The 57,120-nt window shown below is 67.0% G+C and carries 50 protein-coding genes (1 of these 50 running past the window's edge); 32 read left to right on the top strand and 18 right to left on the bottom strand.

Annotated elements, in window-relative coordinates; genetic code table 11:
• The 5 genes in view from QO058_RS19880 to QO058_RS19860 are tightly spaced (at most 22 nt apart) and all read left to right on the top strand, a layout consistent with a single transcriptional unit that may run on beyond the window.
• A protein-coding gene (locus QO058_RS19880; RefSeq protein WP_284167990.1) for a mandelate racemase/muconate lactonizing enzyme family protein crosses the window boundary here: on the top strand, window positions 1-464 show its final stretch. Its footprint begins 661 nt before the window's first position; 464 of the gene's 1,125 nt are visible here — the last part of the coding sequence; its start codon lies off the left edge, out of view; its stop codon occupies window positions 462-464.
• Window positions 464-1,339, top strand: a complete 876-nt coding sequence (locus QO058_RS19875) for a carbohydrate ABC transporter permease (protein ID WP_284167989.1) — start codon at window positions 464-466, stop codon at window positions 1,337-1,339. Before QO058_RS19880 ends, QO058_RS19875 begins: the two co-directional genes overlap by 1 nt.
• Entirely contained in the window at window positions 1,332-2,174 is an 843-nt protein-coding gene (locus QO058_RS19870) for a carbohydrate ABC transporter permease (RefSeq protein ID WP_284167988.1), read from the top strand. Before QO058_RS19875 ends, QO058_RS19870 begins: the two co-directional genes overlap by 8 nt.
• Window positions 2,175-2,196: 22 nt before the next feature.
• Window positions 2,197-3,063, top strand: a complete 867-nt coding sequence (locus tag QO058_RS19865; protein WP_284172958.1) for a DUF6772 family protein — start codon at window positions 2,197-2,199, stop codon at window positions 3,061-3,063.
• Complete coding sequence (locus QO058_RS19860; RefSeq protein ID WP_284167987.1) at window positions 3,063-3,398, top strand: hypothetical protein; 336 nt, start codon at window positions 3,063-3,065, stop codon at window positions 3,396-3,398. Before QO058_RS19865 ends, QO058_RS19860 begins: the two co-directional genes overlap by 1 nt.
• Before the next feature lie 13 nt (window positions 3,399-3,411).
• Here the strand turns inward: QO058_RS19860 and QO058_RS19855 are convergent, their stop codons facing one another.
• The 5 genes from QO058_RS19855 to QO058_RS19835 all read right to left on the bottom strand — a co-directional run bounded on the left by QO058_RS19855 (window position 3,412) and on the right by QO058_RS19835 (window position 9,746).
• Window positions 3,412-4,524 (bottom strand): siderophore-interacting protein, encoded by a 1,113-nt coding sequence (locus tag QO058_RS19855; RefSeq protein WP_284167986.1) that lies wholly within the window; start codon window positions 4,522-4,524, stop codon window positions 3,412-3,414.
• A gap of 30 nt (window positions 4,525-4,554) precedes the next feature.
• Complete coding sequence (locus QO058_RS19850; RefSeq protein WP_284167985.1) at window positions 4,555-5,694, bottom strand: ABC transporter substrate-binding protein; 1,140 nt, start codon at window positions 5,692-5,694, stop codon at window positions 4,555-4,557.
• Window positions 5,691-6,509 (bottom strand): alpha/beta hydrolase, encoded by an 819-nt coding sequence (locus QO058_RS19845; protein WP_284167984.1) that lies wholly within the window; start codon window positions 6,507-6,509, stop codon window positions 5,691-5,693. The genes QO058_RS19850 and QO058_RS19845 overlap by 4 nt, the downstream gene beginning before the upstream one ends.
• Before the next feature lie 47 nt (window positions 6,510-6,556).
• A complete protein-coding gene (locus tag QO058_RS19840; RefSeq protein WP_284167983.1) occupies window positions 6,557-8,734 on the bottom strand; it encodes a TonB-dependent siderophore receptor in 2,178 nt (725 codons plus the stop codon).
• A 154-nt stretch (window positions 8,735-8,888) separates the two neighbouring features.
• On the bottom strand, window positions 8,889-9,746 hold the full coding sequence (locus QO058_RS19835) for a helix-turn-helix transcriptional regulator (protein ID WP_284167982.1): 858 nt from the start codon (window positions 9,744-9,746) through the stop codon (window positions 8,889-8,891).
• Window positions 9,747-10,072: 326 nt separating this feature from the next.
• On the opposite strand from QO058_RS19835, the gene QO058_RS19830 reads away from it, so the two are divergent.
• From QO058_RS19830 to QO058_RS19820, 3 genes are read left to right on the top strand one after another with little or no spacing between them, the layout of a single operon-like run.
• Window positions 10,073-11,086 (top strand): ABC transporter ATP-binding protein, encoded by a 1,014-nt coding sequence (locus QO058_RS19830; protein WP_284172957.1) that lies wholly within the window; start codon window positions 10,073-10,075, stop codon window positions 11,084-11,086.
• Window positions 11,083-12,072: an ABC transporter ATP-binding protein gene (locus tag QO058_RS19825; protein ID WP_284167981.1), complete on the top strand. Its 990-nt coding sequence runs from the start codon at window positions 11,083-11,085 to the stop codon at window positions 12,070-12,072. The genes QO058_RS19830 and QO058_RS19825 overlap by 4 nt, the downstream gene beginning before the upstream one ends.
• 24 nt (window positions 12,073-12,096) lie before the next feature.
• Complete coding sequence (locus QO058_RS19820; protein ID WP_284167980.1) at window positions 12,097-13,563, top strand: alkaline phosphatase family protein; 1,467 nt, start codon at window positions 12,097-12,099, stop codon at window positions 13,561-13,563.
• Between the two features lie 191 nt (window positions 13,564-13,754).
• Here the strand turns inward: QO058_RS19820 and QO058_RS19815 are convergent, their stop codons facing one another.
• The 4 genes from QO058_RS19815 to QO058_RS19800 form a co-directional block, all read right to left on the bottom strand.
• Window positions 13,755-15,317 (bottom strand): ABC transporter substrate-binding protein, encoded by a 1,563-nt coding sequence (locus QO058_RS19815; RefSeq protein ID WP_284167979.1) that lies wholly within the window; start codon window positions 15,315-15,317, stop codon window positions 13,755-13,757.
• Window positions 15,318-15,384: 67 nt separating this feature from the next.
• Complete coding sequence (locus tag QO058_RS19810) at window positions 15,385-16,155, bottom strand: glycerophosphodiester phosphodiesterase (RefSeq protein WP_284167978.1); 771 nt, start codon at window positions 16,153-16,155, stop codon at window positions 15,385-15,387.
• Between the two features lie 4 nt (window positions 16,156-16,159).
• Window positions 16,160-17,038 carry an ABC transporter permease gene (locus QO058_RS19805; protein WP_284167977.1) on the bottom strand — a complete coding sequence of 293 codons (879 nt, stop codon included), beginning with the start codon at window positions 17,036-17,038 and terminating at the stop codon, window positions 16,160-16,162.
• The gene (locus QO058_RS19800; RefSeq protein ID WP_284167976.1) at window positions 17,035-17,976 is read right to left on the bottom strand and encodes an ABC transporter permease; all 942 of its coding nucleotides are present in this window, start codon (window positions 17,974-17,976) and stop codon (window positions 17,035-17,037) included. The genes QO058_RS19805 and QO058_RS19800 overlap by 4 nt, the downstream gene beginning before the upstream one ends.
• 302 nt (window positions 17,977-18,278) lie before the next feature.
• Here QO058_RS19800 and leuA point away from each other — a divergent pair, with 302 nt between their 5' ends.
• The 8 genes from leuA to QO058_RS19760 all read left to right on the top strand — a co-directional run bounded on the left by leuA (window position 18,279) and on the right by QO058_RS19760 (window position 27,779).
• A complete protein-coding gene (gene leuA / locus QO058_RS19795; RefSeq protein ID WP_284172956.1) occupies window positions 18,279-19,946 on the top strand; it encodes a 2-isopropylmalate synthase in 1,668 nt (555 codons plus the stop codon).
• A gap of 132 nt (window positions 19,947-20,078) precedes the next feature.
• Window positions 20,079-20,834: a protein-L-isoaspartate(D-aspartate) O-methyltransferase gene (locus QO058_RS19790; protein WP_284172955.1), complete on the top strand. Its 756-nt coding sequence runs from the start codon at window positions 20,079-20,081 to the stop codon at window positions 20,832-20,834.
• 237 nt (window positions 20,835-21,071) lie between these two features.
• Window positions 21,072-21,938, top strand: coding sequence for a sugar phosphate isomerase/epimerase family protein (locus tag QO058_RS19785; RefSeq protein WP_284167975.1), 867 nt, complete (start codon window positions 21,072-21,074; stop codon window positions 21,936-21,938).
• Window positions 21,935-23,449 carry a sugar ABC transporter ATP-binding protein gene (locus QO058_RS19780; protein ID WP_284167973.1) on the top strand — a complete coding sequence of 505 codons (1,515 nt, stop codon included), beginning with the start codon at window positions 21,935-21,937 and terminating at the stop codon, window positions 23,447-23,449. Before QO058_RS19785 ends, QO058_RS19780 begins: the two co-directional genes overlap by 4 nt.
• Complete coding sequence (locus QO058_RS19775; protein WP_284167972.1) at window positions 23,446-24,426, top strand: ABC transporter permease; 981 nt, start codon at window positions 23,446-23,448, stop codon at window positions 24,424-24,426. The genes QO058_RS19780 and QO058_RS19775 overlap by 4 nt, the downstream gene beginning before the upstream one ends.
• On the top strand, window positions 24,423-25,406 hold the full coding sequence (locus tag QO058_RS19770) for an ABC transporter permease (RefSeq protein ID WP_284167971.1): 984 nt from the start codon (window positions 24,423-24,425) through the stop codon (window positions 25,404-25,406). Before QO058_RS19775 ends, QO058_RS19770 begins: the two co-directional genes overlap by 4 nt.
• A gap of 82 nt (window positions 25,407-25,488) precedes the next feature.
• A complete protein-coding gene (locus tag QO058_RS19765; protein ID WP_284167970.1) occupies window positions 25,489-26,613 on the top strand; it encodes an ABC transporter substrate-binding protein in 1,125 nt (374 codons plus the stop codon).
• Window positions 26,614-26,744: 131 nt separating this feature from the next.
• Window positions 26,745-27,779, top strand: coding sequence for a LacI family DNA-binding transcriptional regulator (locus tag QO058_RS19760; protein WP_284167969.1), 1,035 nt, complete (start codon window positions 26,745-26,747; stop codon window positions 27,777-27,779).
• A gap of 3 nt (window positions 27,780-27,782) precedes the next feature.
• Here QO058_RS19760 and QO058_RS19755 read toward each other — a convergent pair whose 3' ends face one another.
• The 7 genes from QO058_RS19755 to QO058_RS19725 all read right to left on the bottom strand — a co-directional run bounded on the left by QO058_RS19755 (window position 27,783) and on the right by QO058_RS19725 (window position 37,406).
• Entirely contained in the window at window positions 27,783-29,732 is a 1,950-nt protein-coding gene (locus tag QO058_RS19755) for a hybrid sensor histidine kinase/response regulator (protein ID WP_284167968.1), read from the bottom strand.
• A 92-nt stretch (window positions 29,733-29,824) separates the two neighbouring features.
• Window positions 29,825-30,709 (bottom strand): DMT family transporter, encoded by an 885-nt coding sequence (locus tag QO058_RS19750; RefSeq protein WP_284167967.1) that lies wholly within the window; start codon window positions 30,707-30,709, stop codon window positions 29,825-29,827.
• Between the two features lie 90 nt (window positions 30,710-30,799).
• Window positions 30,800-32,089 carry an ArgE/DapE family deacylase gene (locus QO058_RS19745; RefSeq protein WP_284167966.1) on the bottom strand — a complete coding sequence of 430 codons (1,290 nt, stop codon included), beginning with the start codon at window positions 32,087-32,089 and terminating at the stop codon, window positions 30,800-30,802.
• A 139-nt stretch (window positions 32,090-32,228) separates the two neighbouring features.
• A complete protein-coding gene (locus tag QO058_RS19740; RefSeq protein ID WP_284167965.1) occupies window positions 32,229-33,836 on the bottom strand; it encodes an ABC transporter ATP-binding protein in 1,608 nt (535 codons plus the stop codon).
• Complete coding sequence (locus tag QO058_RS19735; protein WP_284167964.1) at window positions 33,836-34,672, bottom strand: ABC transporter permease; 837 nt, start codon at window positions 34,670-34,672, stop codon at window positions 33,836-33,838. The genes QO058_RS19740 and QO058_RS19735 overlap by 1 nt, the downstream gene beginning before the upstream one ends.
• A complete protein-coding gene (locus QO058_RS19730; protein ID WP_284167963.1) occupies window positions 34,669-35,646 on the bottom strand; it encodes an ABC transporter permease in 978 nt (325 codons plus the stop codon). The genes QO058_RS19735 and QO058_RS19730 overlap by 4 nt, the downstream gene beginning before the upstream one ends.
• 203 nt (window positions 35,647-35,849) lie before the next feature.
• Window positions 35,850-37,406, bottom strand: coding sequence for an ABC transporter substrate-binding protein (locus QO058_RS19725; RefSeq protein ID WP_284167962.1), 1,557 nt, complete (start codon window positions 37,404-37,406; stop codon window positions 35,850-35,852).
• 200 nt (window positions 37,407-37,606) lie between these two features.
• Between QO058_RS19725 and QO058_RS19720 the strand changes: the two genes are divergently transcribed.
• Window positions 37,607-38,431 carry an IclR family transcriptional regulator gene (locus tag QO058_RS19720; protein ID WP_284167961.1) on the top strand — a complete coding sequence of 275 codons (825 nt, stop codon included), beginning with the start codon at window positions 37,607-37,609 and terminating at the stop codon, window positions 38,429-38,431.
• Window position 38,432: 1 nt separating this feature from the next.
• On the opposite strand, the gene QO058_RS19715 is transcribed toward QO058_RS19720, so the two are convergent.
• Window positions 38,433-38,864: an Lrp/AsnC family transcriptional regulator gene (locus tag QO058_RS19715; RefSeq protein WP_284167960.1), complete on the bottom strand. Its 432-nt coding sequence runs from the start codon at window positions 38,862-38,864 to the stop codon at window positions 38,433-38,435.
• A 120-nt stretch (window positions 38,865-38,984) separates the two neighbouring features.
• Between QO058_RS19715 and QO058_RS19710 the strand changes: the two genes are divergently transcribed.
• From QO058_RS19710 to QO058_RS19670, 9 genes are all read left to right on the top strand, one after another.
• On the top strand, window positions 38,985-40,112 hold the full coding sequence (locus tag QO058_RS19710; RefSeq protein WP_284167959.1) for a saccharopine dehydrogenase family protein: 1,128 nt from the start codon (window positions 38,985-38,987) through the stop codon (window positions 40,110-40,112).
• A 145-nt stretch (window positions 40,113-40,257) separates the two neighbouring features.
• On the top strand, window positions 40,258-41,745 hold the full coding sequence (locus QO058_RS19705) for a M81 family metallopeptidase (RefSeq protein ID WP_284167958.1): 1,488 nt from the start codon (window positions 40,258-40,260) through the stop codon (window positions 41,743-41,745).
• Between the two features lie 98 nt (window positions 41,746-41,843).
• Window positions 41,844-43,469: an amidohydrolase gene (locus tag QO058_RS19700; RefSeq protein WP_284167957.1), complete on the top strand. Its 1,626-nt coding sequence runs from the start codon at window positions 41,844-41,846 to the stop codon at window positions 43,467-43,469.
• A gap of 132 nt (window positions 43,470-43,601) precedes the next feature.
• Complete coding sequence (locus tag QO058_RS19695) at window positions 43,602-45,191, top strand: ABC transporter substrate-binding protein (protein ID WP_284172954.1); 1,590 nt, start codon at window positions 43,602-43,604, stop codon at window positions 45,189-45,191.
• 97 nt (window positions 45,192-45,288) lie between these two features.
• Window positions 45,289-46,224: an ABC transporter permease gene (locus tag QO058_RS19690; protein WP_284167956.1), complete on the top strand. Its 936-nt coding sequence runs from the start codon at window positions 45,289-45,291 to the stop codon at window positions 46,222-46,224.
• Between the two features lie 9 nt (window positions 46,225-46,233).
• A complete protein-coding gene (locus QO058_RS19685; RefSeq protein WP_284167955.1) occupies window positions 46,234-47,055 on the top strand; it encodes an ABC transporter permease in 822 nt (273 codons plus the stop codon).
• A 28-nt stretch (window positions 47,056-47,083) separates the two neighbouring features.
• Complete coding sequence (locus QO058_RS19680) at window positions 47,084-48,046, top strand: succinylglutamate desuccinylase/aspartoacylase family protein (RefSeq protein WP_284167954.1); 963 nt, start codon at window positions 47,084-47,086, stop codon at window positions 48,044-48,046.
• Window positions 48,047-48,121: 75 nt separating this feature from the next.
• Complete coding sequence (aroQ, locus tag QO058_RS19675; protein ID WP_284167953.1) at window positions 48,122-48,571, top strand: type II 3-dehydroquinate dehydratase; 450 nt, start codon at window positions 48,122-48,124, stop codon at window positions 48,569-48,571.
• 7 nt (window positions 48,572-48,578) lie between these two features.
• A complete protein-coding gene (locus QO058_RS19670) occupies window positions 48,579-49,613 on the top strand; it encodes a Gfo/Idh/MocA family protein (protein WP_284167952.1) in 1,035 nt (344 codons plus the stop codon).
• Between the two features lie 3 nt (window positions 49,614-49,616).
• On the opposite strand, the gene QO058_RS19665 is transcribed toward QO058_RS19670, so the two are convergent.
• Window positions 49,617-50,489 (bottom strand): MurR/RpiR family transcriptional regulator, encoded by an 873-nt coding sequence (locus QO058_RS19665; protein ID WP_284167951.1) that lies wholly within the window; start codon window positions 50,487-50,489, stop codon window positions 49,617-49,619.
• Between the two features lie 97 nt (window positions 50,490-50,586).
• Here QO058_RS19665 and QO058_RS19660 point away from each other — a divergent pair, with 97 nt between their 5' ends.
• The 6 genes from QO058_RS19660 to QO058_RS19635 are packed head-to-tail and all read left to right on the top strand — an operon-like array spanning window position 50,587 to window position 56,963.
• Window positions 50,587-52,197, top strand: a complete 1,611-nt coding sequence (locus QO058_RS19660) for an ABC transporter substrate-binding protein (protein ID WP_284167950.1) — start codon at window positions 50,587-50,589, stop codon at window positions 52,195-52,197.
• Window positions 52,198-52,227: 30 nt separating this feature from the next.
• On the top strand, window positions 52,228-53,205 hold the full coding sequence (locus QO058_RS19655; protein ID WP_284167949.1) for an ABC transporter permease: 978 nt from the start codon (window positions 52,228-52,230) through the stop codon (window positions 53,203-53,205).
• A complete protein-coding gene (locus tag QO058_RS19650) occupies window positions 53,202-54,110 on the top strand; it encodes an ABC transporter permease (protein WP_284167948.1) in 909 nt (302 codons plus the stop codon). Before QO058_RS19655 ends, QO058_RS19650 begins: the two co-directional genes overlap by 4 nt.
• The gene (locus QO058_RS19645; RefSeq protein WP_284167947.1) at window positions 54,107-55,090 is read left to right on the top strand and encodes an ABC transporter ATP-binding protein; all 984 of its coding nucleotides are present in this window, start codon (window positions 54,107-54,109) and stop codon (window positions 55,088-55,090) included. The genes QO058_RS19650 and QO058_RS19645 overlap by 4 nt, the downstream gene beginning before the upstream one ends.
• On the top strand, window positions 55,087-56,094 hold the full coding sequence (locus QO058_RS19640; protein WP_284167946.1) for an ABC transporter ATP-binding protein: 1,008 nt from the start codon (window positions 55,087-55,089) through the stop codon (window positions 56,092-56,094). The genes QO058_RS19645 and QO058_RS19640 overlap by 4 nt, the downstream gene beginning before the upstream one ends.
• Complete coding sequence (locus tag QO058_RS19635) at window positions 56,091-56,963, top strand: alpha/beta hydrolase family protein (RefSeq protein WP_284167945.1); 873 nt, start codon at window positions 56,091-56,093, stop codon at window positions 56,961-56,963. The genes QO058_RS19640 and QO058_RS19635 overlap by 4 nt, the downstream gene beginning before the upstream one ends.
• Window positions 56,964-57,120: the final 157 nt, after the last annotated feature.

Below are 57,120 nucleotides of genomic sequence, written 5' to 3'. Positions count from 1 at the left end.
AGGAGCCGATCGCGCCGCAGGATCGCGAGGGCTATCGCCGCCTCGCCCAGCATCTGCCGATCCGGCTCGCCGCCGGCGAGAGCGACTTCGTCGCCTCGGACGCGCTGATCTCGTTGCAGGACCGCTCGCTCGGGCTGATCCAGCCGGATGTGACGCGCTCGGGCGGGATCAGCGAGACCTGGCGCATCTGCGAGCTCGCCGCCGCCTTCAACACGGCTTACGCCCCGCATGTCGGCTGGTCCGGCGCGATCTGCGTCGCCGCCAGCCTGCAGCTCGCTGCCGCAGCCGAGACCTTCCGCACCTTCGAGTGCATGGTCTACCAGAACCCGCTGCGCGACGCCTTCACCCACCCGATCGTCGGCGAGGGTTCGCAACTGATCGAGGGCAAGCTCGCCGTTCCGCAAGGGCCGGGCCTCGGCATCGAGATCGACCGCGACGCGCTGGCGCGCTTCAGGATCGCCTGATGAGCGCCCGCACGCCCCTCTCCGCCATCGCGCTGGTCTCGCCGGTCCAGCTGATGATCGGCGGCATCATCTTCCTGCCGGCGATCTATGTGTTCTGGCTGAGCCTCAACCAGTCTTCCTTCGGGCAGGCGGCAAGCTTCGTCGGCTTTGCCAACTACGCCAAGGTGCTGGGCGATGCCTATTTCTGGAAGGCGCTCCTCAACACGGTGATCGTCGTCGCCGTCGTGGTGCATGTCGAACTCCTGCTCGGCCTCGGCATGGCACTGTTCTTCGCCTCGGGCGTACCGCTCCGGGCGCTGCTGCTCGCGATCGTGCTCGCGCCCTATGCCGTCAGCGAGGTCTCGGCGGTGGTGATGTGGCGCTTTCTGTTCGAGCCGGATGTGGGGATGATGAGCCGGCTCCTGATGTCGCTCGGCCTGCCGCCGATCGAATGGGCGGTGAACCCGAGCCACGGGCTCGCCATGGTCAGCCTGCTCTCGATCTGGCTGCACCTGCCCTTCAGCTTCATCATCCTCTATGCCGCCCGGCTCTCGATCCCCAGCGACCTCTATGAAGCCGCCGCGATCGACGGCGCCTCGCCCTGGATCTCGTTTCGCCGGATCACGCTGCCTCTGCTGATGCCGGCGCTGCTGATCGCGGCGCTGTTCCGCTACATCTTCGCCTTCCGGCTGTTCTCGGAGGTCTGGCTGATGACCGGCGGCGGCCCGGCGCGCTCGACCGAGGTGATGGCGGTCTATCTCTATCTCGAGGCCTTCCGCTACAACGCCTTCGGGCCGGCCGCCGCCACCGGCTGGCTGCTGGTGCTCGCCTCGCTCCTGCTCGCGCTGTTCTACCTGCGTGGGCTCTACAGGGAGATGTTCGGCAAGCATGCCTAAGCTCTCTCTGCCCACGCTTTTGCGCCATCTCCTCAAGCTCGTCGGCGTCGCCGCGATCGTCGCCTGGTCGCTCGTCCCGATCGGCTTGATCGCGATGTCGTCCTTCAAGGCCGACCGCGACATCTTCTCGACCGGCAGCACGTTCTCCTTTGCTCCGACCCTGGCGAACTACCAGGCGCTCTGGAGTCGCTGGGGCGATTTCTTCTTCGGCCTGTGGAACAGCTTCCTCGTCACGGTCGGCGCGACCGTGCTCGCCGTCGGCGTCTCCCTGCTCGCCGGCTTCGCCTATTCGCGCTTTGCCTCGAAGGGCCTGCAGGCCTCAGCCTTCTTCCTGATCTTCATCCGGCTGATCCCGCCGATCGTGATCACGCTGCCGCTCTTTCCGGTGGTGAACTGGCTCGGCCTCAACGACACGCATTTCGTGCTGATCGTGCTCTACGCCACCTTCTTCGTCTCGCTCGGCACGGTGGTGATGCGCACCTTCATCGACCAGATCCCGCGCGAGCTGGACGAGGCCGCGATGATGGACGGCGCCTCGCAGTTCCAGATCATCATGCGCGTCATCCTGCCGATGGCGGCGCAGGGCATGCTCGCCGTCTCGGTCTTCGTCATCGTCTACGCCTGGAACGAGTTCCTCTTCGCCTTCATCTTCACCACCACCAAGGCGAAGACCGCGCCATTGGTGATCTCCGAGATGATCGGCGCCGTCGAAGGCGTCGAATGGGGCGTGCTCTTCGCCGCCTCGACCGTGCAGCTCGTGCCGGTGCTCGCCTTCGTCATCCTCATGCAGAAGCACCTCGTCGCGGGCCTGACCGCCGGCGCGGTGAAAGGGTAGGATCATGACCCAGCTCGACGACATGCGCCGCGCCATCCGCGAGGCCGATCCGCAGCTCAGCCGCTTCGACCCGCTGCCCCGCATCATCTGCTTTGATGATTTCGACCGGGGCATGTGCGGCTGGACCCAGCTCGTCGGCAATTACGAGGACAGTCTCGACGCGATGCTGCCGGGCTACGCCCAGCACAGCCACGCCATGCTCTCGACCCTGCCGAACTGGGATTTCGGCTCGCATGGCGGCGTCGACGGCTCCTATGCGCTGAAGATCGCGACGCGGCCGAAGAAGGGTGCGCAGAACGTCGCGATCAAGCGCCTGACCTTCCGCAAGCCGGGGCCGATCCGGCTCGAGGCCTATTTCACCTTCAAGCCCGAAGCGACCGATCTGCAGCTCTCGGAGACCGATATCCGCTCCTTCGGCTTCCTCTACGATCTCCAGATCGGCGACAGCTCAGGGCCGGGTGATCGCGTCATGCCGCATTTGCGCTTCCTCAACGCGCAGGACGGCCAGCACCTGCAGAAATGGCAGTTCAAGCGCAAGACGACGCCGATCAAGCCGATCGGCAATGCCGGCAAGACGATCACGCATTATCACCTTGCGCCCGATGACTGGGAGGACCTTCCCGGCGGCGAGCAGCGGCTCTGCTACAACGAGATCCCGACCAAGGTGAACTGGCACTATCTGCGCTTCGACTTCGACCTCGCCTCGATGCAGGCCACGCGTTTCCAGGTCAATGACCGAGTCTTCGCCATGGACGGCTTCGACAGCATCCGCATCCCGGCGATGAAGAACCTCTGGTGCATGCTCAACCTCGCCTTCTTCGCCGAGACCGACACCGACAAGCGCGCCTTCGCCTATCTCGATTCCGTCTGCCTGTCGGGAGAGTTCTGATGCTGCCCGAGAATCTGACGGCCGTCGTCGCCCGCAACGAGAGCTGGACCGGGACAAGCGCGAGCGAGCCCTATGAGGCCGGCTGGGCCAAGGAGGCGATCGTCTTCGTGCGCGCGCTCAAGGAGCCGAAAGGGTCGCTGCCCAAGGCGCGCATCGAGATCTCCGCCGACGGCATGCACTGGTGCCATGAAGGTTCGGAATTCGCCCTGCCAACGACGAAGGACGCCGTGACCTTCCAGCGCCTCGGCCATTTCGGCAATTTCGTCCGCATTGCCGCGACGCTGCCGGATGGCGCCGAGATCACCGTGCTGGTGACGCTGCATCTGAAGGCCTGAAGCACGAACCGCTTCAAGCCGCCTTTGCGGCCTGCTTCTTCTCCGCCATATGCTGCTCCTCGGCAAGGCCGGCGCGCCAGTAGCCGACGACGAGATGCTCGTCGATGCCAGGGCGCAGGCGTTGCCGCGCCGTCGCACGGATCTCGCGGAAGCCCGTGTGTTCGGCTGCAGCCCAGAGATAGAGACTGCCCTCGCCCGGCGGCCAGTCGAGCGTTGCGAGGGCGTCGATCAGCAAGGAGGTCGAGCCGGGCGCTGCGCCATCACGGTGGAGCCAACGGACATCGAACCCTTCCGGCAGCGACAGTGGCTGATGCTCATTCGCGTCGGCGACCTCGATCAGCGCGAGGCCGCTCGCCTGCCTCGGCAGGTTTGCCAGCATGCGGGCGAGCGCAGGCAGGCCGGTCTCGTCGGCAACGAAGAGGTAACGGTCGGCCTGCTTCAGGCCGCGCCCACCCGGGCCGGCCATGCCGATACGGTCACCGACCTGCACGCCAGCGGCGAAGGCCGAACCCGGACCGGCGTCGTCATGCAGGACGAAATCGATGGCGAGCGCGCCGGCAGCCACGTCGATCTCGCGGATCGTGTATTTGCGAATCGCCGGCCGCAGCTCAGGCGGCGGCGCCTGCAGCAGGCCGTCGGCACCGATCATCGGCCAGACCGGCTCGGCCAGACCCGCCGGCGGAATGAAGAGGCGGACATGCAGCGCCTCCAGCGAATCGTAGCGGGCAAGGTCCTCGCCGCGGAAGCGGATGCGGCGCATATGCGGCGTCAGCTGCTCGACGCCGGTCACGATCAGCACGCGAAAATCCGGCGGCAGCATCGGCTCGGCGCCATCGCCGCTCCAGCGGATCGCGGGCGCGGCGCCATCCGGCGCGAACTCGACGACATGACTCGCGATCACGAGCTTCATGCTCTGCACGCCGGCGAGATCGGCCGCCTCGACGACAACCGACAGCGCCCCCGGCATTGCAACGATCTCGGCCCGGCTGTCAGCGAACCCGATCGTCGTCACGCCGTCGGTCTCGCTGACATCAGCCTCGTGATCGAGAAGATGCGCGCGAAGCGGCTGCAGCACGGCAGCGGGATCGGGCAAGGCGATACGCGTTTCGGCGCGAAGCATGGTCATGGGATTTTGTCCTGTCGCGGCCCTTGAGGCTCAGGGCATCGCCTGGCCGGCACTCTCGATCCAGAGCGGGCCGTCGAGCGGGATCGCCGAGAAACGGCTGGAGATCTCGTTCAACGTCGCCTGCGGGTCGACATCGGCGAAGCGGTCGGGGTGGAACCATTTCGCCAGCCGTTCGATGGCGACGATGTGGAGCGGGGTGTCGTTGAAGAGTTGCCAGAGCCCATAGGCGCGGCCCTGGCGCACAGCGGCGAGCGCAGAGATGCCAGGGCGGCCCAGCAGCGCGGCAAAGCTCTGGGTCGCGGTTTCGCGCGGCACGCCGAGCCCGAGGACGAGACCGCCCAGCTTGGCCAGATGCGTCCCACCGGTCGCGACATAGATCGCGGGATCGGCGGCAAGCAGCTGCTCGAGGCTGATCTGCCCGGTCGCGCCGGGCAGGATCGCGGCGGCGATATTGCGCCCGCCGGCGGCCGTGATGAAATCGTCGAAGGTGCCCTTGCCAGGCGTCGGGCAGCAATCGAAGCCGCCGGCATGGGCATGCATGAAGACAGCCGGACGCTCCGCGCCGCGCACGCGCTCCTCGATGAGGCGCCGGCGCTCCTCGTAGAAGCGGATATAGGCCTCGGCCTGGCCCTCGCGGCCGATCAGCTTGCCGAGAATGCGCAGACTCGGCAGCGTGTCGCGCATCGGCTGCAGGTAGAAATCGACGACAGCGACCTTGATGCCGGCCGCCTCGAAACGCTGGACGAGATCGCCAGGCCCGCGCCGCGTACCGGCGAGCGACAGGCTGAGGATCACGAGGTCCGGTGACAGCGATACCGCCTTCTCGAAGGAGAACCCGTCCTGCGTCGCGCCGTCGCCGACCGTCGGCACGCTCTCGATCGCCGGGAACTTGGCGAGATAGCGGGCATAGGCGTCGGGATTCTGGCGGCGATGATCGGCGCCCCAGCCGGCCAGCAGGCTGATCGGGTCGGGATGGATGAGGCCGAGCGCGTTGAGCTGGCGGCCTTGCGCCAGCACGATCCGCTTCGCCGGACCCGGCAAGGTCACGCTGCGCCCGAGCAGATCGGTCACGGTGACCGGCTCGGCAACCGCACTGCCCGCCAGCACCGGAAGCATCGCTACAACGGCGAGCAGCAGCCACGCCAGGAACCGCAGCGGCGAAGCGGTCATGGCGAGACCTTTCCCTGTGTGCCGCCCAGCGCGAAGGCGACTGCCCGCGACAGCATGGCCGGGAGGACCGAGATATGATTCTCGCCGGCGAAGACGACGTGCTCGCAATCGACACGCCCGGAAGCCGTCAGCACCTGTGCCATCTCGGCGGCGTTGTCGACCATGCGGGCCATGCGCAAACGCGCCGCCCGCTGCGGATCGCGCCGCTCGTCGCCAGCCCGCTCCTCGCCGCCGATGGTGATCAGCAATTGCGCCCGCTCGGAGGTCGCCGGTGCGTCTAGGAACCGTTGGCGCGTCGCGAGAATGGCCCGCTCGTTCCACCAGATCGACGGGCTGCCGGCGACATGGCTGCGGAACAGGCCGGGGCGCGCGAACAGCGCGTGCAAGGCGAAGAGCCCGCCGAAGGAATGGCCGACCAGCGACAGGCGGGTCCGGTCGATCGGCGCGAGCGTCTCGACCTGCGTCAGCATCTCGCCGGCGATCAGATCGAGGAAACGGCCGGCACCGCCATCCGCCGGCAAGAGATCCTGCCGGCGCCGCTCGGCATCGAAGGGCGCCGCTCCCGGATAGCCGACGCCCAGAATGATCGCCGGGCCGACGCCCGTCACCTCGGTCCGGCCAGCCTGCAGCCGTGCAGCGGACAACGCCGTCGCGAACAGCGCGTCACCGTCGACCAGGACCAGAACCGGAAAGCCGGCGGCCGGCGCGGGCTCGGGCGGGATCGCGACCAGCAGCCGATACTCGGCCCCGCCTGGCGATGTGAATGCAAGGCTGTGCGTGTGCGGCAGCTCGACCGGCCGGAGAGCTGGGACCAAGTGTCCCTCGAACGCAACCCGTTCCGGCCGCAGCATCCCGCCTGTCCTCACCAGCGATAGGACAGGGTGGCGAGCACGGTGCGGCGCATGCCGAAGGAGCACTGCACGGCGCCGTAGCAACCGGCGACATACTCCTTGTCGAACAGGTTCTGGGCGTTGACCTGCACCTTCCAGCCCTTCATCGCGGCGTTGGCTGCGCCGAGATCATAACTGATCGCGGCATCGACCAGCGTGTAGTCGTCGGTGAAGAAGGTGTTGCCGGGATCGCCCGCGCCCTTGCCGACATAGCGCACGCCTGCGCCGAGGCCCAAGCCGGAGAACAGGCCGGTCTTGAAGGTGTAGTGCGCCCAGAGCGAGGCCATGTGGCGCGGCACCACGGTCGGCCGCTTGCCGAGATCGGCGCCGGTGCTCTTGGTCACCTCGGCGTCAGTAAAGGTGTAAGCCGCGACGAGATCGAGATCGTCGAAGACCGTCGCCCTGGCCTCGACCTCGACGCCGCGGGCCTGGACCTCGCCGGTCTGGATCTGGAAGCCGGGATTGGCGAGGTCCGCAGTCTGCACATTGGTCTGGGTCAGTTGGTAGACCGCCGCCTGCAGGAAGGCATTGGTACCGGGCGGCTGGTACTTGAAGCCGGCCTCGTACTGCTCGCCCTCGGTCGGCTTGAACGCGACACCGCGGAATGTGGTGCCCGGGACCGGCTCGAACGAGGTCGAGTAGCTCGCATAGGGCGCAAAACCGTTGTCGAAATTGTACATCAGGGCGACGCGGCCGGTATTGGCGAAGTCGTCCTGCTTGGTCAGCGCGCCGTTAACGAGGTTGCGCGTCCGCGCCATCGCCCGGTCGAAGCGGCCGCCGAGCACCAAAGAGAGCCGGTCGAACTTGATCTGGTCCTGGATATAGACGCCGTATTGCTGCGCGACCTGCCCGGTTCCCGGCACGGCCGGGACCGCGAACGGCAAGCGACCATAGACCGGGTTGAAAGCGTCGAGCGTCTGCACCGTGCCGCCGGCGCCCGTGTAAGCGGTGCCGTCGCTCCAATAGCCATCGACGCCGAACAGCACCTTGTGGGTCAGCGCGCCGGTGCGGAAATCGGCCTGGAGCTGGTTGTCGATGCCGAAGGTCTTGGCCTTCTCGTTGGAGGCGGTGACGCGGCGCGTCAGTGTGCGCTGGTCGGCGCCGAGCGACGCTGCGGCAACCGTGCGGAAGCGCGATTCCAGATCCGAATAGCGGACGTTCTGGCGGAAGCTGAAGACCTCGTTGAAGCGATGCTCGAAGGCGTAGCCTGCCGTCAGATGGTTGCGGCTGTAGCCCTCATAGCCGGGCTCGCCCGGAAAGAAATTGCTGCGGATGCGGCCATTGCGGTTCGGCAGCGCAGTGCCGACCGACGGGATGAAGCCGTAGAAGCCGGTCTCGGGATCGCGCTGGAACGAGGTCAGCAGCGTCAGGCTTGTCGCCGCATTGGGCTGGAAGGTGACGGAGGGTGCGATGTAGAGGCGCTCCTCCTTGGTGAAGTCGACCTGGGTGTCGGCAGCACGGCCGAGCCCGACGATGCGGTAGAGCACGGTCTTGTCCGGCGTCACCGGCCCGCCGATGTCGAAGGCGAGCTGCTTGCGCTCGAAGCTGCCGAACTGGATCTGCACCTCGCCATGCGCGACATCACGCGGGCGCTTGCTGACCATCTCGATCATCCCGCCCGGCTTGACTTGGCCGAAGATCACCGAGGCCGGGCCGCGGATCACCTCGACGCGCTCCAGACCCCAGGGCTCGACCGTCGGCACGAGGAAGTTGACGCCGCGCTGTAGCCGCAGGCCGTCGAGGAGGTTGACGAAGCCCGCACTACCGCCGCTGCCGCCGAAGCCCCGGATGAAGACGCTGTCATAGCGCCCCATCGACAGGCGCGTCTCGCCGAGCACGCTCGCCGAATAGCGCAGCGCCTGGCTGACGCTCTGGGCGCCCTGGTCGTCCATCTGGTCGCGGGTGACGACGGTGACCGATTGCGGCGTCTCGATCAGCGGCGTGTCGGTCTTGGTCGCGCTCTCGCTTCGCCGTGCCACATAGCCATTGACTGGCCCGTTGGCGCGCTCGCCCTGAACCTCGATGGTATCGAGACTGATCCCGCCTGCAGCCTGCGCCAGTGCTTCGCCAGACCAGGCTGCGATGATGGCACCGAACGCGACGCCGGCAGCCAATACAGCCCGATTGCCGGTGATGAGAACCCCAGTCATGCCTGCGCCCTTGCCCCTTCGCCATTCCGGCGACCCGTTGGCAGGGTTCTTTCAGGAAGCGTGCTTGGCCGGCAACGCTGTCGGCTTTCGATCGCGGCAGTATTTCTTTCGCTGCAGTTTCGAGCCTTTCCAGCTCTGAAGCAGGAGGCATCCCTCAACGCAGCGCGCTCGGCGACATGCCGAAGCGCTTGCGGAACAGGCCGGAAAAATGCGCCGGCGTATAACCGACGCGGAAGGCGGCCTCGGCGATGCTCGCCTCCCCTTCGGCGATCAGGGCATGGGCCTGCTGCAGCCGCAGTTCCTGCAGATAGCCGAAAACACTGTCGCCGAACTCGGCGCGGAAGGCAGAGGTGAGTTTCGTCGGGTTGAGACCGGTCGCACGGGCAAGCTCGGCGAGGCTCGGCGGCTCCTGCATCGCAGCGACAAGCATGTCCCGCGCTGTGTGGACCTGTTCGCGCGTGCGGGCCGGAAGCCGCGCCGGCCGCAAGGGCGGCTGGCCGACGATCCGGTCGAGCGCCACGGCGGTGAGCTCCAGCGCCTTTCCGGCCAGATAGAGCCGCCGCAGCGGCTTGGCCACCGGGCATTCGGCGATCTGGAGCGCGAGCGCGCACAGATCGGCATCGGCCGGGCGCACCCAGATCCCGGCGTCTTCGGCTCCGGCGAGCGCGAACAGTTGCTGCATCGGGGCCTCGAATTCCCGCTCGACGAAATCGAGGTCGAACTGCATCAGGACGCAGCGGACCACGCCGCCGCTGAGGCCGGTGCGCTGCTGGACATGGTCGCCACCATTGGCGGCGACCAGCAGAGCCGGACCACGGACCAGGACGGCGGGCCGGTCATCGATCTCGAGGGATTGCCGCCCATCCAGCATGACCGCGATCTTGAGGCCCCGGCGCATCGGCCCGACGATCCGCTCGCCTTCCGGCACCGGAAAGTAGCCCGCCGACAGCGATAGCTGCCGCGAGAACAGCGGAATGCCCACCAAGGATTCGGGATCGGAAAAAGTCTGCATCGCGTTCACCGGAACAGCATAGTTCAATCGTTTTCGACCTCAAGATTTAGCGCTCAGATTACGGGTCTTCTAAATTCAATGGAATCGACCCGGCATTCACTGTTGATGCAGCGGCGAACCGATTTCACATCAGCAACCGTTACCTGACATACCTCGCCTGCTCGCACATTCAGGCGTTGAATGGCATCGACCAGGCGCCGCGGCCTGCTCGGCCCGTCACATCACGGTCACCGAAACGCGTCTATCCCGCTGCGATGACGCTCCTGACCGCCCGCGACAAAGATCGCTCCGGCATCGCCGCGCTGCTGCCCGGCGCCGAGGTGCGCTTGCCGCCGCTGTTGGCGCTGAAAAACTTCTCGGTCGCTTTCCCGGGAGCCAGCGGCCCCGTCCCGGTCGTGCGCGGCATCGACCTCCGGCTCGCGCCCGGCGAGGCGCTCGGCATCGTCGGGGAATCAGGCTGCGGCAAGAGCGTGACCTGGCTGGCGGCCTTGCGCCTGCTCGGCCGCGGTGTCGTCACCTCCGGCGAGGTGCTGCTCAAAGGGCAGGACATCACCCACCTGCCGGAGCGCGCGCTCGCGAGCATTCGCGGTGGAAGAATCGGGCTGATCTTCCAGGATCCGACCAGTTCGCTCAATCCGGTGCAGCGGATCGGCACGCAACTCACGGAAGTGCTGCGCCTGCATCGCGGATTGCGCGGCGATGCTGCCCACCGCGAGGCGCTGCGCCTGCTCGACCGCGTCGGCATCGCCGATGCGCCGCGGCGGCTGCGGCAATATCCGCACGAATTCTCGGGCGGCATGAACCAGCGCGTGATGATCGCGCTGGCGCTCGCCGGCGAGCCCGAGGTGCTGATCGCCGACGAGCCGACCACCGCGCTCGACGCGACGATCCAGGCGCAGATCCTCGACCTGATCCGCGACATCCGCCGCGAGAGCGGCATGGGGCTGGTGCTGATCTCGCACGATATCGGCGTCGTCGCCGATCTCTGCGACCGCGTCGCGGTGATGTATGCCGGCCGCGTCGTCGAGACCGCCGCGACACAGGACCTGCTCGACCGGCCACGCCATCCCTATACGCGCGGTTTGCTCACCGCCCTGCCGACGCTCGGCGGCCCGCGCCAACGGCTGACGCCGATCGCGGGCACCGTCCCCGCTCCCGACCGGATGCCGCCAGGTTGTGCCTTCGCGCCGCGCTGCTCGCTGGCAATCGACGACTGCCGGACGCAAACGCCTGCGCTGGTGCTGGCGGCACAGGACCAGCGCGCCGCCTGCCTGCGCCTCGCCGAGACGGCGCTGGCACCGGCCGCCCATGAGCCGGTTCCGGTCGGAGCGTTCGCATGAGCCCGCTCCTTCGCGTCAGCGACCTCGCGCGACATTATCCGGCCGCGACGGCAACGGGGCAGAAGCGGATGCTCCATGCAGTCGACGGCGTGAGCTTCAGCCTCGCCGCCGGAAAGACGCTCGGCGTGGTCGGCGAATCCGGTTGCGGCAAGTCGACCACCGCGCGGCTGGTGCTCGGGCTGCTGCCGGCGACGCGCGGGCGGGTCGAGTTCGCCGGCGAGGAGGTCAGCGCGACCTGCGACCGCCAATGGCGGGCGCTGCGCCGGCGGATGCAGCTGGTGCATCAGGATCCGCTCGCGGCGCTCGACCGGCGCCTGCCCGTCGGCGAGCAGATCGTCGAGCCGCTCGTTATCCATGACCGCGAGGCAGGCGCCGAGGCCCGGCGGCAGAAGGCGCTCGCGCTGTTCGAGGCGGTCGGCCTGAGGCCGGACCTGTTTCAGCGTTATCCGCACGAGCTCTCCGGCGGCCAACGCCAGCGCGTCGTGCTCGCCCGGGCACTGATCCTCGGTCCTGAGCTTTTGGTCTGTGACGAGCCGATCTCGGCGCTCGATGTCTCGGTCGCGGCCCAGGTGATCAACCTGCTGCAGGACCTGCAGGCGCGCTTCGGCACGGCCTATCTGTTCATCAGCCACGACCTGAAGGTGGTTCGGCAGATCGCCGACGAGGTCGCGGTGATGTATCTCGGCAAGATCGTCGAACAGGGACCGCCGGAGGCGCTGTTCCATGCGCCGGCCCATCCCTACACCGAGGCGCTGGTCTCGGCCGTGCCGACGCTCCAGCGCGGCACGCGCGAGCGCATCATCCTGCGCGGCGACCCGCCCAATCCGGTCGACCGGCCATCGGGCTGCGCCTTCCATCCACGCTGCCCACGGGCCGTCGCCCGCTGCCGCGAGGAAGCGCCAACGCTGCGCCCGACGAGCGACGGGCGACTTGCCGCCTGCCATCTGGTACCCGTGACCGCCGACGCCAGAGCGGCTGCCGCCTGATCCATCCACCGACCGGAACTCGACATGGCCCAAGACGATCGCTCCCCCGCCACCCGCGTGATCGTGGCAGTCTTCGACGGGTTGAGGCCCGATCTCGTCTCGCCCGAGCTGACGCCCAATATCCTGCGGCTGGCAGCGCGCGGCACCTGGTTCCGGCGGGCGCGCAGCGTCTTTCCGTCCGTGACCCGCGTCGCGACCAGCGCGATCGCCACCGGCGCACCGCCCGGCGTGCACGGGATCGTCGGCAACGCGTTCTACCTCGCCGACGCCATTCCCGAGCGCATCTTCGACACCAGCGACATCGGGATGCTGCGCCGCGCGGAAGCCCATCATGGCGGCCGGCTGATCGCGGTCGACACCTTCGGCGACGTGCTGGCGCGGGCGGGCAAGCGACTCGCCGTGGTCCACACCGGCTCGGCCGGCTCGGCGCATTTCATCAACCCGCGCGCCCGCGCCAACGGCCACTGGACCTTCTCGATGCTCGGCAGCGAGGCGACGCAGACGCCGGAGGCGGTCGAGGAAGCGATCGCCAGGCTCGGCCCGCTGCCGCAGCGCCAGCTGCCGCGCCTCGACGAACTCGCTTATGGCGGCCGGCTGATGACCGAGCATGTGCTGCCGGCGCTGAAGCCCGATGTCGCGCTGATCTGGTTCAACGAGCCCGACACCACCTTCCACTATCGCGGGCTCGGCTCGCCGGAGGCCAAGGCCGGCCTGCAGCAGGCGGACCGTGCCTTCGGCACTATCCTCGACTGGGTCGAGGCTCAGCCCGATGGCGAGCGCATCGCGGTGATTGCCGCCTCGGACCATGGCCAGATCTCGACCGGCGCGATCGAGCCGCTGTTCGATGCGGCCCGCCAGGCCGGCTTCGATCTCAGCAACGCCAAGTCCGTCGATGGTGCGGCTTTCCTCGCAACGGGCGGCATCAGCGGCGAGATCCGCCTGCGTGGAAGCGACCGGACCGAGCTTGAGCGCATCGCCGCCTGGCTGATGGAACAGCCGACGATCGGCCATCTCTTCTCGCGCGGCGGCGGAGAGGAAGGCGAAATCGCCGGCACCCTGTCGCTTGACCTGATCGGAGCCGGCCATGCCGAGCGCCAGCCCGACCTGATGTTCATCCTGAAATCATCGCTGGAGGCCGATCAGTATGGATTGCTCGGCCTCGGCGCGATGACGCCGGGCGACGTGCCGCTCGGCGGCGGCATGCATGGCGGCATCAACCCGCACGAGCTCAATACGGTGCTGATCATCTCCGGCGGCGCGACCGACGGCGGAAGCGTCTCGCAGGAGCCGGCCGGGATCATCGACATCGGCCCGACCGTGCTCGGCCTCTCCGGCCTGGCCAAGGCGCCGAGCATGGTCGGCCGCGACCTCTCCCGTCCGGCGAGGGAGGAGGCACGCATCCGCCGCGTTTCGGCTGGCCGTGGCGCCTTCACCCAGCAGGTCGAGTTCGCCGAGCAGGACGGCCGCCGCTTCATCCTCGGCGGGCATTGAGGCTGGTCGCCTCGTCAGAACCGACATCGTCATTCCGGGGCGGCGCGTCAGCGTCGAGCCCGGAATCCAGAACCGATGCCGGTTGAGATGATGGCACTGCGATCGACGCGCTGTTCCTGAGGCGGCATCGGTTCTGGGTTCCGGGCTCAGGCCTTCGGCCTGCCCCGGAAAGACGAAACGACCCCGTCCGCTCAGCTGCGGGCGAAGGACAGATTGTCCGGGCGCAGATCCATGAAATAAAAGGTCGTCGGCCGCCAGGCGATCGCCTTCTTGATCGCGTAGGCTTCGCTCGGCTGGTAGAGGATCGTCGCCGGCGCCTCGTCCTCCCAGATGTCGAGCATCTCGGCGAACAGCGCCTTGCGCCTGGCCGGATCGACCTCCGCCTCCAGCGCCGTGCCGGCCTTGTTGAAGCCCTCGGCCGAGGTCCAGAACTTCGAGACCTGGTGCTCGCCGGCGGGCCCCCAGGCGACCCAGATCGCGCCAAGCGGGTCCGGCAGGCGCGTCGAGTTCGACCAGTTGAAGATCTGTGCGCCGGCGCCGCGCAGCTGGGTCGAGTTCTCGACGACCTGCAGCGAGGCGTTGATGCCGACGGCCTTCCACTGCTCGACCAGGATCTGCGCCGCTTCGAGCGCATTGGTGTAGTAGTTGGCCATGGTGCGGTAGACGATCGGCTCGCCCTTGTAGCCGGCCTGCTGCAGCAAGGCCTTGGCCTTGGCCGGATCGTAAGGCAGCTTGCGGCCCTCGACGAACATCTGGCCGTATTCGGGGAAGTTGTGGCTGGGCGGCACCTGCGCCGTGCCGTGCCAGAGCGCATCGACCAGCTTCTGCCGGTCGATCGCATGGTTCAGCGCCTGCCGCACCCGCTTGTCGGCCAGCACCTTGTCCTGCTCGTTATAGGCGAGGACATGGACGTTCGCGAGCACGACCGAGCGGACGTCGATGTCCTTGTAGGCGCCGACCACGCTCATCTGGTCGGGCGGGATATTGGTGATCAGGTCATAATCGCCCGCGACGAGACCGGCGACGCGCGCGGCCAGCTCCGGCACGCGCCGGAAGGTGACACGCCGGGCCGTCGGCTTGCCCATGAAATAGTCGTCGAAGGCTTCCAGCACCGTGGCTTCAGCTGCCGAATGCGAGACGACGCGATAGGGACCGGTCGCCACCGGCTTGCGCGAATAAGCCTCGAAGCCCATCGCCTCATAGGCGCGCTTGTTGACGATCCAGGCGCACCAGGAGGCGAGCCGCTGCTCCAGCAGCACGTCGGCGACCTTGGTACGGAAGCGCACGCTGTAGCGGTCGATCGGCTCGACACTGGCGAGGATGCCGAAATAGGGCTTGCCGCCGGGGATCTGGGCCTTGTCGCCCCAGAGGCGACCGTCGCGGAAGGTGTAGGCGACATCCTCCGAGGTCAGCTCGTCGCCGTTGTGGAACTTGATGCCCTGGCGCAGCGTGACGATCAGCTCCTGGGGCGAGACGCGCTCCCACTTTGTCGCCAGATGTGGCTTCAGCTCCGAGCCGCCACCATCGCTGGCGCCAAGGAAATCGCGGCGGATCAGCGTATCGAAGATCGAGTAGGTGACGCGCGTGCCGACATTGGAGAGCTCGCGCGCCGGCTCCAGCGTCGCCGGCAGGTCGGCGACCGCGACGGTGAAGGTCGTGCGGGTCTCGCCGGCCGCGAAGGCCTGCGGGGTGGCGAGCAACGCCGAGGCGGCGGCAGCACCTTCCAGAAGACGGCGGCGGGAAATGGTGATCATGGCATGTCTCGCATCGAGGTCGGCGGCGCTGCCGGTCCGGCTCCCCGCGCAATAGCGCTGCCATGCCTCAGCCAGACGACAGGGCCGTGACGGAGCGCGCCGACAGCAGCAGGCGGGGATCGTCGAGCATCACCGCATCGGGGGCGAGCGACAGGACGCGGTCGATCCCGTCGGCATCGATCCGCCCGACCGGAAAGGGCGGATAGCCGGCTATGGCAATCGAACGCGGCTGCCCGACCATCACGACTGTGCGCAGGCCAACGGCACGCGCGGCTGCGATGCGCTCGGCCGTCGCCTCGCCTTGCCAGAAGCGGAACCAGTTCGCGCCGAGGATTTTTGCCTGCTCGTAGGCTTCCGGATCCGGGACCAGCGCAAGGATCGCGATCTCCTGCGACAGCGCGCGGGCCGCAGGGATGAGGTCGAGCGAGCGCAGGCCCAGCAGCACACGCTCCGCGGCGTCGGCTGCCCTGACGGCGTCGAGGATACGCGAGAGAACGGCCGGATCGGCGAGCTTCACGTCGAGCAACAATCCGATCGGCGCGGAGGCGGCGATGGCCTCCTCCAGCGTCAGCAGGCCGGGCAGCATCGCCCGCAGCTCGGCGAGCCCGGTTTCGGCGGCGAGGCGCGGATCGCCGGCGATGCGCCGGAGGTCGGCGTCGTGCAGGCAGACTAGCGCGCCGTTGGCGCTCAGCCGAACGTCGGTCTCGACCATATCGGCGCCAACGGCCTTGGCCTGCTCGAAGGCCTCGGCAGTGTTTTCCGGCCCGAGCAGCGCGCCGCCGCGGTGGGCGATGGCGAGCGGCAGGGGGCCTGTGATCTTGCGGATGTCGAAGCTCATGCCTTCAGTGCCGCTCGCTGGTCGGATCGAGGCGGTCGCGCAGCCAATCGCCGAACAGGCTCATCGACAGCGTGGTCAGGAAGATGATGAGCCCGGGAAAGACCGCGATCCACCAGGCGTTCAGGAGATAGCGCCGGCCCTCGCCGAGCATCAGGCCGAGCGAGGTGCCGGGCGGCTGCACGCCGAGGCCGAGGAAGGAGAGCGAGGTCTCCAACAGGATCGTGCCAGGAAAGTTGAGCGTCGCCTGGACCACCAGCGCGGCGACGATGTTGGGCAGGAGATGGCGCAGGACGACGCGGGAGGTGCGCGCGCCCAGCGCCTCGACTGCATTGATGTAGTCGCTCTCCTGCTCGGAGGCGACGAGGCCGCGGGCGAGACGGGTATAGCGGTCCCAGCCATCGATGCTGACCAGGACGATGAACAGCACGATGTTGTTGCCGAAGAAGGCGAGCATGGTCAGCGCCAGGAACAGCGCCGGGATTGCCGCCTGCGCATCGACCAGCATCATGATCGCCTGGTCGACGATGCCGCGCATCCTGGCTGCGATGAAGCCGAGCAGCGTACCGAACACCGCGCCGATCAGCGTGCCCATGACCGCGATCAAGATCGAGGTGCGCACCGCGTAGATCATGCGGCTGAGGATGTCGCGGCCGAGCTGGTCGGTGCCGAGCCAGTAGGTCATGCCGCCGCCCTGCGTCAGCGGCGGCTTCAGCCGCGCGAGCAGGTTCTGGGTGGTGTAATGGACCGGCGCCAGCCAGTCGGCCAGGATCGCGACGAGGACGACCAGAACCAGGAAGCCGGCCGAGAGCTTCACCACCGGCGACATGCGGCGCCCGCGCGGGCGGGAGGCCGGAACAGCACCCAAATCGAGGATCGCCGTCATGCCGGCTTGCCCATACTGCGGGAGAAGCCGCCGAGGCGCGGATCGATCAGGATGTGCAGGATATCGACAAGTAGATTGGCGACGACCATGACCACGGTGACCGTCAGGATCACCGCCTGGACGACGGCAAGATCGCGCGTTGAAACGGAATCGACCAGCAGCCGGCCAATGCCGGGCCAGGCGAAGATCGTCTCGACCACGGCGCTGCCGGCGAGGATGTGGCCGATCTCGATCCCGATGAACATCAGCAGCGGCACCGCGGCATTGGGCAAAGCGTGGCGCAGGATGACCGAGAGCGGCATCACCCCGCGAGCCCGGGCCGCGCGGATGAACGGCTTGCCGAGCACTTCAAGCGTCGCGGTGCGCGCGAACCGGGCGAGCCGCCCGGCCAGCGGCAAGGCCAGCGTCACCACCGGCAGGATCAGGTGCCACAGCGTCTCGGACCCGGCCGAGGGCAGTATGCGCAGCTTGAGCGCAAAGAGCAGGATCAGCAGGATGCCGAGGAAGAAGATCGGGATCGCATAGCCGAGCACGGCGACCGCCATGGCGAGGCGGTCGACCGCGCTGTTGTGGCGCAGCGCCGCCAGGACGCCGAGCGGCAGGCCGATCAGCAAAGCGAGCATGAGCGCGCAGGCGCCCAGCAGAAAGGTCTTTGGCAGGGCGTCGACGACCGCGGCGAAGGCCGGCCGGTCATCGGCAAAGGAGAGGCCGAAATCGCCGCGGACCACGCTGGCGAGATAGCGCAGATACTGCTCGGCGAGCGGGCGATCGAGCCCCCAGAGCTCGCGGTAATGAGCGCGCACATCAGGCGGCGTCTCGATCGAGAGCATGATGTCGGCGGGGTCGCCGGCGAGGCGCAGCGCAAGGAACACCGCCGAGACGCAGATCGCGACAGTCAGCAGCGCGCGCAGGGTGCGAAGGGTGAGGAAACGCAGCATCGCCGGCTCGTGACTCGAAGGCCGAGCTTGTGCGGATGCTTACGCGACAAACGAATGACAGTTCGCCTTTCGGCCAAAGGCTTCGGACATCGGCAGCAGCGTCAAGGTTGATCTTCCTCCGCCATGATGGTTAGGTCCGGTCATGCGATTTCGGTCCGCCATCCGGGGCCTGACCCTGCGACTTAGCCGCCCGGCGCTGTGAGCGCGCCGGGGTTCAAAGGCCTGTCCATCGCATGACGGCGCAGCAAGGTCCCGAGCAGGCCTGACGCCGCATCCTTCGCAAGGGTTGTCCCATGACCACGATGCCGATTTCCAAGTACCGCGCCTATGCGCCGGTCAACCTGCCCGATCGCCGCTGGCCCTCGCAGGTGCTCACCAAGGCGCCGATCTGGTGCTCCGTCGACCTGCGCGACGGCAACCAGGCGCTGATCGAGCCGATGGGCGTCGATCGCAAGGACCGCATGTTCAACCTCCTGGTGAAGATGGGGTTCAAGGAGATCGAGGTCGCCTTCCCCGCGGCGTCGCAGACCGATTTCGACTTCGTCCGTTCGATCATCGAGAGCGGCGCGATCCCGGACGACGTCGCGATCCAGGTGCTGACGCAGTGCCGCTCCGAGCTGATCGAGCGCACCTTCGAAGCGGTGAAGGGCGCCAGGAACGTCATCCTGCACTTCTACAACTCGACCTCGACGCTGCAGCGCGACGTGGTCTTCCGCTCCGACCGCAAGGGCATCGTCAAGATCGCGACCGATGCGGCCGCCCATATCAAGGCCCTGGCCGCTCAAGCGCCCGAGACGAACTTCACCTTCGAGTACTCGCCGGAGAGCTTCACTGGCACCGAGCTCGACTACGCGCTCGAGATCTGCGAGGCGGTCAAGGCGGTGATCAAGCCGACGCCGCAGAACAAGCTGATCCTCAACCTGCCGGCGACCGTCGAGATGGCGACGCCCAATGTCTACGCCGATCAGTTCGAATGGTTCGGCCGCAACATCTCCGACCGCGACAGCGTGCTGCTCTCGATCCACCCGCACAACGACCGCGGCACGGCGGTGGCGGCGGCCGAGCTCGCGCTGATGGCCGGCGCCGACCGCGTCGAGGGCACGCTGTTCGGCAATGGCGAGCGCACGGGCAATGTCGACATCGTCACCATGGCGCTGAACCTGTTCACGCAAGGCATCGAGCCCGCGCTCGACCTGCGCGATGTCAACGAGATCCGCAGCATCGCCGAATACTGCACCCAGCTGCCGGTGCATGAGCGCCACCCTTATGTCGGCGAGCTCGTCTACACCGCCTTCTCCGGCTCGCATCAGGACGCGATCAAGAAGGGCTTCGACGCGCAGGAGAAGCGCAACGACCCGATCTTCCAGGTGCCCTATCTGCCGATCGACCCCAAGGATGTCGGGCGCGACTACGAGGCGGTGATCCGGATCAACTCGCAATCCGGCAAGGGCGGCATCGCCTATATCCTGCAGGCCGATCACGGCCTCGACCTGCCGCGCCCGCTGCAGATCGAGTTCTCCAAGATCGCGCAGGAGCAGATGGACGAGGAGGGCAAGGAGCTGACCAGCGCGGTACTTTGGGCCTTGTTCAGCAAGACCTACCTCCTCGCCGACGCGCCGCTGGAGCTGATCACGCACAAGACCTTCCCGGATGCGCAGGGTTCGCGGACGCTGACGGCAGAGCTGAAGCAGGACGGCGCTATCCGCACGATCGAAGGCGTCGGCAACGGGCCGATCGACGCCTTCGTCGACGCGCTGAAGACAACCTATGGCGTCGAGTTCTCCTTCCTCGACTATCACGAGCACGCGGTCGGGCGCGGCGCCAACGCTACCGCCGCCTGCTATGTCCAGCTGCAGGACGAGAAGGGCCGGGTCGTGCACGGCGTCGGCATCGACCCGAATATCGTCATGGCCTCGCTCAAGGCCGTGCTCAGCGGCATGCAACGGGTGATGGCCGGCCAGACCGGCTGACCGGCTGCAAACCGTAGCGGCGCGGCGCTGGCGGAAGAGGCGCCAACCCAGCATCAGCAGGCTGGCGCACTGAGCAGGGCCTGGCCTCGCAGCGCCCGTTCCACGTGAACCTGCGCCTTGTCCTGACGTTGAATCTCAAGCAGCGGCTTCGCGGGCGACAATGCGTTCCGTAGGGCCACCGCCCGCGGAGGCCGTCATGCCGGAGCCCCCGATTTCACCCGTGCCCGCCAGTGCATGGTCGAGCAGCAGCTCGCCGGTCGCGGAATTCGCGACCAGAAAGTGCTGGACGCGATACGACAGGTTCCGCGGGAGGCTTTCGTCGCGACCCAGCTCGCGGCATTCGCCTACCAGGATGGCCCGATCCCGATCGGGGAAGGACAGACGCTCTCGCAACCCTATGTCGTCGCCTTGATGCTGGAGGCGGGCGCCATCGCTGCGCAGGACAAGGTCCTCGAAATCGGCGCCGGCTCGGGCTACGTAGTGGCTCTGCTCAGCCGCATGGCGCGCAAGGTCTTCGCGATCGAGCGGCATGCGATCTTGGCGGCCCAGGCCACGAAGCGGCTGCAGCAGCTCGGCTGCGACAATGCCGAGATCCTCTGCGCCGACGGGACTGAAGGTTTGCCCGCGGAGGCACCGTTCGACGCGATCATCGTCTCGGCCGGCAGCCCCGAGATTCCCGGCACCTTGAAGCAACAGCTCGCCATCGACGGGCGGCTTGTCATCCCGATCGGGCTGAACGGATACGGCCAGGTGCTGATCAAGCTGACGCGGCAGGCCGAAGGCGTCTTTGCCAGCGAACGCCTCGCGCCAGTCAGCTTCGTGCCGCTGATCGGCAAGCACGGCTGGGCAGCCGGGAAGGAGGAGTTTCCGAACCGGGACGAGGATTAGGCCCGGCCACCTGGGCGATGCCGCGCTCTGGCGCCCGACTGGCGAACAGTCACGAAAGTCGCCGGTTGACACTTCTGCAATCGATTACATAATCCCTTCCGAAGCGGTTCCACAGAATGAGCCGTGCAAGGGAGGAGTACCGGTCATGTGCGTCAGCGCCGCCAGTTCATCCGTCTTTTCCGGCCGTGGCAGCGATGCCGCCCGGCTGCGCTGAGCGCGGTCGCGAAAGCCCTGGCCATGGTCCAGATCGGCTTCAACCTGCTGACGGTTGGCGGCTTCATCGACGAAGCGCATCTGCCTTTGTGCGAGCGCATCCGCGAGATCGGCTATGACGGGGTCGAGATCCCGGTGTTCGAGGGCGATGTCGGCCACTACGGGCGGCTCGGCCGCCACCTCGACGAGATCGGCCTCAAACGTACCACCGTCACAATCGTTGCCGAGGACAGCAACCCGCTTTCGCCCGACCCGGCCATCCGCCGACAAGCGCGCGAGCGCCATAGCTGGGCGGTCGACTGTGCCGCGGCGCTGGGCGCCACCGTCATCGCCGGGCCCTATCACTCACCGGTCGGCGTCTTCACCGGCGAGGGACCGCGTGAGGACGAGCTCGCCCATCTCGCCGAGGCGCTGCATGCGATGGCGGACTACGCCAGCAAGGCCGGGATCGCGCTATCACTCGAGGCGATCAATCGCTTCGAATGCTACGCGCTCAACACCATGGAAGCGGCGAGCGCTCTCCACGCGCGGGTCGGACATCCGAACTTCGGCTACATGTACGACACCTTCCACGCCAATATTGAAGAGCGCGACCCGGTCGGCGCCTACAGCCGCTACGCGTCCGAGATCAACCACATCCACCTCTCCGAGAACGATCGCGGCATCGTCGGGCGCGGCCATGTGCCGTGGGCCGAAACCTTCCGCGCCATCCGCGCCACCGGCTACGACAGCTGGTTGACGGTCGAGGCTTTCGGCCGGGCCTTGCCCTCGCTCGCGGCGGCGACGCGGGTCTGGCGCGACCTCTTCCCCGATCTCGACACACTGCTCACCGAGAGCCACGGTTTCATCCGACAGGGCTGGGCGGAAGCCGCCAAGGCCGGTGCCGCATGAGTGCGAGTACGCCGGTCCTTTCGATGCGCGGCATCGGCAAGAGCTTCACCGGCGTGCGGGCGCTCGACGATGTCAGCCTCGATTGCCATTCCGGCGAGGTCCACGCTATCTGCGGCGAGAACGGCGCCGGCAAGTCGACGCTGATGAAGGTGCTGGGCGGCGTCTATCGCCCCGACGAAGGCGAGATCCTTCTGGCTGGGGAGCCGATCGCGTTCAGGCATCCGGTCGAGGCACGCCGGGCCGGGATCAGCATCATCCACCAGGAGCTCAGTCTGCTCCCTGAACGCAGTGTCGCCGACAACATCTTCCTCGGCCTGGAGCCGACCCGCGGCGGCCTGCTCGACCGCGCCGCGATGCAGGACGGCGCCCGCAAGCTCCTGGAGCGCGTCGGCGCCAGGGTTCATCCGGGCGCTCTGGTGAAATCGCTCTCGATCGCCGAGCAGCAGCTGGTCGAGATCGCCAAGGCGCTGGCGCTCGATGCCCGCATCATCGTCATGGACGAGCCGACCGCCGCGCTCGACGAGCGCGATGCCGGCCGGCTGCTCGAACTCGTCGCCACCTTGCGGAACGAGGGCGGGGCGATCCTCTACATCTCGCACCGCATGGCCGAATTGAAGGCCATCGCCGACCGCATCACCGTGCTGAAGGACGGCAAGCTCGTCGCAACACGCCCAGCTGCGGCACTGACGCCGGCCATGACCGTTCGGCTGATGGTCGGGCGCGACCTCGCCGATTTCTTCCCGCCGCCCGGTGATCCAGCTCGGCTCGGCCCGGTCGTCCTGTCCGTCAAAGGCGCCGGCAACGCCGTGCTCTCCAACATCGCTCTCGATCTACGGGCCGGCGAGATCGTCGGCGTTGCCGGGCTTGAAGGGTCGGGCAAGGGCGCGCTCGGGCGAGCCTTGTTCGGCGACGAGCCCTTCACGCACGGCAATATGATCGTCGATGGGCAGGACGGCTTGATCTCGTCGCCGCGAGCGGCCATCGCCGCCGGCATCGGCTTCCTCTCCGACGACCGCAAGAAGGAGGGCATCGCGCCGCAGCAATCGCTGCGCGACAATGTCCTGATGACCCTGCGCGCCTTCGCGCGGCGCCTGCTCCCACCAGGTTCGGGCGATATGGCGCGCGCCGCCGCCGACCGGCAATTGACCGAGGTCGACGTCAGGGCGGCCGGCTTCGCACAGGAGATCCGCGAGCTCTCCGGCGGCAACCAGCAGAAGGTCGTGATCGGTCGCTGGCTGGCGCGCGATCCCAAGGTGCTGATCTTCCTTGAGCCGACCCGCGGCATCGACGTCGCCGCCAAGGCGGCGATCTATCAATTGATGCGCGGGCTCGCCGATCGCGGTCGCGCCATCCTGATGATCTCCTCCGACCTGCCCGAGATCATTGGCGTCAGCGACCGCATCCTCGTCATGCATGAGGGTGGCATCGCTGGCGAGCTTGCGCGCGGCGCGGGCGAGGAAGACGTGATGCACCTCGCACTCGGCACCGGGGCGACGGAGGCCGCGGCATGAGCGCCAGCGCCGACATCGCCACCGCCCGCCCGGCACGCGAAGTGCCGGTCGCGCCGCTGCTATTCGCCGGCTCGCTGGCGCTCTATGTCGTGACCGCGCTCGCGACCGGACAACACGCCTATCTCACCGGCGAGGGCTTTGTCGGCCTGACCCAGCGCATGGTCGCGCTCGGCATCGTCGCACTTGGGCAGACGCTGACGATTCTCGTCGGCTCGATCGACCTCTCGGTCGCCAACCTGATCAGTGTCTCCGCCGTGCTCGCCTCCTTCATCATGAAGGGCGAGCCGGCGATGATAGCCCCTGCCGTGCTCGCGGTGCTTGCGCTCTCGGCAGCGGTCGGCCTCGTCAACGGCCTCATCATCGCGAGGCTCGACGTCAACCCGCTGATCGCGACGCTCGGCGTCGGGCTGATCCTACAGGGGCTGCTCTCGGCGAGCTTCAGCAATTTCGCCGGTTCGGTCCCATCCGCCTTCCAAGCCTTTGCCTATGGCCGCATCGGCCCCTTGCCCTGGTCGGTGCTGCTGCTGTTCGTGCTCGCGCTCGCGATCTGGCTGATGCTGACCCGCACGCGCTTTGGCGCCCATCTCTATGCCACCGGCGGCAATCGCGACGGCGCCCGCCTCGCCGGCATCCGTACTGAGCGCGTCATCATCGGCGCGCATGTGCTGTGCTCGCTCATGGCCGGGCTGACCGGGCTTTATCTCGCCAGCCGCCTGCGCGCCGGGGCTCCCTGGGTCGGCCGCGACGGCATCTATGATCTGGAATCGATTGCCGTCGTGGTGATCGGCGGCACGCTGCTCGCCGGTGGGCGCGGCGGGGTCTGGGGCACGCTGGCCGGCGTCTTCCTGTTCGCCACGCTCGACGCCGTCTTCAACATGACCGGGATCGACGCCTTCCCGAAGCAGGTGCTGCGCGGCGCGATCGTCATCCTTGCGGTCGCCGTCTATGCGGTGCGCAGCAAAGGGCATGTCGCATGAGTGCCATGGCCGCCCAGCCTGGACCGTCGGCAGCGCGGCGCTTCGCGCGCGGCCTCAATGTCGGGCTCGCCGTCTTCCTCGTGCTCTACGGCACGATCGCGGTGCTGCAGCCGAGCTATTTCGAGGTCGAGGGCTTCCTCAACTTCCTGCGCCGGGCCGCGCCGCTGATCATCCTCGCCTGCGGCCAGCTCTTCGTCATCGCCGGCGGCGGCTTCGATTTGTCGATGGGCTCGCTGGTGACTTTGACCGTGCTCGGCGGCTCGATGCTCGCCGGCGGCAACCCCGAGAACACCTGGTGGACGATCGGCGTGCTCTACCTGATCGGCCTCGGCGTCGGGCTGGTCAACGGGCTGGTCGTCACCCTGCTCAAGGTGCCCTCGATCATCGCGACGCTCGGCATGCTGCTCTCGCTCAACGGCGCGGCGCTGATGTGGTCGGGCGGGGCGCCGCGCGGCTATCTGCCGGAGAATTTCCGGGCACTCGGCCGCCTCGTTTATCGCGACGTCCCGCTGACCGGGATCATGCCGCTCTCGGTGATCATCCTCATCGGCTTCGTCGCGCTCGCCGCCTGGCTGCTGCACGCAACCGTCTTCGGCCGGCAGGTGCTGGCGGTCGGCGACAATCCGCGCACGGCCGAACTTTCCGGTGTGCCGGTCGGCGCGACGCGGGTGTTGGTCTTCGTCATCTCGGCGCTGTCGGCGGTCACCGCCGGCATCCTGCTCGGCGGCTTCGCCGGGGTTTCGACCGCGGTCGGACAGGGGCTCGAACTGCAGGCGATCGCCGCCTGCGTCATCGGCGGGGCACAGTTGCTGGGCGGGCGCGCCAGCGTGACCGGCGCCGTCGCCGGCGCGCTCAGCCTGTTCGCTCTGTTCACTTTGCTCAACCTGATGGGCCTGCCGCAGCCGCTGCGCGAGACCGTGCAGGGCCTGATCCTGATCGCCGCGGTGGCGTCGAGCGCCTGGCGCATGCGGCGCGCCTGAGACTGAGAGTTTTCGGAAGCGCGTGATCCCACGCGCTCAGCCAGAGGCCGCCAGCAAGGCGGCGCGACAGAGGGAGGTGAACATGAAGACGCAGATCGGTTTGACGGCGCTGCTGGCAGCACTATCGACGGGCGCCATGGCGCAGAACTTCAACGACCCCGCCGAATTCGAGCGCCAGAAGGGCCTACTCACGGTCGCTCCGCAGGGGCCGGATGGCAAGCCCTGGGAGCAGAACCTCGGCGGCGAGAAGGTCGACACCGCCAAGTACAAGAAGCCCGGCCCCTACAAGCTCTGCTTCTCCAATGCCGGCGTGAACAATCCCTGGCGCGTCGTCGGCTTCACCAACATGCAGGCCGAGGTCGACGCCAACAAGGCCGACATCGCCTCGTTCACCCATGCCGACGCCGAGGGCAAGGACGACAAGCAGATCTCGGACATCAACGCCTTCGTCAACAGCGGCCAGTGCGATGCGCTGATCGTCTCGCCGAACACCACGGCGGCGCTGACGCCGGCGGTCGAGGCTGCCGCGAAGAAGCTGCCGGTCGTGGTCTTCGATCGCGGCGTCGACAGCAAGGCCCCGGTCACCTTCATCAACCCGATCGGCGGCTATGGCTTCGGCATCCAGGGCGCGAGCTTCATCGCCGAGAAGATCCCGGCCGGCGGCTCGGTGCTGGCGCTGCGCATCCTGCCGGGCGTCGACGTGCTGGAGAACCGCTGGGCTGCGGCCGAGCGCATCTTCAAGGAGAAGGGCATCAAGGTCGTCGGCGCCGAATTCACCAATGGCGACAACGCCAAGACCAAGGCGATCGTGGAGGACTATCTCAACCGCTTCGGCAAGATCGACGGCGTCTGGATGGATGCCGGAGCGACGGCGGTCGCGGCGCTCGAAGCCTTCGAGGATGCCGGCAAGCCCTATCCGGTGATCAATGGCGAGGACCAGCAGGACTTCCTGCAGAAGTGGAAGAAGAACAAGCTCACCGCGATCGCGCCGACCTATCCGACCTATCAGTGGCGCACTCCGGTGATCGCGGCGATCCGCATCCTCAAGGGCGAGCCAGTCACCGGCCCGACCTGGAAGCTCCCGCAGCCGGCGATCACGACCGAGACGCTCGACAAATACGTCAACGACAAGATGCCGCCGCTGCACTATGCGCTCTGCGGCTGCGAGCAGATGACGAATTATCCGGCCCGCTGGGGCGGCAAGTAGCTCGGCAAAGTAACGACAACCTCGGGCGCCCGCACGATGCGGGCGCCCCCTGCCCTGCCGGCAGCGATTGCGGCATGATGGGCGTCCTGCCTCGTCCTGCCGATTCGCTGCCGCCTTCCAGATCATTGGCCTTGCAAGACACACCCATAGCCGCCCCGACCATCGCCGAAGTCGCGCGCCTCGCCGGCGTCTCGACGGCGACGGTATCACGCGCGCTGGCTCAGCCGGAGAAGGTCAAGGCGCGGACCCGCGAGCGCGTCCTCGATGCGGTCAAGGCGACGGGCTTCATCCCGAATGCCCAGGCCCGCAATCTCAGGCTCCAGGCGACGCGCACGGTGATCCTGCTGGTGCGCGACATCAGCAACCCGTTCTATCTTGAGATCTACAAGGGCGTCGAAGAGGCGGCTATCGATGCCGGCTACAAGGTGCTGATGGGCGATGCCCGCGACGATGACGAGCGCATCCTGCGCTATGTCGACATGGTCAGGGAACGCCATGCCGACGGGCTGATCCTGATGGTCGGCCGCTTTCCCGAGGCGCTTGCGGCCCGCGGCCGGCTGCCGCCGATCGTGGTCGCGCTGGAGATGCTGCCCGGGCTGAACCTGCCGACGGTCAAGGTCGACAACCACGCTGCAGCGCGCGCGGCGGTCGCCCATCTCGCCCGGCTCGGCCATCGCCGCATCGCCCATATCGCCGGGCCGATGCCGGACCCGATGAGCGTCGACCGCCGCGACGGCTATCTCGCCGGCCTCGCCGATGCCGGCATCGCCGCTGATCCGCGGCTCGTCGTCGAAGGCGATTTCGGCCTCGCCGCCGGACGCGCCGCGATCCGCACCCTTGACGCCGGCGGCGTCGACTACACCGCCGTCTTCGCAGCGAGCGACCAGATGGCGGTCGGCGCGATGGGCGAGCTTCGCGCCCGCGGCCGCAACGTTCCCGACGACGTCTCGGTCGTCGGCTTCGACGATATCGTGCTGGCGGAGGCGGTCGAGCCGCAGCTCACTACCGTGCATCAGCCGCGCCGCGAGATCGGCCAGGCGGCGATGGTTCTGCTGATCGCGCAATTATCGGGACAGGGCGATCGCTCCGACCTCGTGCTGCCGACCAGGCTCGTCGAGCGCGCTTCGACCGCGGCGCCGCGCAAAGAAGGCGGAAAGCCGGGATAAGCCTCAGGCCGCCGCCGCCGTGGTGCGTCGTGCCATCGCCCCCGAAACTGCCTTTTCCAGATCCGCCTGCCAAAACGGCTTGCTCAGGCGCAGCACGCCAGCCCCCGCACCCGCAGGCAGGTCGGCATAGCCGGTGGCGAGGATGACCGGCAGGGCTGGCCAGCGTTCGCCGACCACTGTGATCAGTTGCGCACCGGTCATCTGCGGCATGGCGTGATCAGTGATCAGCAAATCGATCTCGTTGCTCTCCAGTACGGAAAGCGCTTCCCGTCCCGAACTTGCCTCGATGACCTTGTGGCCGAGATCCTCGAGCAGCGCGGTGGTGTTCATCAGCACGAGCGCGTCGTCGTCGACCGCGAGGACGGTGAGCGGGCGCGTCGCTGTATCGAAAGCCGCCGCGGGAGCGAGCGCTAGCGCGGCGTCAACGGCCGTCGCTCCCGTCGAGGACGGCAGCCAGATCTCCACTGTCGTGCCTTGCCCCAGGATGCTGTCGAGCTGGAGGCGGCCGCCGAGTTGCTCAGCCATGCCATGCACCATCGAGAGACCCAGCCCCGTGCCCTTGCCGACCCCCTTCGTGGTGAAGAAGGGCTCGGTCGCCTGAGCGAGCGTCTTCACATCCATGCCTGTGCCGGTATCAGCGACCGAGATGCGAACGTAATCGCCCTCCGGCAAGCCGATCCTATGCCCGCCGCTGACCCGCTCATTGCTACCGCCGATCCGCAGCACGCCGCCCTCCGGCATGGCGTCCCGCGCATTGAAGGCAAGATTGAGCACGGCGGTTTCGAGCTGGTTAGGATCGGCCGCGGCCATCACGAGATCGGCAGGGAAGTTCGTCTCGATCTGTATCAGCGGCCCCAGCGAGCGCTGCAGCAAATCCCCCATCTCGGCGACGAGCACGTCGGCCGCCACAGGCTGCAACTCGAGCTCCTGCTTGCGGGCGAAGGACAGCATGCGCTGCGTCAAGGAGATCCCCCGGCTCGCCCCCTTGATCGCATTGTCGATCAGGCCGAGCTGGCGTTCGTCGCTGATCTGGCGGCGGACCAGTTCGAGGCTGCCCATGACGGCGGTGAGCAGATTGTTGAAGTCGTGCGCCACGCCGCCGGTGAGCTGGCCTAGCGCCTCGATCTTCTGCGCCTGGAACAGGGCCTCCCGCGCCGTCTCAAGATCGGCTTCCACCTTGCGGCGCTCGGTCAGGTCCCGGGTGATCTTGGCGAAACCGATGATCTCGCCGGCATCGTCTCGAATCGGATCCATCACGACATGCGCCCAGAACGCTTCGCCGTTCTTGCGCAGGCGCCAGCCCTCCTTCTCGAAGCTGCCCTTGTCGATCGCCGTCTGCAAGGCGCGCTCAGGCTCGCCATTGGCCCGATCCTCCGGGCGATAGAACAACGAGAAATGCCGGCCGACGATCTCGTCAGGGCAATAGCCCTTGATCCGCTGCGCTCCGGCATTCCAGTTCGTGACCAAGCCATCGCGATCGATCATGTAGATCGCGTAGTCGGTGACGCCCTGGACCAGCAGGCGGAAGCGTTCTTCGCTGCGCCGCAACGCCTGCTCGGCCTCGCGACGTTCGGTCAGGTCTCGCGTGACCTTGGCGTAACCGAGCACCCGGCCGGTCCCAGGATTGAGGATCGGATCGATGACGACATGGGCCCAGAAGCGGGTGCCATCCTTGCGGACGCGCCAGCCCTCCTTCTCGAAGCGGCCCTCCTCCGCGGCCATGCGTAGGGCGCGTTCCGGCAGGCCGGCGGCACGATCCTCCTCCGTGTAGAAGCGCGAGAAGGACTGGCCGATGATCTCGTGATCCTCATAGCCCTTGAAGCGCCGTGCGCCCGGGTTCCAGCTGATCACCGTCCCCTGCGGATCGAGCATGTAGATGGCGTAATCCGTGACGGACTCCACCAACAGCCGATAGCGCTCGGCGGTCACCGGACCTTCCGCAATCTGGAGCACGTTTGGAACCTTGGCATGTGACATGTCGAACGCGCTGAACCCGGCGCCATGCAAAAGGTTCCCGGTGGGACCAAAGAAAAAATGACCCAGGGTCAGCGCACAGGCTTGGGCGAGACCAGAATCGCGCCGGAGGCCGCGACGACGAGCACGAGACCGAGCCAGTCGCTCATCGCCGGGCGCTCGCCGAGCAGGAGCACCGAACCGAGCGCTCCGACCGCCGGAACCATCAGCGTTCCCAAGCTGGCGATGCCGGCCGGCAGCCGGGCGATCACGGTGAACCAGAGGAAATAGGCAAGCGCCTGCGCGCCGAGGATGTGGAAGGCGAGCGCTGCGGCGACCGGCAGTGACAAGGCCTTGGGAATGGGTAGGCCTTCGAAGATCAACATGCCGATGCCGGCCGTGGCGCCGCCGATCAGCAATTGCCAGGCGGCGATCGCCAGCGTCGGCGCCGCGACCGGCCAGCGCTTGGTGACAATGGTGCCCAGCGCCCAGCTCAGGCTGGCGAGCAAGGCGAGAGCGAGCCCCGGCGAGAACTGGCCCGCCCGGATCAGCGGCAAGCCGAGGCAGAGCAGTCCGGCTATGCCCAGCCCGAGGCCGATCAACCTCGGACGATCGAAGCGCTCGCCCAGCACCGGCCAGGCCATCAGCGTCGCCCAGACCGGCATGGTGAAGGTCAGGATGGCAGCGCGCGAGGTCGGCGCCATCAGCTGCGCGAAGGCGAGCAGGATGTTAAAGGCGGCGATCGAGAGGATGCCGGCGACGACGAGCCTCGGCCACTGTGCCGTGGGCACCTTGAGGCTGACGCCGCGAGCCAGCGCGACCGCGACCAAGGCAAGCCCAGCGAAGGTCATGCCGCCGGCCCGCAACGTCCAGGGCGCGATCTCGGTCAGCGAGATCCGGACCGCCGGCCAGTTGAAGCCCCAGAGCAGCCCGAGCAGCGGGACGAGCAGGAGCGAGCGGGCGGGAGCGGACGGCATGAGGCGACTATGCGGGAGGATGCGCTGGCAGCGTCATGCCATTTCGATGGAAGCTGGATGCACGACAGGCGTGCATCCAGCCTGCCTCGTTCAGCCGGCGACCGGCTCGACGCCGCACCATTCGGCGACGAAGAGCGCCATGGTACCAGTGATGCGCTTCAGCGAGGCCAGGCTGACGCGCTCGTCGAAGGCATGGATGTTCTGCGAGATCGGCCCGTAGCAGAGTGCCGGCACCTTGTCGTAGAGCGCATAGACGCGGGTATCGAGATAGCCGGGAGTCATGAAGCTCTTCAGCGTCTTGCCGGTCGAGCCCTGATGGGCGCGGCTGAGCACGGCCTCCGCCTCGCTGCCGGGCTCGAGCACATAGCCCTCCGACCAGAAGCCATTGAAGACGACCTTGGGCGGGTTGTTCGAGGGGAAGTTGTCGGTGCGGGCGAAGGCCAGAACCTTGGCCTCGATGCGCTGGCCGAGCTCTTCGGCCGACATGCCGGGATAAAGCCCGATGCGGCAATCGACCCTGCACCAGCACGGTACCGACGACGCCCAGTCGCCGCCCTCGATCTTGCCGATGTTGAGGTTGATCGGATGGGCGACGTCCTCGAAATGCGGCCGGCCGATCTTCTCGCGATTGAGTTCCTCCTCGAGCTCGCGCAGCGCGCCGACGATGCGATAAGCCGCATCGATGGCGTTAGCGCCGATGCCCATCTCGCGGACATGCACCGGCTCGCCGCGAACCTCGAACTGGAACCAGAGCACGCCGGTATTGGCACGCACGAGCATCTCCTCCTCCGGCTCGGGGATCAGCACGGCGTCGGCCTTGTAGCCACGCAGATGCGTCATCAGCGCACCGTTGCCGGTCGATTCCTCCTCGACCACCGACTGGACGTAGACGGTCGCAGCCGGCTGCAGGCCGATGCGCCGGAGCGCGTCGAGGCAGAAGAGGTTCGCCGCGCCGCCAGCCTTCATGTCGGCACCGCCGCGGCCATAGAGCCAGTCGCCGTCGACGACCGGGTCGAAGGGCGGATGGGTCCAGAGCTCGGCCGGGCCGGTCGGCACCACGTCGACATGCGCCTGCAGGATCAGCGAGCGCCCTTTCTCCTCGCGCGGATGATGGATGCCGACGACGATCGGTGCCTCGGAATGCGTATCCGAAAACGGCGCGCCACCGGGATGGTTGGCGATCGCCTCGCGGTCCATGGCGAAACGATCCATGGTGAAGCCGCGCGCTTTGAGGGCCCGGAAGACAAAGTCCTGGACGGTGTGCTCGTCGCCGCGCGTCGAGGGGAAGCGGATCATCTCCTGGGTGAAGGCGATCTGCTCGGCAAAGCCCGCCTCGACGGAGGCGAGGATGCGGTCGCGCAAGGCGAGGTCGAGCGGCATGGCTGGGGTCTCCGATACATAGGCAAGCGTTTGGCTAGCTCGTCATGGTCGGGCTTGACCCGACCATCTCGGAAACCAGCTATCTGGTCACGAGATTCTCGGGTCTCCGCTACGCTGCGCCCGAGAATGACGCATGGGCTCACCGCCCGAAACGCTCCCCGCCAGGGACGGCGGCGAGCAGTTGGCGGGTATACTCGTGCTGCGGGGCGGCGAAGAGCGCGGCGGTCGGACCGCTCTCGACGATCCTGCCGCGCTGCATCACCGCGATCTTGTCGCAGATCTGCGCGGCGACGCGCAGGTCGTGGGTGACGAACAGGATGGCGAGGCCGAGCCGCTGCTGGATGTCCTTGATCAGCATCAGGATCTGCGCCTGCACGGAGACGTCGAGCGCCGAGACCGCCTCATCCGCGACGAGCACGTCGGGTTCGAGCGCGAGCGCCCGGGCGATGCCGATGCGTTGGCGTTGGCCGCCGGAGAATTCGTGCGGGTAGCGGTCGATCGCATTGGCCGAGAGTCCGACCAGTTCGAGCAGTTCCTTGGCCCGCGCCAGCGCGTCCTTGCGCGAGACGCCGTGCGCGACCGGCCCGTCCGAGATGATCCGCCCGACCGTCTGGCGCGGGTTGAGCGACGCGAACGGATCTTGGAACACCATCTGGATGCGCTTGCGGTGCGGGCGCAGCGCCGCGACGCTGAGATCGGTGATGGCGAGATCGCCGAGCATGATGCGGCCGGAATCCGGCTCGATCAGGCGCAGGCAGCAGCGCCCGACCGTCGACTTGCCCGAGCCGGATTCGCCGACCAGCCCGAGCGTCTCGCCTCTGGCCAGCGTGAAGCTGACATCGTCGGCCGCCCTGACCTCGCGGCCAGGACGGAAGAAGGCGCGCTTGCGATAGACCTTGCCGAGGTTCTCGACGGTAAGCACCGGCTTGCTTTCCGGCAGCGGCGGCCGGTCCGGCGGCGTCAGCGAGGGCACGGCGGCGAGCAGCTTCTGGGTATAGGGATGGCGGGGTGAGCCGAGCACCTGATCGACGGTGCCCTCCTCGACCAGGACGCCCTTCTCCAGCACCGCGATGCGATCGGCGATCTCGGCGACGACGCCCATATCATGGGTGATGAAGAGGACGGCCGTGCCGTGCTTGTGGCGGAGATTGTCGAGCAGCTTGAGGATCTGCGCCTGCGTGGTCACGTCGAGCGCGGTCGTCGGCTCGTCGGCGATCAGCAGCTTGGGTTCGAGCGCCAGCGCCATCGCGATCATCACGCGCTGGCGCTGGCCACCGGAGAGTTCGTGCGGATAGGCGCGCGCCAGTCGCTCGGGCTCGGGCAGGCCAACCTCGGTCAGCAGAGCGAGCGCCCGCGCATAGCGCTCCGGCTTGCTCAGCAGCCGATGCGCCTCGAAGGTCTCGACGATCTGGTCGGCGACGCGCATCACCGGATTGAGCGAGGTCATCGGCTCCTGGAAGATCATGCCGACCTCGCGGCCGCGCACGTCCTGCATCGCGTCTTCCGAAAGAGCCAGCAAGTCGCGGCCGGCGAGCCTGATCGCGCCTGCGACCGGTTTCACCGCCCTCGGCAGCAGGCCCATCACCGCATGGGCGATCATCGATTTGCCGGAGCCGGATTCGCCGACGACGCAGAGCGTCTCGCCGGGCGCGATGCTGAGCGTCACATCCTCGACCGCGAAGGCGCGGTCGGCCAGCGACGGCAGAGCGAGCTTCAGGCCTTCGATCGCAAGAACGGGACCGGCCATCATTCCCTCTCCCGGGCGAGGCGCGGGTTCAGCGCGTCGTTCAGCCCCTCGCCGGCGAGGTTGAGGGCCAGCACGGTCAGGAAGATCGCAAAGCCCGGGAAGAAGCTGATCCACCAGGCGTCGAGCAGCCGCGTGCGGCCGGCGCCGACCATGTAGCCCCAGCTCATCAGGTTGGGATCGCCGAGGCCGAGGAAGGAGAGCGAGGATTCCAGCAGGATCGCCGAACCGATCATCAGCGAGCCCATGACGATGATCGGCGCGATCGTATTGGGCAGGACCTGGCTCCAGATGATGCGCGAAGTCGGCTGGCCGATGGTGATCGCGGCCTGGACGTATTCGCGCGTCTTCAGCGAGAGCACCTCGCCGCGCACCAGCCGCGCCACCGGCGGCCAACTGACCACGCCGATCGCGAGCACGATCGAGCCGAGCTTGGGTTGCAGGATCGCGACCAGCACGATGGCGAGCGCAAACGACGGAATAGTCTGGAAGAACTCGGTGAAGCGCATCAGCGCATCATCGACGATCCCGCCGGCATAGCCCGCGATCGCGCCGAGCGGCACCCCGATCAAGAGCGCGACAATCGTCGAGACCAGCCCGATCGTCAGCGAGACGCGGGCGCCATGTGCCAGGCCGGAGGCGATGTCGCGCCCGAGCGTGTCGGTGCCGAGCGGGAAGCGCTCCATCACGAAGGGGGCGAGGAAGGGCCGCGCCACCGTCCGCCAGGGCGATTGCGGATAGAGCGAGGGCGCGAGGATGGCGAAGAGCACCACCGCGATCAGGATAGCAAGGCCGATCAGGGCGCCGCGATTGCGAGAAAAGCGCTTGAGGAAGCTCATGACACCGCCTCGATGCGCGGATCGGCCAGCCGGTAGACGATATCGGTCAGAATGTTGAAGCCGACGACCATGGCCGAGGAGATGAAGAAGACGCCGAGCAGCACCGAATAATCGCGCTGGACGAGCGCGTCGAACATCAGCCGGCCGATGCCGGGCCAGGCGAAGACGGTCTCGGTCAGGACAGCGCCGCCGACCAACTGGCCGGCCTGCAGCCCCGCCAGCGTCACGACCGGCAGGATGGCGTTGCGCGCGACGTGTCGGCGCGAGATCACGCCGGGACTGAGCCCCTTGGCGCGGGCGGTCTTGACGAAGTCGGCGCCGGCGACCTCGAGCATAGAGGCCCGCATCATCCGCGCATAAAGCGCGGTGAAGAACAGGCCGAGCGTCAGAGCCGGCAGGACGAGATGGCTGGCGATGTCGAGCGCACGAGCGAGCCCTGTATAGTTCGCGCCGATGCTCTCGTAGCCGACATTGGGTACGAGACCGAGCTTCAGCGAGAAGACGATCTGGCTCATGAGCGCGACCCAGAACAGCGGCGTCGCATAGAAGACCAGCGCCAGCGTGGTGATGACGCTGTCCTGCCAACGGCCGGCGCGGCGGGCGGCGAGCGCGCCCATCAAGGTCCCTAAGCCGAGCGAGACCAGAAAGGCGGCGCCGGTGAGCAGCAGCGTTGCCGGCAAACGGTCGAGGATCAGGCTCAGCACCGTCTGCTGCTGGCGGTAGCTGAAGCCGAGATCGAAGGTGAGATAGCCCTTCAAATAGACCCAGAGCTGGGTCAGCAGCGGCTGGTCGAGGCCGAAGCGCTCGCGTAGCTGGATCAGCAATTGCTCGTCGGCGGCACCGGCCTCGCCGGCCAGCACCTGCGCCGGATCGCCCGGCGCGGCACGGATCAGGAAGAAGTTCAGCACCGCGATGGCGAAGAGGACGACGATCCCCTTCGCGAGCCGGCCAGCGAGGAATTGCGCGAGGTTCATTCAGGTTACCCGGCTGGGCGCGCACCCTTCTCCCCTTGCGGGAGAAGGTGGCAGCGCGCAGCGCTGACGGATGAGGGGTCTCGCGACGATTGCCGCGTCGGCGGATGGCATGGTCGAGGTTCGGAGAGGGCAGCGCGACCCCTCATCCGGCGCTGCGCGCCACCTTCTCCCGCAAGGGGAGAACGGAAGGCGAGCAAGCCCCTTCACTCCTTCCAGGCATCACGGAAACCGTCGTCGACGCCGATGCCGGTGGTGACGAGGTTCTTGACATTGCAGCGATAGATGGTCGGGAAATCCATCTCGAGCAGCCAGAGCACCGGCAGCTCGTCGGCCAGGAGCTTCTGCACCTTGGTGTAGAGGTCCTGGCGCTCCTTATCGGTCGGCGCGATCGCCGCCTCGGCGAAGAGCTTGTCGACCTCGGGATTCGAGTAGCCGCCGACATTGGCGAAGGGATTGCCCTTGGCGATGTTGCTGGTGATGTAGCTGCGCGCCACGCCCATGGCGGGGTCGCCGAGCTGGTAGAGGAAGTTGAAATTGAGGTCGAAGTCCCAGTTGCTGGCCTTCTGCGTCCAACCCGGCACGTCGGTGTTCTCGACCTGCACCTTGACCCCGACATCCTCGAGGTTCTGCTTGATCGCCTCGGTCCAGCGGGTCCAAGTCTCGCCATAAGGCAGGTTGAGCAGCCGGATCGTCTCGCCCTTGTAGCCGGACGCCTTGATCAGCTCCTTCGCCTTGGCCGGATCGAAAGCGTATTTCGGCACGTCGGCCGAATAGAACTTGGTCTTCGACGAGATCGGACCGGTCGGCAGCTTGCCGAGCCCGCCCCAGACCACCTCGCGGCCGAATTCGCGGTCGATCGCGTACATCAGCCCCTGGCGGAACTGCTTATTGCCCAAAATGCCGTTGCGGACGTTCGGCGTCAGCCAGGCATGAGGGGCGAACATCTCCCAGCCCTTGGTGGTCATGCAGGTGTTGGGCAGCTTGGAGAGCCGCGCCACGTCGTAGACGTCGACCGAGCCGCCGGTCAGCACGTCGACCTTGCCGGTCTCGTAGGCGACGGCGCGCGCCGCCGCGTCCGGGATGATCTGCCAGTAGATCTCGTCGAGGTTCGGCTTGCCCTTCAGCCAGTAGTTCTCGTTCTTGACGAGGTGGATGTAGGAGCCCTTCTTCCACTCCTTCAGCTTGAACGGGCCGGTGCCGATCGGCGTATTGTTGGCCGGATTGGCCCGATAATCGGTGCCGTCATAGATGTGCTTGGGGATCATCGGCGCGGAGGCGACCTCCTGCGTCATGATCAGCGGGCCGAAGGGCTGCTTCAGCGTGATCTTCACGGTGAGGTCGTCGACCTTCTCGATTGTCTCGACCTGGGCATTGACGATCGGGCGCCAGCGCGGATGGACCTCGCGCAGGAACTTGTCGAGGGTGAAGACGACATCGTCGGCCGTGAACGGCTTGCCGTCATGCCAGGTCACGCCCTCCTGCAGCTTGAAGGTGTAGACCTTGGCGTCCGGCGAGATCTCCCAGCTCTTGGCGAGCGAGGGCTGCGGATTCAGCTTCTCGTCATAGCGCAGCAGGGATTCGTAGATGTTGCCGGCGACCATGTTGGTCGGGCCGTTCTGGTTGAGCCCCTGCATCAGCATCGGCGGCTCGGGCTGGACGACGACGTGAACGGTGCCGCCCTTCTTGGGTGTCTGCGCCTGGGCCACGCCGAGCGCCAGGACGGAGGCGGCGAGCGCCAGGCCAAATCTCAATCCGGTCATCGTCGTTCTCCGTTCCCAGCGCCGGGATCCGCAGCACGCAGCGGCCCAAGCGTCCCCGTTTTTCATTCACCGGCCAGCTGAGGCGGATCGCACCCGATCAGGCGCCCGTTGGCAAGCTCTGCCGTCATGAAAGCGAGAGACAAATTCCGTGTCAAGGATTGACATGCCGTGTTATTAGGCGACACGCTCAGCAAACGAACATGGCGCAGCCTTCAGGTGCAATGAATCAGGAAGATCGGGACAGGGCCGCACAATTGCCGCCAGGCGTTCCCATCGTCAGGGCTGTCGATCGCGCCATCGCCTTGCTCAGGGCCTTCCGCCCGGAGCACCCGCGGCTCGGCCTCAGCGAACTGGCGCGACAAGTCGGCCTCGACAAGGGCACGACGCGGCGCCTCCTGCTTACGCTCCAGCTCAACGAGCTGGTCGAATACGACGAACATGCACAGAGCTATGCGCTGGCCGTCGGGCTGATCGAGCTCGGCAGCGCCGTGACGACCGGCCGCGAATTACGCGACATCGCCGGTCCCTATCTGACCGAGATCGCCGAGAAGACCGGCGCAACCGCCTTCCTCTGGGTCCATATCGCCGGGCGAGGGCTCTGCGTCGACCGGGTGCGCGCCTCGCTGCCGCATGTCGATGCCACCTGGTTCGCGGTCGGCGGGCAGGCGCCGCTGAACTGTGGTGGCGGCCCGCGCGTGCTGCTGGCTTTTCTCGATGACGATCAGCGCCGGCTGGCGCTGTCGCTCGATCTGCCCAAGCGTGCTCCAGCGAGCCAGACTGATCCCAACCTGCTCTGGCGCGAGGCCGAGCGCATCCGCGCGCAGGGCTGGGAGCTTGCCGCTGACGATTTCTTCATCGGCCTCACCGGCGTCGGCGTGCCGATCTTCGACCGAAGCGGCGCGCTCGCCGGGGCGCTCAGCATCTCATCGCTGACCTCGATCGTCGCGCCGGAAGGCCATCCGGTGCATCTCGACGCGTTGCGCGATGCGGCAGCGCGGATCGGCGCGCGCGTGCTGCCGGCCTGAGCTAGCGCTCGATCCGGGTCGACAGGATGATCGAGGACATGGTGCGTTCGACGCCTTCGAGCGCACCGATCCGGTCGATCAGCCCGTCGAGCTCGCCGATCGAGGGCGCGACCACCACGGCGATCATGTCGAACTGGCCACTGACCGAATGCAGCGTCCTGATTTCGGGAATGCGGCGTAGCTCGGCCTCGACCCGGGCCGCGAGCTTCGGCAGGGCGGTGATCAGCACATGCGCCTTGACCTGGCCCTTCTCATAATCCTCCGAGAGCCGCGCCGTATAGCCGGCGATGACGCCGCGACGCTCCAGCCGCTCGATCCGGCTCTGCACGGTGGTGCGCGACAGGCCGAGCTTGCGGCCGAGTTCGGCCACCGGAGCGCGGGCGTTCTCGGTGAGCAGGGTCAGAAGCTGGCGGTCAGTCTGGTCAATCGGCATAACGCCGAGACCTTACGGCGTTTCGCTGAAAAATCCCATATGAATCGTCGCGTCGCCGGCTTCTAACCGACGAGACCTTGGGTGACTCTGTCTTTCAGAAACAGATTCATCGGGGGAACCATGAAAAACGTGGTCGTCATCGGCGCCGGCAAGATCGGCGCAACCATCGCCGACCTGCTCGGCGCCACCGGGGATTACCGCGTGGTGATCGCCGACCGCTCCAACGAACAGCTCGCCGCGATCAGGACCAGCCCGACGATCTCGACCCGCAGGGTCGACATCACCGACGACGCCGAGCTCGCCCAGGTCCTGAATGGCGCCTTCGCCGTGCTCTCGGCCGCCCCTTACGATCTGACGACGCGGATCGCCGAAGCCGCCGCGGCGCAAGGCGTGCATTACCTCGACCTGACCGAGGACGTCGCCTCGACGCGGCGCGTCAAGGAGCTGGCGCTGACCGCCAAGGCGGCGCTGATCCCGCAATGCGGGCTGGCGCCCGGCTTCATCTCGATCGTCGCCGCCGACCTCGCCCGCGATTTCGACCAGCTGGATAGCCTCAAGCTCAGGGTCGGCGCGCTGCCGCAATATCCGTCCAACGCGCTGAACTACAACCTGACCTGGAGCACGGACGGGGTCATCAACGAGTATTGCGAGCCCTGCGAAGCCGTCGTCAACGGCGAACGCGTGCTGGTTCCGGCGATGGAAGAGCGCGAGGAGTTCTCGCTCGACGGCATCACCTACGAGGCCTTCAACACCTCGGGCGGGCTCGGCACGCTATGCGACACGCTCGCCGGCAAGGTGCGCACGCTGAACTACCGGACGATCCGCTATCCCGGCCATTGCGCGATCATGAAGGCGCTGCTGCAGGATCTGCGCCTGTCCGAGCGCCGCGACGTGCTGAAGGACATCTTCGAGAACGCCCTGCCGAGCACCCTGCAGGACGTGGTCGTGATCTTCGTCACCGCCAGCGGGCGCCTGAACGGCCGGCTGACCCAGCAGACCTATGCCAACAAGGTCTACAGCGCCGTGGTCGGCGGCGTGATGCGCAGCGCCATCCAGATCACGACGGCCTCCGGCATCTGCGCCGTGCTCGACCTGCTCGCCCAGGGCAAGCTGCCGCAAAAGGGCTTCGTCAAGCAGGAGGATATCGGCTTCGACGCCTTCCTCGCCAACCGCTTCGGCCGCGCCTATGCCCGGCCCGAGGATCTCGGCAACGCGCCCGGCGAGAGCCACGCGGCGCGCGCCGCCTGACCGGCGCCAAGCATAATCCTCCCCTGCCCGCAAGCGGGCGAACGCAAGGGGTGCATGAGCGGGTGCGGGCTGGCAGCGGCCCGCTCCCGCGCTAGAACAAGAAAAATAGTTCCATAGGGAACGTTTCCGGGGGAATGACCAAACGATGGCCAGACGCGTCCTGATCGCGGAATTCATGCACGAGACGAACACCTTCAGTGTTCAGCTCACCGATGAGGCGGTGTTTCGCCATCACGGCGTCTTTCGCGACAACGAGGTGCCGGCCGCTTTCCAGGGTACGCGCACCTCGATGGGCGCAGCTTTCGAAGCGGCCGAGAAATTCGGCTGGAGGCTCGCCCATCCGCTGGTCACCGGCGCCAACCCGTCCGGTCGCGTCACCGAGGCGGCCTTTGACGTCTTTGCCGGCATGATCCTCGCCGCCTGCGAGCGACTTGACGGCGTGCTGCTCCACCTGCACGGCGCCATGGCGACGGAAAGCTCCGATGACGGCGAAGGCGAGCTCCTGAAGCGCATCCGCGCCAAGGTCGGTCCCGATGTGCCGGTCGTCGCGGTGCTCGACCTGCACGCGACGCTTACTCAGCTGATGGCCGATAACGCCAATGCGCTGATCTCCTACAGGACCTATCCGCATATCGACCAGTATGAGCGGACCTGGCAGGCGGCGGAGCTGCTGGAACGGGCGATGAAGGGGCAGATCAAGCCACGCGTCGCGGTGGCGCGTCGACCAATTCTCTACGCTCTCGATGGCGGGCGCACGACCTCGCCGCCGTTCATGGAGCTGCTACGCCGGGGCGACGCACTGGAAGCGGCGGGCGATGCGCTCGTGGTCAGCGTCCAGGCCGGCTTTTCCTCGGCCGATGTCCACGATATCGGCCCCTCCATCGCCGTCACCCACGACGATCGCGGCAAGGCGCAGGCCATCGCCGAGCAACTGATGGACTATGCCTGGGAGCAGCGGCACTTCTCCTCGATCCACTTCACCCCGCTGAAGGAAGCGATGGCCAAAGCCAAGGCGGGCGAAGGCACGCTCGGGCCCGAGGCCAGCGGCAAGCCGCTGGTGATCTCCGACTATTCCGACAATCCGGGCTCCGGGGCCTATGGCGACGCGACCAACCTGCTGCGCGCCGTGCTCGATGCCGGCCTGAAGAATGTCGGCTTCCATGCCATCCGCGATCCCGAGGCCGCGCTCGCGGCGCAGGCGGCCGGCGTCGGCAATCGGCTCAAGCTCAAGCTCGGCGGCAAGGTCGATCCGAACACCGGTGGCGGACCGCTGGAGCTCGACGCCCATGTCGTGGCACTGACCGACGGGCATTTTATCTGCTACGGGCCGATGGCCGGCGGCGTCTGGCGCAATTACGGCCTCTCGGCCCTGCTGCGGGTCGACGATGTCGAGATCATCGTCATCACCCATAACGGCCAGGCGACCGACCTTGCCCAGTTCACCTCGCTCGGCGTCGACCCCACGCGCAAATCGACTGTCATCGTCAAGTCGATGCAGCATTTCCGCGCCGCTTTCGAGCCGATCGCCCGCGAGGTGGTCGAGGTCGACACCGGCGCACTCTCGACCAAGAATTTCAAGGAGCGCCCCTACCAGAAGGTGCGCCGCCCGATCTTCCCGCTCGACGACATCTGAGCGAGGTTTGAGCCCCGACGAGACGACCGGCCAAAAAAGGCGCCGGCGGCGACAAGACTGGAGGACGCCTCGATGGCGAGGACGACGGAGACAGCGGTATGAGCGTCAAGGCCGATATCGTGCTGCGTGGCGGGCCGATCTGGTGTGGCCGTGAGGAGGGCGTGGTCGAGGCGCTGGCGCTCTGGGGCGACAAGGTGCTCGCCACCGGCAAGGAGGCGGAGATCGCCGAACTGGTCGGCCCGTCGACCCGCGTCATCGACCTCGCCGGCCGGCTGGCGACGCCGGGACTGAACGATTCCCATCTGCACCTGATCTCGGTTGGCCTGACCATGGACTGGGTCGATGCCCGGCCCGCCGCGGCGCCGACGCTGGAGGCACTGCTCGGCCAGATCGCGGCCCGTGCGGCGAAGTCGAAGCCCGGCGAGTGGGTGCTGGCGCGCGGCTACGACCAGACCAAACTCGACACCGGCCGCCATCCCTTCCGCGAGGAACTCGACCGCGCCTCCCCGAACAATCCGGTGATGCTGGTCCGGACCTGCGGCCACATCTCGATCTGCAATTCGAAGGCGCTGGCGCTCGGTGGCATCGACGAGACTTCGCCGACGCCGCCGGGCGGGTTGATCGAGCAGCAGAACGGCCGTCTCACCGGCATGCTGGCGGAGAATGCCCGCGCCCCGGTCAAGGCCGCGATTCCGGCACCGAGCGAGGAGCAGCTCCTCGCTGCGATCGAGCGCGGCGGGCAATATCTGCTATCGCTCGGGATCACCAGCTGCATGGACGCAGCGGTCGGGATGGTCACCGGCTTCAACGAGATCGCGGCCTACCACAAGGCCAAGCGCGATGGCCGTTTGCCTGTGCGCACCTGGCTTGCCCTGCTTGGCGACGAGGGTCGCTCGATCGTGCCGCAATGCCATGATGCGGGGCTGATCTCCGGCACCGGCGACGAGATGCTGATGATCGGGGCGGTCAAGATCTTCTTGGACGGCTCGGCCGGCGGACGCACCGCCTGGATGAGCGAGCCCTATCGCGGCGAGGACAAGACCACCGGCGTCCAGATGCTCTCGGACGAAGATCTGGAGCGCCAGGTGCTGGATGCCCATGCCAAGGGCTACCAGCTCGCCTGCCATGCCATCGGCGATGCGGCGATCGAGCAATTGATCACCGCCTATGAGAAGGCGCTGGCGGCCCATCCCGATCCCGACCGGCGCCACCGCATCGAGCATTGCGGCTTCTCGACGCCGCAGCAGCACGAGCGCATGGTCAAGGCCGGCATCTACCCCTGCCCGCAACAGGTCTTCATCCACGATTTCGGCGACGCCTATATCAAGGTGCTCGGCGACGAGCGGGCGCTGCCGAGCTACCCGTTCCGGACCTGGTTCGACCTTGGCCTGAAGCCGGCGACCGGCAGCGACGCGCCGGTCTGCGATCCCGACCCGTTCCCGAACTTCCACACCATGCTGACGCGCCAGACCTGGCGCGGCACGGTGATGGATGAGCGTCAGCGCGTCTCGATCGAGGAAGCCCTGCAGGCCTACACCGAATACGGCGCCTTCTCGCAGAAGCAGGAAACTGTGAAGGGCAAGCTCGTGCCCGGCTTCCTCGCCGACGTCGCCGTGTTCTCGCGCGATCTGCTCTCGGCCGCGCCGGAACATATCCTCAGGGATACCCGCTGCGACCTCACCATTCGCGGCGGCAAGGTTGTCTACGAGCGTTCGGGTGCCTGAACGCGCTGCACAATCGAAACAAGAAGACAGGGCGGAAAAGCCCGCTAAGGTCTCAGATGGAACGAATATCGGCGCCGGCCAACGGCGCCGACCTCAAAAGAGTTCACCAACAAATTGGGAGGTTTCAACGTGTTGAAAAAGCTTGCCTTCACGACCGCGCTGACATTCGCGGCGTTCACCCTGCAGGCGCAGGCCCAGGAGCCGCGCCGCGGCGGCACGATCCGCTTCACCGCGCCCTACGGCGCGTCCTTCGTCAGCAATGACAGCCATGTCTCGAACCAGATTCAGGACGAGATCTACGGCTATGCGCTGCACGGCATGCTCTACAAATGGGACGCGAAGAACAGCAAGCCGGTGCTCGACATCGCCAAGAGCGTCGAAGTCTCGGCCGACGGCAAGACCTACACCTACAAGCTGCGCGATGAGGCGCTCTTCCACAACGGCCGCAAACTGACGGCCGACGACGTCATCTGGTCTTACACAAGGATCATGGATGGTTCGAAGAACTATCCCGGCGCGCGCTATGTCGCCCGTATCGTCGGCGCGACCGAAGTCCAGAAGGGCCAGGCCAAGGAAATCTCCGGCCTGAAGAAGATCGACGATTCCACCTTCTCGATGACGCTGACCGACAAGGCCGATCCCGGCTACTTCCTGTTCCAGGCGCAGACCGCGATCCTGCCGGCCAAGGAAGCGCAAGCCGCCGGCTTCTTCGACAAGCCGATCGGCCTTGGGCCCTTCAAATTCGTCGAACACGTGCCGGGATCGCGCATGGTCTTCGAGCGCTGGGAGAAATATTATCTGGCCGGCAAGCCCTATGCCGACAAGCTCGTGATCTCGCCGATGGGCGAGGCGGCGGCGCGCGACGTCGCCTTCCGCAACAAGGAGGTCGACGTCTCGATCCTGGGCTCGACCCAGTACGTCGCCTATAAGGCCGATCCTAACCTGTCGAAGGGCATTCTGGAGGTCGCCGAGGTCTTCACCCGCAATATGGGCATGAACCCGACCTTCAAGCCCTTCTCCGACAAGCGGGTGCGCCAGGCGATCAACTACGCCATCGACAGCGAGCTGATCATCAAGCGTCTCGTCCGCGACAAGGCCTATCGCGCCGCGAGCTGGCTGCCGCTGTCCTCGCCGGCCTTCGACAAGGACGCCAAGCCCTACGCCTTCGATCCGGAGAAGGCCAAGAAGCTCCTGGTCGAGGCCGGCTATCCCGATGGCTTCGAGTTCGAATGGGTCGCGACCCCGAACGAGAGCTGGGGCGTTCCGATCGTCGAGGCGACGATCCCGATGCTCGCCAAGGTCGGCATCAAGGTGAAGGTCAAGCCGGTCGAGACTTCGGCGCTCGGCGGCGTCGTCGTAGGCGGTGACTTCCAGGCCTATATCTGGTCGAACACCTCAGGCCCGGACACGCTGACGGCGCTGAAGTGCTTCCACTCCTCGACGCCGCGCTCGTCCTGCAACTACACCACCTTCAAGAACGCGGGCTACGACAAGCTGATCGACGACGCCTCGAACGAAGCCGATCCGGCCAAGCAGCTCGACCTCCTGAAGAAGGCCAATGCCCTGCTGCAGGAGGAAGCGCCGGTCTGGTTCTTCAACTACAACAAGGCGGTGCTGGCCTATCAGCCCTGGCTGCACGGGCTTCAGCCGAACTCGACCGAGCTCGCGCTGCAGCGCTACGAGGACCTCTGGGTCGACACCACCTCGCCGGCGGCGAAGTAAACTCATCCTGAGCCCCCGCCGTCACATGACGGCGGGGGCTTGCCCGCCTCCGCCCGTCGGTCACGACCCGCGCTAGCGGCCTCAGGAGCCTTCTGTCATGTTGCCTTACGTCTTTCGCCGGCTGCTGCAGGCCATTCCGATCCTGCTGGCGGTCGCGGCGCTGATCTTCGTGCTGTTCAGCGTCATCCCCGGCAATTTCGCCACCAGCCAGATGGCCGACGGGCGCAGCAATATCGACGCCGCGACCATTGCCCGCATGAACGAGCAGTTCGGCCTCAACGACCCGCTGCCGCTGCGCTTCGCAAAATATGTCGGCGGGCTCGCGACCTTCGATCTCGGCGATTCCTTCCGCACTCGCCAACCGGTCACCAACCTGATCGGCGAGCGGCTCTGGCCGAGCCTCCAGCTTGCGCTCGCGGCGATGTTCTTCGCCATCGTCATCGGCGTGCCGCTCGGTTTCCTGGCTGCGCTGAAGCCGGGAAGCTGGGTCGACATGTTCTCGATGGTCTTCGCTGTCTCGGGCCTGTCGCTACCGATGTTCTGGCTCGGCCTGCTCCTGATGTACTTCTTCGCGCTGACGCTGAACTGGTTCCCGAGCTTCGGCTATGGCGATGGCGATCCGCGCTACATCGTGCTGCCGGCGATCGCGCTCGGCGTCTCGCCATTAGCCCTACTCGCCCGCACCTCCCGCGCCGCCGTGCTCGAGATCCTGCACGCCGACTTCGTCCGCACCGCCCGCGCCAAGGGCGCCAGCGCCTACCGGGTGATGCGCTGGCACGTCGCCCGCAACGCACTGGTCATCGTCCTGACCACGCTCGGCCTGCAGTTCGGCTCGGTCCTCGGCCAGGCGGTCGTCGTCGAGAAGCTCTTCGCCTGGCCGGGACTCGGCTCCCTCCTGGTCGACAGCGTCACCTGGCGCGACATCCCGGCGGTGCAGGGCTGCATCCTGACGATCGTGCTCTTCTTTCTCGTCGTGAACATCGCCGTCGACGTGCTCTGCGCCGTCGTCGATCCGCGCATCAAGTACAGCTAGGCCGCTCCGATGAAGTTCCGTGCCAACCTCTGGATCGGCGCCACCTGCTTTGCGCTCGTCGTGGCAGGCGGCGTCTTCGCGCCCTGGCTCGCCCATACCGACCCGGTCATGGACGCCAACCTAATGAACGCCGAGGTCCCACCGGGATCCGAATTCTGGTTCGGCACCGATGCGCAGGGCCGGGACATCTACAGCCGTGTGCTGCATGGCGCGCGCATCTCGCTGACGATCGGGATCGTCTCGCAATTGATCAACACGCTGATCGGCGTCGCGCTCGGCCTCTCCGCCGGCTACTGGGGCGGCTGGTGGGACGATTTCGTCAACGGCCTCACCAACATGATGCTCGCCATCCCCTCGCTGATCTTCGCATTGGCGATCATGGCGATCCTGCAGCCGGGCCTCACCAGCCTGCTGATCGCGCTCGGCCTGACCAACTGGTCCTTCACCTGCCGCCTGACGCGGGCAGCGACCCTGTCGGTCAAGTCGCTCGGCTATGTCGAGGCCGCCCGTTCGCTGGGCTACGGCACCTTCCGGATCATGTTCACGCAGATCCTGCCGAACATCGCCGGCCCGATCATTGTGATCGGCACGCTCGGCATGGGCGGCGCGGTGCTGGCCGAAGCCTCGCTCTCCTTCCTCGGCCTCGGCATCCGCCCGCCCTTCCCGAGCTGGGGCTCGATGCTGTCGGATGCGCGCGACCAGATCTCGACCGCGCCCTGGATCTCGATCTTCCCGGGTCTCGCCATTTTCCTGACCGTGCTTGGCCTCAACCTGCTCGGCGACGGCCTGCGCGACATCCTCGATCCGCACTCGCAGACCCGCAAGGCCTGAACTCCCCCTTCCGACGAGAGCCTATCCCGTGACCACCACCGACCTCGACGACGGCCCGCTCGAAACCATCAGCTTCATCGGCCTGAAACCCGGCCCAAAACTGATCGTCACCGGCGCCGTCCATGGCAACGAGCCCTGCGGGCCGGCCGCGATCAGGCGCGCCATCGAGGATTGCCGGGCGGGGCGGATCAAGATCCTGCGCGGCGAGGTCACCTTCCTGCCCGTCACCAACCCCAAGGCCTTCCGCCAGAAGACGCGCGAGGGTGATCGCAACTTCAACCGCGACCTGCGCGAGCGCCCGCTCGCAGGCGACTACGAGGACCGGATCGGCAACCCTGTCTGCGCGCTGCTGCGCCAGCACGATGTGCTGCTCGACATCCACTCCTTCCGGCAGGAGGGCGAGCCCTTCGTCTTCTTCGGACCCGGCAATAATCGTGGCGCGCTCGAACCCTTCGCCAGGGCCGAAGAGGAAATGGCGCTCGCCTCATGCCTCGGCGTCGCGACCGCGATCCATGGCTGGCTCGACAATTACGCCCGGCTGCTCGACATCCGCGCGCGCCTGCCGGTGCCGAAGCTCAATGTGACCGAGGGCTATGGCACGACCGAGTTCATGCGCTTCTGCGGCGGTTATGCAGTGACGCTGGAATGCGGCACGCATGACGATCCGAAGGCCGCCGATATCGGCCATGCCGCGATCCGCAACACGCTGGCGCAATTGCAAATGGTCGACGCTGCCCTCCCACCCGCAGCGCTCAGCGACGTGATCGAGATGGTCGAGGTCCTGCTCTGCGAGGCGGAAGGCGACCGCGCCGAGACGGGCTGGCGCACCGGGGACGCAGTCAAGGCCGGCGCCGCCCTCGCCCATCGTGCCGACGGCTCCAGGGTGACGGCATCGCGCGACGGCTACATCATCTTCCCGAATACCGCGCCCAAGCTCGGCGAGGCGATCTGCCATTTTGGCGTCGCCAGCAGCCGACGCATCGGCGGCTGAGCTTCGGCCCCGGAACTCGATCTTGCGCCGCGGCTCGATAGCGGCAACATGCCGCCGCGATCTCAGGAGCTTTCCATGTCCCGCCTCGTCTACGTCCTCAACGGCCCGAACCTGAACCTGCTCGGCAAGCGCCAGCCGCATATCTACGGCTCGGAAACCCTGGCCGATGTCGAGGATGCCTGCCGGGCACTGGGCAAGGAGCTCGACCTCGAGATCCGCTTCCACCAGTCGAACCGCGAATACGAGATCATCGACTGGATCCATGAAGCCCGCGAGCAGGCGGTCGGCATCGTCATCAACCCCGGCGCCTTCACCCACACCTCGGTCGCGATCCTCGACGCGCTCAACGCCTTTGACGGCACGGTGATCGAGTGCCACATCTCGAATGTGCACAAGCGCGAGAGCTTCCGGCACCATTCCTATGTCTCACTGCGCGCCGACGGCGTCATCGCCGGCTTCGGCACGCAGGGCTATCTGCTCTCGCTGCGCCGGGTCGCCAAGCTCGCCGACGAGAAGAAGGCCTGAACCGCCCATGACTCCGGTAAAGCTTGCCGTCATCGGCGCCGGGCTGATCGGCCGGCGCCATGCCGAGCATGTCGCGGCCGAGTCGCGCGCCGTGCTGTCGGCGGTGGTCGATCCGACAACGGCGGGACGTGCGGTCGCGGCAGCGCTGGGCGCACCCTGGTTTCCGTCCTTCGCCGAGATGCTGGCGGCCGATCAGCCCGACGGCGTGATCATCGCGACGCCGAACCAGCTCCATGTCCGCAACGGGCTGGAGGCGGTCGAGGCCGGCATCCCGGCCATCGTCGAGAAGCCGCTGGCCGATGACCTCGCCGAGGGTGAGCGCCTGGTCGCGGCGGCAGAGAAGGCCGGCGTGCCACTGCTCACCGGCCATCACCGGCGCTACAACCCGATGATCCGCAAGGCCAAGGAGATCGTCGATTCCGGCCGACTCGGCCGTGTGCTGGCGCTGAGCGGGCACTTCTGGCTGATGAAGCCCGATGATTACTTCGAAGCCGACTGGCGGCGCGAGAAGGGCGCAGGGCCGATCCTGCTCAACCTGATCCACGATGTCGACCTGTTCCGCTATCTCTGCGGCGAGGTCGTCTCGGTGCAGGCGCACGCCTCCAACGCCGTGCGCAGCCATGCGGTCGAGGAGACCGCCGCCATCCTCCTGCGCTTCGCCAATGGCGTGCTCGGCACGGTCACGGTGTCCGACTCGATCGTGGCGCCGTGGAGCTGGGAGATGACGACGGGCGAGAACCCGGTCTACCCGCAACAGGACCAGTCCTGCTACCAGATCGGCGGCACGCACGGCTCGTTGACCATCCCGCAGCTCGAAATCTGGTCCAACCCGGTTAAGCGCAGTTGGTGGGAGCCGCTGGTACGCGAGCGGGTTCCTGTCGTGCAGGAAGACCCGCTCCGGGTCCAGATCAGGCATTTCTGCGACGTCATCCGCAAGGGCGTGACACCGATCGCTTCGGGACGCGAAGGCCTGAACACGCTGAAGGTGATCGCAGCCGTGCAGCGCTCTGCCGAAACCGGCGCCATGGTCGAGCTCGGCTGATAGCTAGTAGTGGAAGGTCCAGAGCAGGCTTTCGCTCAAGCCCTTCAGCGCCTCGACCGCATCGGGGCGCTCACGCGCCAGCGTGGTGATCAAAGCGTCGGCCACAGCGAAGGCGGCGGTCGGCGAGTTGGGCAGGAAGCTGTTGCGGGCCGGGGCGTACAAGGTCATGTCGGCCAGCGGAACCAGCGGCGATGACGGCCCGTCGGTCAGCGCGATCAGGATGGCGCCGCGCTTCTTGGTGAACCTGGCGAGCTCCAGCGTGGCGCGCGAATAGCGCGGCAGCGAGATCGCGATGACGACGTCCTTCGGTCCCGTCGAGAGCATGTGGCGGACGGCGCGCTCCGGCCCGCCGCGCGAGGAGGCGAAGACGACATCGGCGTCGAGATAGAGCGCGAGCCCATCCTCGAGGAAGGCGCCGACGTAATGGCTCGCGCCCGAGCCGACGATGAAGATGCGGCGCGCCTTCAAAAGCAGGGTGATGGCGCGGTTGACCGTCTCCTCCTCCAGAGTCGCGATCGCCTCGTCGAGATTGGCGGCCTCGCCCTTCAGCGTCGTCGTCATGGTCGCGAAGACCGAACCGGCCGCGGCGCGGGCGTCGGCGAGGCCCTCCACCGGTCCCATCGCGACCTTCAGCGCCGTCGACAGCGCCGCGCGGAAATCGCCATAATTGCGGTAGCCCAGCGCCCGGACGAAGCGGGTCACGGTCGCGGTCGACGTGCCGCTCTTTTCGGCCAGCCCTTCGATCGTCACGGTCGCGGAATCGAGCGGGCTCTGCAGCACGAAGTCCGCCACCTTGCGATGCCCCTCGCTCAGCGACGGGTAGACCTGGGCGATGCGGTTGGCGAGGTCCGTCGTCGGCTTCAGGGCGCGTGACATGGCTCTCCCACAGATTGACGTCGGATCATTTTCATGTTTGCTACCGCGTGAAAATAAAGCTGTCAAAACGACCAGCTACGGGAACGGAGACGGACTGATGCGTCAGCGTGTGCTCATCACCATTCTGCTCGGCGCCAGCATGCTGAGCGCGCCGGCCATGGCGCAGAGCCTGCGCATCGCGCTCGCCTCCGAGCCGACCGCGGTCGACCCGCATTATCACGACCTCACCCCCAACAACGCGCTCGCCCAGCACATCTTCGACAATCTCGTGCGGCAGGACGAGAAGCAGGCACTGCAGCCGGGCCTCGCCACCTCCTGGGAGAATGACGGCAAGAACCGCTGGACCTTCAAGCTGCGCCAGGGCGTCAAGTTCACCAACGGCCAGACCTTCGGGGCGCAGGACGTGGTCTTCACCTTCTGCCGCACGCTGAAGAATGAGACCAAGGTCTCCGATTCCTTCGCCGACATCACCGGCAATTTCGCCAAGGTCGAGACGCCCGACGCCAACACCTTGATCATCGAGACCAAGGAGCCGGAGCCGCTGCTGCCGACGCTGCTGTCGGGCCTGCCGATCCTCTCCGCCTCGATCGTGCAGCACGACACCATCAGCTACGATATCGCCAAGAACTGCGGCGTCACCGGTCCCTGGCCGGCGGTCAACAACTTCAATGACGGCTCGATGGCCATCGGCACCGGGCCGTACAAGCTGAAGTCCTATGTGCGGGGCTCGTCGATCGAGCTCGAGCGCAACCCCGACCATTGGGGTGGGCAGCAGCCCTGGGCGAGCGTGCGCTTCCTGCCGGTGACCAATGCGGGCCCGCGCCTCGCCGGCCTGCTTGCCGGCGATTACGACGTGATCGAGAACCCGGCCGCGCGCGATCTCGGCCGCATCAAGGGCGACAAGCGCTTCGGCCATGTCATCACGCCCTCGACCCGGGTGATCTATTTCCAGCTCGATGTCGCCCGCGATGAGAGCCCCTTCGTCAAGACGCCCGACGGCAAGAATCCGCTGAAGGATGCGCGCGTGCGCAAGGCGATGTCGCTCGCCATCGACCGCGAGGCGATCGTCAAGCGCATCATGGATGGCGCCGCCGAGTCGGCCTACCAGTACCTGCCGACCGGCATGTTCGGCACGCTGCCGAACCCGCCCAAGCTCGCCTATGATCCCGCCGCAGCGAAGAAGCTGCTGGCCGAGGCCGGCTATCCCAATGGTTTCCAGCTGACGCTGTCCTCGACCAATGACCGCTACATCAACGACAGCCAGATCACCCAGGCGGTCGCGCAGTATCTGACCCAGATCGGCATCAAGGCCGAGGTCGACGCGATGACGCGGGCGATCTACTTCCCGCGCCGCGCCAAGAAGGAGTTCAGCGTCGCGATCGGCGGCTGGGGTTCGGCGACCGGCGAAGCCGCCTCCTTCCTGCGCCAGTGGCCGCCGACCCCGAACGAGGCCAAGACCCTCGGCGGCTCGAACTATGGCGGCTACAAGAACGATGAGTTCGACAAGGTGATCCGCGCCGCGGTCTCGACGCTCGACGACAAGAAGCGCGCCGAATTGCTGCAGCAGGCGATGAAGCTCGTCCTCGACGATGGCGCCTTCATCCCTCTCCACTTCGAAAGCGGCATCTGGGCCTTCAAGTCGGAGCTCGCCGTCGCCGGCCGCGCCGACCAGTTCATGCTCGCCATGTCGGTGAAGCCGGCGAAGTAAGCCGGCGATCACCCCTTCGAGGTTCGATGCATGACCGCCTATGTCCTGCAGCGGCTGATCCAGAGCGTGCTCGTGCTGCTCGCGGTCTCGGTCGTGGTCTTCTTCGCCGTCTACGGCATCGGCGACCCGATCGAGCTCCTGGTCTCGCCCTCGGCCAGTGCGGCCGAGCGCGAGGCGCTGATCCGCCGCCTGGGGCTCGACCTGCCGGTCTGGCAGCAATACCTGACCTTCATGGCCAATGCGTTGAAGGGCGATCTCGGCCGCTCCTTCGTGCATGGCGTGCCGGCGCTCCAGCTGATCCTGGCGCGCTTGCCGGCAACCTTCGAGCTCGTCCTGCTGGCAATGACGCTGGCGCTCGCCGCCGGCATCCCGCTCGGGCTGATGGTGGGCTTGAATCCGGACAGCCGGCGCGCCCGCATCGTCATGGCCGGAACCGTGCTCGGCTTCTCGCTGCCGAGTTTCTGGAAGGGCATGATGCTGATCCTGCTCTTTGCCGTGCTGCTCGGCTGGTTGCCGACGGCCGGGCGCGGCGAGACGGTCTCACTCCTCGGCGTCCAGACTAGCCTGCTGACCTTGGACGGGCTGCATCACATCGCCTTGCCGGCGCTCAACCTCGCGATTCCGAACCTCGCGCTGATCGTGCGCCTGGTCGCCGCCGGCACCGCCGAGACGATGACGCAGGACTATGTGAAATACGCCCGGGCCAAGGGCGTCCGGCCCAAGCGCATCGTCAACCGGCATGTGCTGCGCAACATCCTGATCCCGGTCGTCACCGTGGTCGGCGTCGAATTCGGCAGCCTTGTCGCCTTCTCGACCATCACCGAGACCGTCTTCGCCTGGCCGGGCATGGGCAAGCTGCTGATCGACTCGGTCTACCAGCTCGATCGCCCGGTGGTCGTCGCCTATGTCCTCTTGGCGACGCTGCTCTTCGTCACCGTCAACTTCCTGGTCGACGTGCTCTATGCCGCGCTCGACCCGCGGGTGAAGCTCGCCGGAGAGCAGGCATGAGTCTCGACGCTCCCCGCCTCGCCGGCCCCGCGCAGGCCGATACGCCCTTGCGTGAGAAGGTGCTGCGCCGCCTGCGCAACCGCCCGACGACGCGCGGCGCCGTGATCCTGCTGGGGATCATGGTGCTGCTCGCCTTGCTCGCGCCGGTGATCGCGCCGCAGAACCCGCATGACCTCGCCTCTCTCAGCGTGATGGACAACCGGTTGGCGCCCGGCGAACAGGGCATGGCCGGCTTCAGCTACTGGCTCGGCAGCGACGCACAGGGCCGCGATATGCTCAGCGCCATCCTCTATGGCCTGCGTACCAGCCTGCTCGTCGGGCTTGCCTCCACGGTTGGGGCGCTCACCATCGGCATCATGGCCGGGCTCGCCGCGGCGCAGTTCGGCGGCGTGGTCGATGCCGTGCTGATGCGCATCGTCGACTTCATGCTCGGCTTCCCCTCGATCCTGGTCGCGCTGGTCCTGCTCGCCTCGATCGGGCGCGGCGTCGACAAGGTCATCCTCGCCATCGTGCTGGTGCAGTGGGCACAGTATGCTCGCCTGATGCGGGCGGCGGCGTTGGTCGAGCGGCGCAAGGAATATATCGAGGCGGCCGTGAATTTCGGCCTGCCGACGCGGCACATCATGCTGGCGCATCTCCTGCCGAACTCTGTCGGCGCCGTGCTCGTCGTCGCCTCGATCAGCATCGCCTCGGCGATCACGCTGGAAGCGACGCTCTCCTTCCTCGGTGTCGGCGTGCCGGTGACGCAGCCCTCGCTCGGCCTTTTGATCGCCAACGGCTTCGAGTTCCTGCTCTCCGGCGAATACTGGATCGCCGTTTTCCCCGGCATCGCGCTGGTGCTCCTGATCATGTCGCTCAACCTCGTCGGCGACCGCCTGCGCCGCAGCTTCAACGTGCGCGCATGAGCCAAGCCCCTCTCCTTTCCGTACGCGGCCTCAAGACCGTGTTCCATGCGCAGGACGGCGCCTGGCCGGCGGTCGACGGCGTCGATTTCAGCGTCGCCAAGGGCGAGGTGCTCGGCCTTGTCGGCGAGTCCGGCTCGGGCAAATCGGTGACCGGCTTCTCGCTGGTGCAACTGATCGACCCGCCGGGCGAGGTCGTTGCCGGCGAGATCCTGTTCGACGGCATCGACCTGCGCGCCGCTTCCGAGGAACGCCTGCGCCAATTGCGCGGCGACCGCATCGCGATGATCTTCCAGGATCCGCTGATGACGCTGAATCCGGTGCTCAGCATCGGCGAGCAGATGAGCGAGGCGATCCTCGAGCATCGCGACTGCAGCCGGCAGGAAGCGCTCGCCAAGGCGGCGAAGGCGCTGGCGCGGGTCGGCATCTCCTCGCCTGAGACGCGGTTGAAACAGTTCCCGCACGAATTCTCCGGCGGCATGCGCCAGCGCGTCGCGATCGCGACCGCGCTCCTCAACGACCCCGACCTGATCATCGCCGACGAGCCGACCACGGCGCTCGACGTCACCATCCAGGCGCAGATCCTCTATGAGGTGCAGAAGCTCTCGCGCGAGACCGGCGCCGCCGTGATCTGGATCACCCACGACCTCGCCGTGGTCGCCGAGCTCGCCGACCGGGTGGCGGTTATGTATGCCGGCCGTATCGTCGAGATCGGCGAGGTCGAGACCGTGCTCGACCGGCCGCGCCACCCCTATACGCTCGGCCTGCTCAACTCCTCGGCGACGATGGTCGAAGTCGGCGAGCGCCTGCATCAGATCGACGGTGTCGCCCCGCGCATCGACTCGCGCCCTTCAGGCTGCCCGTTCCGGCCGCGCTGTGAGCGAGCTTTGCCGGTCTGTGCCGACAGCGATCCGCAGCCGCTGCCGCATGACGGCCGCACCCTGCGCTGTCACAACCCCGTGCCGGACCGGGTGGCGGCATGAGCGAGCCCCTGTTCGAACTGCGCGGCGTCCGCAAATACTTCCGCGGCAAGGCCAATCTCGCCGAGCGCATCCTGACGGCCGTCGGCCGGCATGCGCCACCTTCGACCCTGAAGGCGGTCGATGGCGTCGATCTCAGCGTCAGGAAGGGTGAGGTGCTCGGCCTCGTCGGCGAATCCGGCTGCGGAAAATCGACGCTGGCGCGCATCGCCACCGGCATCCTGCCGCCGACCGAGGGCGAGGTCTTCTACAAGGGCCGCTCGGCCGCGGCCCTGAAGGGCAAGGAGCGGCTCGATTATCTGCTCAAGGTGCAGATGATCTTCCAGGACCCTTACGCCTCACTCGATCCGCGCATGCGGGTCAGCCGCATCGTCGGCGAGGCGCTTGCGGTCCACAAGCTCGTGCCGAAGGCGGAGCTCGACGGCGCGGTCGACCGGGCGCTGACCGAGGTCGGGCTCGATCTCGCCTATCGCGAGCGCTACCCACACCAGTTCTCCGGCGGCCAGCGCCAGCGCATCGGCATCGCCCGCGCGCTCGCGGTGAAGCCCGATTTCCTGGTCTGCGACGAGCCGGTCTCGGCGCTCGACGTCTCGATCCAGGCGCAGGTGATCAACCTGTTCATGGATATCCGCGCGCGACACGGGCTGACCTATCTTTTCGTCAGCCATGATCTCGGCCTGGTCCGCCATATCAGCGACCGCGTCGCGATCATGTATCTCGGCCGCATCGTCGAGATCGGCAGCGCGACCGCGATCTTCGCCGAGCCGGCGCATCCCTATAGCGCCGCGCTGATCAAGGCGATCCCCTCGGCAGAGCGGCGCAAAAGCAGCTTCCAGCCGCTCAAGGGCGAGTTGCCTTCGCCGCTGGCCCCGCCGCCTGGCTGCCCCTTCCACCCGCGCTGCGAGCACGCCATGGCGGTCTGCCGCGAGGTCCGCCCGGAGCTCACGGAAGTCGCACCCGGCCGCAGCGCCGCCTGCCACCTGCACAGCATCGCGAAGGCCGCATGACCACACTCGTTCTCGATCCGCCGCAGGGCCGAAGCGCCCTGCCTTTCGTCGACGCTCGCCATCCGCAGCGCCCGCTCGAGGTCAACTTCTACCGGCCGGCGCGGCACCGCCCGGACGACGAGGTCGTCTTCGTCCAGCACGGCATGCTGCGCAATGGTGACGACTACCGCGACTTCTGGATCGACGCCGCCGAGACGCACAACCTGCTGATCGTCGCGCCAACCTTCGGCAACGAACATTTTCCGCAGGCGGAGGGTTACAATAACGGCCTGCTCCTCAGTGAGGACGGCGCAATCGCCCCGCAGGACGGCTGGCTCTACGCCGTGCCGGCCCGCGTGCTGGCGGCGCTGCGCAAGGCCGGCGTCATCAAGCGCGACAAGGTCAAACTGTTCGGCCATTCCGCAGGAGGCCAATTCGTCCACCGTCTGCTGGCAACGCAAGAGCACACGCCGTTCGAGACCGCCTTTGCCGCCAATTCCGGCTGGTACACGCTGCCGACGCTGGAACGGCGCTTCCCGGAAGGGCTCGATGGACTCGGGCTCGGTGAGACGGAACTAGCGCGCTGGCTGGCCTGGCCGATGGTGATCTTCGCCGGCGACCAGGACATCGTCACCAGCGATCCGAACTTGCCGGCGCAAGCAGAGGCGCTGGCGCAGGGACCGATGCGCTATGCCCGCGCCCATTTCATGCTCGACTTCGCCAAGGCCGAAGCGGCCAAGCGGGGCCTGCCCTGCAACTGGTCGCTGATCACCGTGCCGGGCATCGGCCATGACGGAGCCGCGATGTCGCGCGCCGCAGCGGCCTGGTGGTACGAAGGCCGCATCCCGTCGGTCGAGGAGCTGAAGCCGGAGGCGACTGCCGTCGCCTGAGCCACCGAGCTGAAGACTGTTCGTAGTTTACATTTACTATAGTATAAAACTGAGACTGCGCAGTGCATACCACACTCCTGGCAAGCAAATCCGGTAGACACTTTCGGGCTTTTCGGTAAGAAACAAAGCATCGGCCGGCTCAAGCTGGCCGATGCTT

It is taken from the genome of Bosea vestrisii (genome assembly GCF_030144325.1).
GTDB lineage: Bacteria > Pseudomonadota > Alphaproteobacteria > Rhizobiales > Beijerinckiaceae > Allobosea > Allobosea vestrisii_A.
This window is presented reverse-complemented; position numbering and strand designations above follow the sequence as displayed.

Excerpts from the sequence above, each read along its gene's own strand:
- QO058_RS19640 (WP_284167946.1), top strand. The coding sequence starts at position 55,087 with ATGAGCGAGCCCCTGTTCGAACTGCGCGGCGTCCGCAAATACTTCCGC.
- leuA (WP_284172956.1), top strand. The coding sequence starts at position 18,279 with ATGCCGATTTCCAAGTACCGCGCCTATGCGCCGGTCAACCTGCCCGAT.
- QO058_RS19705 (WP_284167958.1), top strand. The coding sequence starts at position 40,258 with ATGGCCAGACGCGTCCTGATCGCGGAATTCATGCACGAGACGAACACC.
- QO058_RS19645 (WP_284167947.1), top strand. The coding sequence starts at position 54,107 with ATGAGCCAAGCCCCTCTCCTTTCCGTACGCGGCCTCAAGACCGTGTTC.
- QO058_RS19740 (WP_284167965.1), bottom strand. The coding sequence starts at position 33,836 with ATGGCCGGTCCCGTTCTTGCGATCGAAGGCCTGAAGCTCGCTCTGCCG.
- QO058_RS19665 (WP_284167951.1), bottom strand. The coding sequence starts at position 50,489 with ATGTCACGCGCCCTGAAGCCGACGACGGACCTCGCCAACCGCATCGCC.
- QO058_RS19820 (WP_284167980.1), top strand. The coding sequence starts at position 12,097 with ATGGCCCAAGACGATCGCTCCCCCGCCACCCGCGTGATCGTGGCAGTC.
- QO058_RS19870 (WP_284167988.1), top strand. The coding sequence starts at position 1,332 with ATGCCTAAGCTCTCTCTGCCCACGCTTTTGCGCCATCTCCTCAAGCTC.
- QO058_RS19875 (WP_284167989.1), top strand. The coding sequence starts at position 464 with ATGAGCGCCCGCACGCCCCTCTCCGCCATCGCGCTGGTCTCGCCGGTC.
- QO058_RS19730 (WP_284167963.1), bottom strand. The coding sequence starts at position 35,646 with ATGAACCTCGCGCAATTCCTCGCTGGCCGGCTCGCGAAGGGGATCGTC.
- QO058_RS19850 (WP_284167985.1), bottom strand. The coding sequence starts at position 5,694 with ATGACCGCTTCGCCGCTGCGGTTCCTGGCGTGGCTGCTGCTCGCCGTT.
- QO058_RS19725 (WP_284167962.1), bottom strand. The coding sequence starts at position 37,406 with ATGACCGGATTGAGATTTGGCCTGGCGCTCGCCGCCTCCGTCCTGGCG.
- QO058_RS19825 (WP_284167981.1), top strand. The coding sequence starts at position 11,083 with ATGAGCCCGCTCCTTCGCGTCAGCGACCTCGCGCGACATTATCCGGCC.
- QO058_RS19655 (WP_284167949.1), top strand. The coding sequence starts at position 52,228 with ATGACCGCCTATGTCCTGCAGCGGCTGATCCAGAGCGTGCTCGTGCTG.
- QO058_RS19735 (WP_284167964.1), bottom strand. The coding sequence starts at position 34,672 with ATGAGCTTCCTCAAGCGCTTTTCTCGCAATCGCGGCGCCCTGATCGGC.
- QO058_RS19810 (WP_284167978.1), bottom strand. The coding sequence starts at position 16,155 with ATGAGCTTCGACATCCGCAAGATCACAGGCCCCCTGCCGCTCGCCATC.
- QO058_RS19785 (WP_284167975.1), top strand. The coding sequence starts at position 21,072 with ATGGTCCAGATCGGCTTCAACCTGCTGACGGTTGGCGGCTTCATCGAC.
- QO058_RS19715 (WP_284167960.1), bottom strand. The coding sequence starts at position 38,864 with ATGCCGATTGACCAGACTGACCGCCAGCTTCTGACCCTGCTCACCGAG.
- QO058_RS19650 (WP_284167948.1), top strand. The coding sequence starts at position 53,202 with ATGAGTCTCGACGCTCCCCGCCTCGCCGGCCCCGCGCAGGCCGATACG.
- QO058_RS19865 (WP_284172958.1), top strand. The coding sequence starts at position 2,197 with ATGCGCCGCGCCATCCGCGAGGCCGATCCGCAGCTCAGCCGCTTCGAC.
- QO058_RS19800 (WP_284167976.1), bottom strand. The coding sequence starts at position 17,976 with ATGCTGCGTTTCCTCACCCTTCGCACCCTGCGCGCGCTGCTGACTGTC.
- QO058_RS19685 (WP_284167955.1), top strand. The coding sequence starts at position 46,234 with ATGAAGTTCCGTGCCAACCTCTGGATCGGCGCCACCTGCTTTGCGCTC.
- QO058_RS19720 (WP_284167961.1), top strand. The coding sequence starts at position 37,607 with ATGGCGCAGCCTTCAGGTGCAATGAATCAGGAAGATCGGGACAGGGCC.
- QO058_RS19765 (WP_284167970.1), top strand. The coding sequence starts at position 25,489 with ATGAAGACGCAGATCGGTTTGACGGCGCTGCTGGCAGCACTATCGACG.
- QO058_RS19670 (WP_284167952.1), top strand. The coding sequence starts at position 48,579 with ATGACTCCGGTAAAGCTTGCCGTCATCGGCGCCGGGCTGATCGGCCGG.
- QO058_RS19775 (WP_284167972.1), top strand. The coding sequence starts at position 23,446 with ATGAGCGCCAGCGCCGACATCGCCACCGCCCGCCCGGCACGCGAAGTG.
- QO058_RS19840 (WP_284167983.1), bottom strand. The coding sequence starts at position 8,734 with ATGACTGGGGTTCTCATCACCGGCAATCGGGCTGTATTGGCTGCCGGC.
- QO058_RS19635 (WP_284167945.1), top strand. The coding sequence starts at position 56,091 with ATGACCACACTCGTTCTCGATCCGCCGCAGGGCCGAAGCGCCCTGCCT.
- QO058_RS19745 (WP_284167966.1), bottom strand. The coding sequence starts at position 32,089 with ATGCCGCTCGACCTCGCCTTGCGCGACCGCATCCTCGCCTCCGTCGAG.
- QO058_RS19855 (WP_284167986.1), bottom strand. The coding sequence starts at position 4,524 with ATGACCATGCTTCGCGCCGAAACGCGTATCGCCTTGCCCGATCCCGCT.
- QO058_RS19750 (WP_284167967.1), bottom strand. The coding sequence starts at position 30,709 with ATGCCGTCCGCTCCCGCCCGCTCGCTCCTGCTCGTCCCGCTGCTCGGG.
- QO058_RS19710 (WP_284167959.1), top strand. The coding sequence starts at position 38,985 with ATGAAAAACGTGGTCGTCATCGGCGCCGGCAAGATCGGCGCAACCATC.
- aroQ (WP_284167953.1), top strand. The coding sequence starts at position 48,122 with ATGTCCCGCCTCGTCTACGTCCTCAACGGCCCGAACCTGAACCTGCTC.
- QO058_RS19660 (WP_284167950.1), top strand. The coding sequence starts at position 50,587 with ATGCGTCAGCGTGTGCTCATCACCATTCTGCTCGGCGCCAGCATGCTG.
- QO058_RS19770 (WP_284167971.1), top strand. The coding sequence starts at position 24,423 with ATGAGTGCCATGGCCGCCCAGCCTGGACCGTCGGCAGCGCGGCGCTTC.
- QO058_RS19690 (WP_284167956.1), top strand. The coding sequence starts at position 45,289 with ATGTTGCCTTACGTCTTTCGCCGGCTGCTGCAGGCCATTCCGATCCTG.
- QO058_RS19835 (WP_284167982.1), bottom strand. The coding sequence starts at position 9,746 with ATGCAGACTTTTTCCGATCCCGAATCCTTGGTGGGCATTCCGCTGTTC.
- QO058_RS19860 (WP_284167987.1), top strand. The coding sequence starts at position 3,063 with ATGCTGCCCGAGAATCTGACGGCCGTCGTCGCCCGCAACGAGAGCTGG.
- QO058_RS19815 (WP_284167979.1), bottom strand. The coding sequence starts at position 15,317 with ATGATCACCATTTCCCGCCGCCGTCTTCTGGAAGGTGCTGCCGCCGCC.
- QO058_RS19805 (WP_284167977.1), bottom strand. The coding sequence starts at position 17,038 with ATGACGGCGATCCTCGATTTGGGTGCTGTTCCGGCCTCCCGCCCGCGC.
- QO058_RS19700 (WP_284167957.1), top strand. The coding sequence starts at position 41,844 with ATGAGCGTCAAGGCCGATATCGTGCTGCGTGGCGGGCCGATCTGGTGT.
- QO058_RS19780 (WP_284167973.1), top strand. The coding sequence starts at position 21,935 with ATGAGTGCGAGTACGCCGGTCCTTTCGATGCGCGGCATCGGCAAGAGC.